Origin of the sequence: Modicisalibacter muralis, assembly GCF_900102945.1 — a bacterium.
Taxonomy (GTDB): Bacteria; Pseudomonadota; Gammaproteobacteria; order Pseudomonadales; family Halomonadaceae; genus Modicisalibacter; species Modicisalibacter muralis.
In genome coordinates this window covers 1-48608 of sequence record NZ_FNGI01000016.1, presented here as the reverse complement: position 1 = coordinate 48608, position 48608 = coordinate 1, and the positions used below count along the sequence as shown (strand labels likewise).

The following is a 48608-nucleotide window of genomic DNA, read 5'->3' as shown; positions in this document are numbered from 1 at the left end:
GCTCGATGTGCGCATCGACCCGGCCCTGCCGGAGCGTCAACCGCTGCCGCGCGCCGACCTGCGCCAGCGGCATATCGCGCTGGGCCCGGTGGCGGTGTTCGGCGCCAGCAACTTCCCGCTGGCGTTTTCCGTCGCCGGCGGCGACACCGCCTCGGCGCTGGCCGCCGGCTGCCCGGTGATCGTCAAGGCGCACCCGGCGCATCCTGGCACCTCGGAACTGGTGGGTCGGGCGATCCAGAGCGCCGTGGCGGCCTGCCACCTGCCCGAGGGCGTGTTCTCGCTGCTGTTCGGTTCAGGCAATGCGCTGGGCGGGGCGCTGGTCGCCGATCCGCGTATCAAGGCGGTGGGCTTTACCGGCTCGCGCAGTGGCGGGCTGGCCCTGCTGAAGATCGCCCAGCAGCGCCGTGAGCCGATCCCGGTGTATGCCGAGATGAGCAGCATCAACCCGGTGTTCGCACTGCCGCAGGCGCTCAGGGCGCGGGGCGAAGCCATGGCCCAGGCGTTCGTCGCCTCGCTCAACCTGGGCGCCGGGCAGTTCTGCACCAACCCCGGCCTGGTAATCGCCGAGCAGGGCCCGGCGCTCGACGCCTTCGTGCAGGCCGCCGGCGAGGCCCTCAAGGCCAGCGCGGCACAGACCATGCTCACCCCGGGCATCCACGACGCCTATGAGCAGGGCGTGGCACGGCTCGCCGGCAACAGTCAGGTGCGCGACGTGGCGCGTGGCCAGGTCGGCGAAACCGTCCACCCGTGCCAGGCCGGGCTGTTCGTCACCGCGGCCAGCGATTTCCTCGAAGACCCAGCGCTGCAGGAAGAAGTCTTCGGCGCCACCTCGCTGGTGATCGAATGCCGGAATGCCGAGGAAATGAAGCAGGTCGCCGAACGCCTCGAAGGCCAGCTCACCGCCACCCTGCAGATGGACGGCGCCGATACCGAGGCCGCGCGGACTCTGCTGCCGACGCTCGAGCGCAAGGCCGGACGAATTCTGGTCAATGGCTGGCCCACCGGGGTCGAGGTGTGTCATGCCATGGTGCATGGCGGGCCCTACCCGGCGACCTCGGACAGCCGCACCACCTCGGTAGGCAGCGCGGCGATCCAGCGCTTTTTGCGCCCGGTGTGCTATCAGGACCTGCCGGCAGGACTGTTGCCCGAGGCGCTGCGTGAAAATAATCCGCTGGGCCTGACGCGGCTGGTGGATGGCAAGCGCGAGGCGTAACGGCTTTCGACGTTATAGAAGGAATGAAGGGCGGCTCATTGGGGCCGCCCTTTTTTGCAGCTATACATTCAGCGATCCGTTTGCGTGTGCTGCGCTTCATCGATGCTCGGATCGAGCACGGCGCGCGGGTCCGGCGCGCCCGCTTTGGCCTTGCGCCGCTGACGGTAGAGATCCAACCCGCCACTGCCCAATAGCGCCGCGAGAATCACGCCGCCACCCACGAAAGCCAGCGGCGGCGGAATCTCGCCGACCCACCACCATACCAGCAAGGTGCCGACCAGCGTTTCGAGCAGCATCACCAGGCTGACTTCGGCACCGGGCAAATAGCGCGGTCCGGTCTGAATCAACAGGTAAGCGCCGGGTAGAAAGACCAACGCCAGCAGCATCAAGCGCCCGAGTTCGCTCCATGGCGGCAATGTCGCGCCGCCCATCAGCACGGCGGGCACCAGCATCACCAGGCAGCCCAGCGGCAGGATCACCGTGGTATCCACGCCGCGTCGACCTGTGCCGCGCTGGGCGCTCGCCACGCTGGTGTTGACGGCAATGGCCGCCGGAACGGCCAGCGCCACGATCAATCCCAGCGGGCTTCCTTCGCCCATCTCGCCGGCGGCCATCAAACTCGCCCCAACCACGCAGATCACGATGACTACCCAGGTCTGGCGGCGCAGCCGCTGGCCATAGATCAGCATGCCAATCAATCCAGCGACTAGGGGCGCCAGGTTCTGGATCACCAGCACATTGCCGGCGGCGGTCAGGCGGGTCGCGGCGACGAAGCCCCAGGCGCTGCTGGCGAAGGCCAGTGGGCACCACCAGGCGGCTGGGCCGCAGGCGCGTATCGCTTCCGGCAGCGCGCGCCCGTAGCGCAGCCAGGCCACCAGCGACAGCACCAAACCCAGCAATAAAGCGCGCCAGAACATGAAGGTGGCCACATCCACCTGGGTATCCTTGACGAACAGCGCATCCGGCGACAGCAACAGTACCCCGACGCCGGTGATCAGATAGCCGCGCAACCGCCACGACAACGACTGCCACATAAATCCTCTCTTGAAAAAGAAGCCTTTCGATTCAGTATCGGGGGGCCCATAAACGGCACAGGCCGGGGAACGTCCCCGGCCTGTGTGGTCACGACATAGGCATCGGCGGCGCGAAGTGCGCCGCCCTGCCGTGTTACCTATTTACGCCCGTGAGCGACGACGAATCGGTGCGTCGGCATCAACGCGGCGACGCGGCGCACGCTCGGGGGCACCGCTGTCCTCGGCGATCTCCAGCGGGCGGCCGGCGACGCGGGCACGCGCCATCTTGGCCAGGATGCTGGTCGGCAGGCTGCTCGGCAATTCGACCACCGAGAAGGCGTTGCGAATGTCGATACGGCCGATACGCGCACCTTCGATGCCGCCTTCGTTGGCCAGCGCGCCAACCAGTTGGCCTGGCTTGACGCCATCCTTGTGGCCGACCGAGACGCGATAGCGCGTCATACCCTCGGAGGGGCCGCTATCACGACGGCGCGGCGGCTTGCCGTCACGCGGCGAGCTAGCGCGCTCGTTGCTGCGCGCGCCCGGCTTGGGCAGGCGACCGATCGGTGCTTCATCGGCACGCGCCATGGCGGCGAAGGCACAGGCCAGTTCGAGCGGGTCCTGGCCTTCGGCGATCAGCCGTTCGACCAGTGCCCGCTGCTCTTCGGCACCGGCGGTCAGCGCGCCGACGACACGCTTGCTGAATACTTCGTCGCGATGGGCGCGAATCGTCGCTTCGTCGGGCAGTTCGGTCTCGGTCATGGTCTGACCGGTAGCCTGCTCCAGCCAGCGCACCTTGCGGGTCTCGCGGAAGCCGGCGAAGGTGATTGCCACGCCCGAGCGACCGGCACGTCCGGTACGGCCGATACGGTGGGTGTAGGATTCGCTGTCCTGCGGCAGATCGTAATTGAAGACATGCGTGATACGCGGCACGTCTAGGCCACGAGCGGCCACGTCGGTAGCGATCAGGATATCGACCTTGCCACGCTTCAAGCGCGCCACGGTACGCTCGCGCAGGCTCTGGTCCAGATCGCCGGACAGCGCAGCGGCATTCACGCCACGCGCGGTAAGCTGCTCGACCAGGGTGGTACAGGCGGCACGCGTACGCACGAAGACGATCGCCGCATCTACCCCCTCGACCTCGAGAATCCGCGAGAGCGCTTCCAGCTTGGCGCCACCGTCGACACGTACCAGGCGCTGCTCGATGCTGGCGGCGGTGTCGGCCTTGGATTCGATGGCTACCTTGACCGGGTCGACCAGGTAGCGATTGACGATGCGCTCGATCTCGGCCGGCAGGGTGGCGGAGAAGAACACCCGCTGGGCGTCCTTGGGCGTATCGGCGACCACGCGCTTGACGTCGTCGATGAAGCCCATGCGCAGCATCTCGTCGGCTTCGTCGAGCACCAATGAAGAGAGGCCGTCGAGCTTGAGGCTGCCACGGTCGAGGTGATCGATCACGCGGCCGGGGGTGCCGACGATGACCTGGGCGCCACGCCGCAGGGCGCCGAGTTGCTCACGGTATTCCTGGCCACCGCACAGGCTGGCCACTTCCAGCCCCTTGAGGTTCTGGCCGTATTTGGTGAACGACACGGCCACCTGCTGGGCCAGTTCACGTGTCGGCGCCAGCACCAACACCTGGGGCTCGCGACGGGTCAGTTCGAGTTTCGACAGGATCGGCAGCGCGAAGGCCGCGGTCTTGCCGGTGCCGGTCTGGGCCTGACCCAGCATGTCACGGCCTTCCAGCAACGCGGGAATGGTTTGCGCCTGAATCGGTGAAGGAGTCTCATAGCCCAGGGTTTCGAGGGCGGAAAGCACGGCAGGCAACAATGCCAGGTCGCCGAAGCTCGGCGAGGCAACAGAAGTCGAGGTCATGTCACACCTTGAGTAGCCGGCAGTTGCCGGCGGGAAAATGTCGTGGTGCCTTGCCACTTCTCGTTGCAGTCGAGCGTTCGCTTTGATCGCTTTTAAACATCGGCAACGCGACATGGCACCGGTCGCACCTGGCATCCTGTTCGTTTGATAGCCGTTCACCGCAAAATGCAGTAACGGACGAACAAGTGTGGCGACCTTATACGCCGGGCCACTTGGGCAACTATGGCGTTCCATCTATGCACCGGGCGCTCGTATCAGCCACTCGTCAGTGAGTTCGGCTGCGCCTTGCGAGAGAAACGTCCCCATGCCGTCAGGCAGTATTGCGGGGCGAATCAACAGGATGGTGGGGTCTACACATGCGAGGAGGTGGCATACTACCATCGTCGTGGGTATTTGCCCACTTTTTATCCTATCGATCCGCCCTTGTTAGCGAGTGGCACTATCGATGAGCGCACCAGGAGTTGAAATGCCCACGCTTTGGGTCGATGCCGATGCTTGTCCGCGCGCCGCGCGGGATATTCTGATTCGCGCCGCCGAGCGCACCGAGACGCCGACCTGGATGGTCGCCAACCACGCCCTGCCTCTGCCACCGTCGCGCTGGGTGAAGGCGCTGTCGGTGGCCAGCGGCTTCGATGCCGCCGACAACGAGATCGTCGCGCGCATCGACAAGGGCGATCTATTGATCACCGCCGACCTGCCGCTGGCCATGGAAGCCCTGGACAAGGGCGCCGAGGTGATGACCAATCGCGGCGAGGCGCTGACCCGGGACAACATTCGTGCGCGGGTACAGATGAGGGACTTCATGGAAACGCTGCGCGCCAGCGGCGAGCATACCGGCGGGCCCAAGGGCTACGGCGATGTCGAGCGCCGCGAGTTCGCCAATGCGCTGGATCGTTGGTTGGCGAAGCAGAGGTAAGCAGGAAGAGGAAGGCAGAATAGGTGTGTTTCTTTCTTCCTCCAGGCGCGAAGCGCCGATCTTCCCTCTTCGAGCGGCGTAGCCGCGTCTTCAAGCTCACAGTTTTAGGCCTTCTCGCGAATCCCCTGCCCCGGCAACCGTTCGCGGTCGTGCGGGCGGCCGAGATCGAGGATCGGCCCCTGGGGCACGATACGCGTCGGGTTGATGGTGTCGTGGCTGTAATAGTAGTGGCGCTGGATATGCTCGAAATCCACCGTTTCCTTGATGCCCGGCCACTGGTACAGCTCGCGCAGGTAATTCGACAGGTTCGGGTAATCCTCGATGCGCCGCAGGTTGCACTTGAAATGGCCCTGATAGACGACATCGAAGCGTACCAGCGTGGTGAATAGCCGGATATCCGCCTCGGTCAGCCACTCGCCGGCAAGATAGCGCTGCTCGCCGAGGCGTGCCTCCATGCGGTCGAGCGCTTCGAACAAGGCGATGACGTGCTTGTCGTAGACCGCCTGCTCGGTGGCGAAGCCGGCCTTGTAGACACCGTTGTTGATGTGATCGTAGACATCGGCGTTGACCGCATCGATGGTCTCGCGCAACGCCTCGGGATAGAAATCCAGCCGGTTGCCGGTGAGTTCATCGAAGGCTCCGTTGAACATACGCACCAACTCGGCGGATTCGTTGTTGATAAGACGCTTGGCCAGCTTGTCCCACAGCGCCGGCACCGTGACCCGCCCGGTGTAATGGGGATCGGTCAGGGTATAGAGTTGGTGGTGGAAATCGACGCCGTTGAGTGGATCGCCGCTCGAGCCCTCGGCGACGTTATACGTCCAGCCCTTGTCGAGCATCAGCGGACTGACGTGCGACACGCCGATCAGGCGCTCCAGCCCCTTGAGCTTGCGCATGATCAAGGTGCGATGCGCCCACGGGCAGGCCAGCGACACATACAGGTGATAGCGATCCGCCTCGGCCGGCGCGCCGGGCTGATCTTCCGGGCCCGGGCCGCCATCCGCCGTTACCCACTTGTGCAGCTTGGACGACTCGCGAACGAACTCGCCGCCGTGCTTCTTGGTGTCGTACCACTGATCGTGCCACTGGCCGTCAATCAACAAACCCATGATCGTCTCCGGTCGTCTACTGGTTGAAGTCTGCCTCCAGCGTAAACCGAATCCATCGATGCTTCCGCGCAAGTTTTGCGTCTTTTCATTCGATTACATCGAATGAAGGACACAGCGTCGCCACCGCCTCGGTCAGCGCTTGGGCCATCGCCCGGGTCGCCGGGCCGGCACGATCCTGATCGCTGAAGATCATCTGTATCGGCACCTGGCGAATACCCCCGGCGTTCAGCGGCAACGGCTCTAGGCGGCCACTTTCGAGCGCGTCCACGATCCATGTCTCGGGAAACCAGGCGAAACCCAATCCGCGTTCGAGCATGTCTAGCGACGTCGCCAGATGACTCAGGGTCCAGCGCTGCTCGGCCTTGAGCCAGCCGGCATCCATCGACTGGCGCAGCGCCGAGTCGCGCACCACCAGTTGGCGATGCTGTTCCAGATCGCGCAGATCGAGCGTGCGACCCAGCCGATGCAGTGGGTGCTCGGGATGCGCCACGGCAATGAAACGCAAGGTGGTAAGCGGTTCGCCGAGAAAACCCTGTGCTGCGAGGCCCGAAATCACCAGGTCGGCGCGGCCATCGTAGAGCATTTCGACACCGCCATTGAGTATCGTCTCGTGGAGCTGCACGCGGACATGTGGGTATTCGCCGGAGAACCTTTCCAGCGCCCTGGCCAGCGCATCGGCCGGGAAGACCTGATCCACCGCGAGCACCACTTCAGTCTCCAGTCCCTCCGCCAGACTTCCCGCCACTTCCTCCAGCGCCGCGGCGTTCTCGATCAGTTGGCGCGCCCGACGCAAGAGCATGTCGCCAGACTCGGTCAGCCGCACCTGGCGCCCCACCGGTTCGAGCAATTGCACGCCGAGCTGGGTCTCCAGCTTGTGTACCGCATGGTTAAGCGTGGAAGGGCTCTTGTGGATGGCCTCGGCCGCGCGGGCGAAACCGCCGTGATCGACGACGGCAGCCAGCATCTGCCATTGCGCCAGGGTGACACGAGACATTTCGTTTTCCTCGAATGAATACCGCAAAAATATGCGCTTAACATTCGAAAGCTTAGCATCAAGAATTGAGCTAGAGACAATTCAATGCGAGGAGGCTTCCATGTCCGCACGTACCGTCGAACGCATCGTTCGCAGCCACCCCAGCCAGGATGGCGATGGCGTCAAGATTTCGCGCATCCACGACTTCGGCGGAGGGCTCGACCCCTTCCTGATGCTCGATGAGTTGGGCTCGGATAGCCCCGACGATTATATCGGTGGCTTTCCGCCACATCCGCATCGTGGCATCCAGACGCTGACTTACGTCATCCACGGCGGCCTGTCCCATGAAGACCAATTGGGACACTCCAGCACCATCGGCGTGGGCGATGCGCAGTGGATGCATACCGGCCACGGCATCATCCACTCCGAGATGCCGTTGACCGATAGCCAAGGACTGCATGCGTTTCAGTTATGGCTCAACCTGCCTGCTCGCGACAAACTCAGCCCGGCAACCTATCGCGACGTTCGCGCCGCCGACATGCCGCGTATCGAGGTTCCCGGGGCCGAACTGATTGCCCTGGGTGGCGAATGGCATGGTCATGATAAAGAGAGCGGCGAGCAGCGTATCAGCGGTCCGCTCGATGCTCTCGCTGGCCGGGGCGCCGTGGCCCATGTGCGACTCGCCGCCGGTGGCTCGCTGATATTGGAGCAAACTGCACCCACATTACTGGTATACGTCTTCGAGGGTGAGTTGATAGTGGGCAATGACGCGATCGCCCGTGGGCAACTGGCACGCTTGAATAAAGGAAGGCATGTGCAACTGGCCAGCACGCCCGGCGCCCAAGCACTGGTATTGGCGGGACACCCGCATGGCGAGCCTATCGCTCACTATGGGCCTTTCGTGATGAATACGCGCGAGGAACTCGACCAGGCGTTACATGATTATCGCGAGGGAACGCTGACCAATTAATTGGTTCGGCTGTCCGTTTGATTTCTGAAATTGTTAAGCCATTAACGGTAGGCACCGAAGCCTTGGTGCCTATCGATTTTTAGTAACAATTTGTTAACAGTCGGATTATTTCATGTAGCCGTTAGCTTTAGGTTTAAATCCTGTATCCATATACAGGCTAGGAATGTCAAATGTCATAGGTTAAGGTTCGCTTGCCTTTTTCTATTCACTTGACATTTATACAGGCCGCTATAATGCGAATTCTCCATTCGCTGCCCCGCACGCACAAGTTGCTGCTGTTACCCGTTGCCACAATGGTCACCGTGCTGGGCACGCACAAGATTTTAGCTGCTTTCGACGCTAACGACGAAAGCCAAAAGAAGCAAGTACTGGTTAGTTTACCGATTAAAGACGTTGCGTCTCAGGGTGATATTCTCAATCACGAAGCGCAAGCCACCTCCGTAGCCTCGCTTGCCAACGATAACACGGTCGGCGACCGTGAGTTGGTTGCTCTCGATGCAACGCGCCAGGCGGTACCGTTATCCAGCCTGATTGCACAAGAAGTCGTCGATATCAGTTTTATCGAATCGGCCAACGCCGCCCAGCCCGGAACTTCCGGCCAAACGATTCCATTTGCGCCAGCGAAAGAGCCTGGCGCCACCCTGCCCGCCGATGCGCAGCGCCTCGATAATCAAGCACTACATCTGGCCATGCAATTGGGTAGCGGCGAGGAAGCGGGTGGCACTTCTTATAACGATTTTTCCATTGATCCGTTGATTCTCAATGAGGACGGCATCGACCTGGAAAACGAACTCGTCGCCAAGGAAGTCTACGTTCCCGAGTGGGAAACCTATACCGTACAAGCTGGCGATACTTTCGCCATAATGGCCGAACGCTCCCTGGGGCTGGGCTACAGCAAGGTCATAAAGCTACTGGAAAGCCTGCCCGACAAATCGGTATTGACACAGTGGCAGGTGGGCGACAGCTTCGATTTCAAGCGCGATAAATCCGGCGACCTGCTGGCCCTGCGGGTGATGAAAGATGCGCGTAGCGGCTATCTCATCGAGCATGATCTGGAGAGCGAAACCTTTGATGTCGCCAAGATCGAGAAATCGGGCGAAGCCACTCAACGCCTTTTCGCCGGCAACGTAAATGGCAGCTTCGCGCAATCGGCTGTGGCCACCGGCCTGTCCTATGCCGAAGTGGCCAACCTTTCGAATCTACTGTCGAAGAAACTCGACTTTCGCCGCGACACCCGCCGTGGCGATCGCTTTCAGGTGCTGGTCGAGTCCGACATGATCGAAGGCAAGGCGATGGATTCACAGATTCTCGCGGCCCACTACGAGGGCCAGAAAATGGATCTGACCGTCGTGCGCAACCCCGCCGACGACCGTTTCTATACACCCGATGGGCATAGCCTGGACCCGGCTTTCGACCGTTATCCCTTCAACGGCGATTACCGTATCAGTTCGCCATTCAACCTGCGTCGTCACCATCCGATCACCGGGCGTATCAGCCCGCATCGCGGTACCGATTTCGCCACCATGGTCGGCACCCCGGTGCTCTCGCCCGCCGACGGTCGAGTCATTAAATCGACCCACTTGTCACTGGCCGGCAATTTCATCGTCATTCGCCATGACAATGGCTACAAGACTCGCTACATGCACCTCTCGGAACGTCTGGTATCCGAAGGCGATCGCGTCAGCATGGGCGAAAAGATCGCGCTAACAGGCAATACCGGACGTAGCACCGGCCCCCATTTGCATTACGAAGTCATCGTCAACAACAACCATGTCGACCCGATGCGCGTCAAGTTGCCGGAAGGCCAGAGCCTCTCCGGCGATGCCCTCGCCGCCTTCAAACAGGAATCCGAGCAACTGCTGGCCAAGCTCGAGCATGATACCAATGGCACCGTTGTCGCTAGCACGAACCTGATCGAACGCCCCGACGATGGCTAGTTAATAAGCGTAATTCGACCTGACAAAACACCTCGCTTCTTGCGGGGTGTTTTGTTTGTGCGCTACGTATGTCGGCACCTTGCACTGCGGCCTTGCGCCGAGCACAAAGACGTGCCCGGCGTAGTTAACGCTTAGGAGCCGATTTTCTCGACTCCGCTCGGCTCACTCACCGACTTCGTCTGCAGCTGGCTGGCAAGGTAATAGATCACCGCCCCCAGTGCCGAGCCGGTAAACCATCCATAGTCGTAAAACCAGGTCCAGGTCCCGTTGACTAGCGAAAACACAGTCAGCCCCACCGGGATGAGAAGAGCGACGAAACCGGCGGGATTGTACGCCGGGTAGACCCCGTCATCGCGATATAGGCTGGACACATCGAGCCATTGGCGCTTCACCAGGAAGTAGTCCACCGCCATGATGCCAGCGATCGGCCCCAATAGGCTGGAATAGCCCAGCAACCAATTGGAGTACAGGCTTTCCAGCGTCACGTCGGAGACGATCAGTCCGGCCTTCTGCAGCAGGTCGTAACCCATCAGCAGGACCCCAACCAGGCCGGTGATCAGCACCCCGCGGGTCTGGTTGATCAACTTCGGCGCCAGATTCTGGAAATCGTTGGTCGGCGAGACGATGTTCGCCGCGGTGTTGGTCGAGAGCGTCGCCACGATGATCAGCACCATGGCAAGACCCACCCATACCGGGCTGTCGATGTGGCCGATCAGGCTGACCGGGTCGGAGACCGTCTCGCCGACCAGCGACGACGACGCGGCGGTCATCACCACGCCCAGCGCGGCGAAGAAGAACATGGTCAACGGCAGGCCAATCACCTGACCGACGATCTGGTCCTTCTGACTCTTGGCGAAACGACTGAAGTCGGGAATGTTCAGCGACAGCGTGGCCCAGAAGCCGACCATCGCGGTCAGCCCGGCGAAGAAGTAGCCGGTCACCGAGGCTCCCTCGGGCCGCGACGGCGGCTGACTCATCAGCTCGCTCACCGAGACCAGTGGCATCGCCCACACCATCAGGCCCACCCCCACCGCCAGCAGCAGTGGCGCGGCCAGCGTCTCGAGCCACTTGATCGACTCGGCGCCGCGGATCACCACGTAGAGGTTCAACGCACCGAACAGGAAGAAGCCGATCACCTCGCCGACGCCACCCAGCGACTTCCAGGCCGGGAAGATCGCCGACAGCAGCAGATGAATCGCCAAGCCGCCGAACATCGTCTGCACTCCGAACCAGCCACAGCCCACCAAGGCGCGCACCAGACAGGGCACGTTGGAGCCACGAATGCCGAACGAGGAGCGCAGCACCACGGGAAAGGGAATGCCGAACTTGGTGCCGGGGAAGGCATTCAGGGTCAGGGGAACCAGGACCACGATATTGGCGAGCAGGATGGTGAGCAACGCCTCGCCCACCGATAGTCCGAAGTAGGAAGTGAGAATACCGCCTAGCGTATAGGTGGGTACGCAGATTGCCATACCGACCCACAAGGCCGCGACATTCCAGCGCGACCAGGTGCGCTGCTCGAGTCGCGTGGGGGCGATATCTTCGTTGAAGCGAGAACTGTTGCGTACGTCGTGGCCGACGTCCAGTTCAACGAGTTCGTCGCGCCGTCGCGCGTGCGATGTTTCTACCGTCATTGTTGTTGTCTCCTCGTGAAACCACCAGACAGCCCCTCCGGTGACGGGGCTCAGGCACGGCAAACGCAAGAAACGTACCTGCCTGGCGGGCCATGCCAGTTTGTTGTTGTCTCATTGGGTCGCCCCATCCGGGCCGACTCCCTTAAGGCGCTGATTTTAAACTTCATGGAAAAACTGACCTTGTTGTCAGTTTTTCCATTAGCATCCACCGATCGTAACCAAGGCGGACAACTGCATGCTAGCCAAGGCACCCTGACACTCTAGTCAATTTCCACAAGGGTGCAAAACACCTTGCCTTTCCGCCATTAAGCCTCTCCACACCAAAAATAAGTGTTTGTTTTAAAACAATTAAAAGGAATGATTTCGAAAACCCAAGAAAGCGCGCACGACACGTCGAAATAGTGAAAACCCGTCTTTCATCATATCAATCAAAGACTTGAGACGAGTTAAAAAATCTCTTGCAACACATCGCAAACAGCGTCTAGCTTTCTCTTATCCTGACTCTACTGACAGGTTTCAATAATCGTCTTTACCGTCCCCTGACGGCAAGACCAACAACAAGTCACATCAGAAGACGAGGAAGCATTATGGAAAAGGTGAAGATCGGCTTGATTCAGATGGGTCTGAAGACAGGCACCGACCTCGAACCGGCCGCCATTCGCGATGCCATGAACGAGGCTCACCTGCCCTACATCGAACAGGCCGCGGAAGCCGGAGTCCAGGTGCTGTGTTTCCAGGAGGTATTCAACCAGCCGTATTTCTGCCCCAGCCAGGACAAGAAGTGGTATGCCGCCGCCGAGCGCGTCCCCGACGGGCCCACCTGCCAGATGATGCAGGCGCTGGCGGCCAAGCATCGTATGGTCATCATCGTGCCGATCTACGAGGAGACCGTTACTGGCGTCTACTACAACACCGCCGCGGTATTCGATGCCGACGGCAGCTATCTCGGCAAGTATCACAAGACACACATCCCCCAGGTCGCCGGCTTCTGGGAGAAGTATTTCTTCAAGCCCGGCAAGTCGGACTGGCCGGTGTTCGATACCGCCTACGGCAAGATCGGCGTGTACATCTGCTACGACCGCCACTTCCCCGAGGGCTGGCGCGCCCTGGCACTGAATGGCGCCGAGATCATCTTCAACCCCTCGGCCACCGTGGCCGGGCTCTCCCAGTACCTGTGGGAACTCGAGCAGCCCGCCTCGGCGGCCGCCAATGGCTGTTTCGTCGCCGCCATCAATCGCGTCGGCAGCGAGGCGCCGTGGAATATCGGCGAGTTCTACGGCAGCACCTACATCGCCAATCCGCGCGGCGAGATCGTCGCCCAGGCCAGCGACAAGGAGGACGAGCTGCTGGTTCACGAGGTCGACCTGGCCATGGTCCGCGAGATTCGCAATAACTGGCAGTTCTTCCGCGACCGCCGGCCCGAGACCTATACGCGCCTGACCGACGGCGAATGAGCGGCCTGCCTGAAAGTGTCTGCGCTCGCCGACTTTCAGATCAGACCACCACGGCAACGCTTTTCCCGTACACGACAACAACGACAAGAGGTTCGAAACCATGACGATTCTCATCCGTGGCGGCACCGTCGTCACCCATGACGAGACCTATCGCGCCGACGTGCTGTGCATCGATGGCAAGATCCAGGCGATCGGCACCGACCTCGACGCCCCCGCCGGGGCCGAGGTGATCGATGCTGGCGGCCAGTACGTGATGCCCGGCGGTATCGATCCGCACACCCACATGCAGCTGCCGTTCATGGGTACGGTGGCCAGCGAGGATTTCTACACCGGCACCGCCGCCGGGCTGGCCGGAGGCACGACGTCGATCATCGACTTCGTGATTCCCAGCCCCGGCCAGTCGTTGATGGAGGCCTTCAAGACCTGGCGAGGCTGGGCCGAGAAGGCCGCTAGCGACTACGCCTTCCATGTCGCCATCACCTGGTGGGACAACAGCGTGCGCGAGGACATGGGCACGCTGGTGCGCGAGCACGGCGTCAACAGCTTCAAGCACTTCATGGCCTACAAGAACGCCATCATGGCCACCGACGACATCCTGGTCGCCAGCTTCTCGCGTTGCCTGGAACTCGGCGCCGTGCCCACCGTGCACGCCGAGAACGGCGAACTGGTCTATCACCTGCAACAGCAGATTCTCGCCAAGGGCATCACCGGCCCCGAGGGGCATCCGCTATCGCGGCCACCGCAGGTCGAAGGCGAAGCAGCCGGACGTGCGATTCGTATGGCCGGCACGCTGGGCACGCCGATCTACGTAGTGCATGTGTCGTGCAAGGACGCCCTAGACGAGATCACCTACGCACGCCAGCAAGGCCAGGCCGTCTATGGCGAGTGCCTGGCCGGCCACCTCGTGATCGACGACAGCGTCTACCGTAACAAGGACTGGGACCAGGCCGCAGGCTACGTAATGAGCCCGCCTTTCCGCAGCCAGGAGCATCAAGTCGCACTATGGAAGGGACTGCAATCCGGCAACCTGCAAACCACCGCCACCGACCATTGCTGCTTCTGCGCCGAGCAGAAGGCGCTGGGCAAGGAGGATTTCACCAAGATCCCTAACGGCACCGCCGGCATCGAGGACCGCATGGCCGTGATCTGGGACGAAGGCATCAACAGTGGCCGCTTGTCGATGCAGGAGTTCGTCGCCCTGACCTCCACCAACACCGCCAAGATCTTCAACATGTACCCGCGCAAGGGCGCGATCAAGGAAGGTGCCGATGCCGACCTGGTGGTCTGGGACCCCAATGGCACGCGCACCATTTCCGCCGAGACCCATCACCAGAATATCGACTTCAACATCTTCGAGGGCAAGACGGTACGCGGTATCCCGCGCCACACCGTGAGCCAGGGTAAGTGGGTCTGGCGCGACGGCGACCTGCGCGCCGAACAGGGCGCCGGCCGTTACCTCGAACGCCCGGCCTACCCCGGCGTCTACGACGTGCTCAAGCGTCGTGCCGAGCATAACGCGCCGACCGCCGTCGAGCGCTGAGTCACCGCCTGACCGACCGATCAACAACAATAGCCGGCCCGCCTGACGTGGTTGATGGCAATCAGCCACCCGGGCAGGGCCAAAGGAGTTGACTGTGACCGATGCCCTTAGCCATCTTCCCCGTGCCGGCGACGGCGCGGCCCTGAAGGCCGGTTTCACCGACCTGCATCCACCGCTCACCCAGCGCCAGGCAATCATCGAGAGCCAGCGCTGCCTGTATTGCTACGATGCCCCGTGCATCGAGGCCTGCCCCTCGGATATCGACATTCCGCGCTTTATCCGCGAGATCAGCGAGGACAACATCAACGGCGCCGCCCAGACCATACTCGAGCAGAACATCCTCGGCGGCAGTTGCGCCCGCGTCTGCCCCACCGAGATCCTCTGCGAGCAGAGCTGCGTGCGCAATCACGATGCCGAATGCCAGCCGGTGCTGATCGGCCTGCTGCAGCGCCATGCCATCGATCACATGCACTTCGACGGGCACCCCTTCCACCGCGCCGCCGATACCGGCAAGCACATCGCCGTGGTCGGCGCCGGCCCGGCGGGACTGTCCTGTGGACACCGGCTGGCGATGCACGGCCATCGCGTGACGATACTCGAAGCCGAGGCCAAACCCGGCGGGCTCAACGAATACGGCATCGCCAAGTACAAGCTGGTCGACGACTACGCCCAGCGGGAGATCGCCTTCCTGCTCAAGATCGGCGGCATCGAGATCCGCCACGGCCAGCGCCTCGGCGACAACCTGACGCTCGACGCCCTGCAGCGTGACTACGACGCGGTATTTCTCGGCCTGGGCCTCGCGGCCAGCCGCCAATTGGGCCTGATCGGAGAAAATGCACCGGGACTGATGCCTGCCACCGAGTACATCAAGACGCTGCGCCAGGCCAGCGACCTCGGCAGCCTGCCACTGGCGCGGCGCTGTGTCGTCATCGGCGCCGGCAATACCGCCATCGACATGGCCATGCAGATGGTCCGCCTGGGGGCCGACGAGGTTACTTTGGTCTACCGCCGCGACGCCGAGGCGATGTCCGCCACCGGTCATGAACAGGCGATCGCCAAGGCCAACGGCGTACGCATCGTCACTTGGGCCCAGCCCAAGCAGGTCTTGATTGGTGACGATGGCCGAGTCAGCGGCATGCGCTTCGCGCGTACCGAGACGCGTGACGGCACCTTGGTCGCCACCGGCGAAACCCTGGACATCCCGGCCGATGCGGTGTTCAAGGCGATCGGGCAGGCCTTCGCCGATGACGGCCTGAGCGATGACCGCGCCTCGCGGATCGCCCGTGACGGCGGCAAGATCCACATTGACGACAGCTTCCGCACCAGTCTGGCCGGCGTCTACGCCGGGGGCGACTGCGTGGTGCCGGGCCAGGATCTTACCGTCCAGGCCGTGCAACACGGCAAACTGGCCGCCCAGGCCATTCATCAGGACATCATGGCCCAGCAGGAGGTGGCGTAATGACAGCCACAGCGAAACGACCCGACGTCGACCTGAGCATCGAATTCGCCGGCATCAAGGCACCCAATCCCTTCTGGCTGGCCTCAGCCCCGCCCACCGACAAGGCCTACAACGTCGAGCGCGCCTTCGAAGCCGGCTGGGGCGGCGTGGTATGGAAGACCCTCGGCGAGGACCCGGCGGCGGTCAATGTCTCGTCGCGCTACTCGGCGCACTTCGGCAAGAACCGCGAGGTACTCGGCTTCAACAATATCGAGCTGATCACCGACCGCAGCCTCGAGATCAACCTGCGCGAGATCACCGAGGTCAAGCAGCGCTGGCCAGATCGTGCGCTGATCGTGTCGTTGATGGTGCCCTGCGTCGAAGAGAGCTGGAAGGCGATCCTGCCCCTGGTCGAGGCCACCGGCGCGAACGGCATCGAGCTCAACCTCGGCTGCCCCCACGGCATGCCCGAACGCGGCATGGGAGCCGCGGTGGGTCAGAACCCCGACCTGATCGAACAGGTCACGCGTTGGTGCAAGACCTATTCGTCGTTGCCGGTGATCGTCAAGCTCACCCCCAACATCACCGACATTCGCGTCCCGGCTCGGGCCGCCCTGCGTGGCGGGGCCGACGCCGTGTCGCTGATCAATACCATCAACTCGATCACCTCGCTGGATCTCGACAACATGGTCGCCAAGCCCACCGTGGGCACGCAGAGCACCCACGGCGGCTATTGCGGTGCGGCGGTCAAGCCCATCGCCATGAACATGGTCGCCGAGATCGCTCGTGACCCGGAAACGGCCGAGCTGCCGATCTGCGGCATCGGCGGCATCTCCCACTGGCGCGATGCGGCGGAGTTCGTCGCACTGGGTGCCGGCGCGGTACAGGTCTGCACCGCCGCCATGCTGCACGGCTTTCGCATCGTCGACGAAATGCAGGACGGCCTGGCGCGTTGGATGGCGGAAAAAGGCTACCGCAGCCTGAGCGAGTTCTCGGGTAAGGCGGTGCGCAACACCACTGACTGGAAGTATCTGGACATGAACTTCCAGACCATCGCGCATATCGACCAGGACAAGTGCATCGAATGCGGGCGTTGCTACATCGCCTGCGAGGACACCTCGCACCAGTCGATCGCCAAACTGGTCGATGCCAGCGGCACCCGTCGCTACGAGGTGATCGAGGAAGAGTGCGTGGGCTGCAATCTGTGCCAAATCACCTGCCCGGTGCAGGACTGCATCACCATGGTGCCCCAGCCCAGCGACAAGCCCTACATGAGCTGGAACGAAGACCCGCGCAACCCCTTCCGTGAAACGGCCTAGACCGATTCGGCATCAAAAACCCGGAAGCGATTCCGGGTTTTTGATGCCATAAAGGCGAGGACATGGTCAGGGAGACAAACCGATCCCCCGCAGGATGATGCTGGTCACCGACTGCACGGCGCGTTCGAACTGCAGATCGTCGAGCGGCGCCTCATCGTTGAGCAGGCTGATCTGGTAATCGAAGTCGGCATAGTGCTGGGTCGAGGCCCAGATCATGTAGAGCAGGTAGGAGGGATCGACCGCCAGGATGCGTCCATCATCGATCCATTCCCGGATCTTGGCTTCCTTGAGCTTGGCCCATTCGTAGAGGTTATCGCGCAGACAATCGCCGAGTACCGGCGCTCCCTGCATCACCTCCGCTGCCCACACCTTGGACCCCGCGGCACGATCCCGCGAATGCGCCATTTTGGCGCGAATGTAGGTCGACAGCACGATGCGCGGGTCGTCATAGAGCTCAAAGCATAGAGCATCCTGTTTCCATACTTCGAGCAAACCGAGCAGCACCTCGCGGTACAGGTCTTCTTTGGTGGAGAAGTAATAATGCACGTTGGATTTGGGAATCTCTACCAACTGAGCAATCTCGCCCATGGAAGCCCCAGCATATCCTTTTTCGGCAAACACCCGTTCCGCTGCCAACCGAATGCTCTCGACATTGCGGCGACGAATTCCACCTTTTCGTTTGGCCATGGCGTCCTCTCGACCGAATTGCCCCCGCCCATCAGGGCCCACTTTATCATTAGTCTGCATAAAGACGCTGCCATGGTCGCAAGGCTCGGTAGCCATGCTCGCAGCAAGCTATAGTGCCAGCGTGAGCCAATACGCTCCTGTTTTTCCGCCATCCACCCGCTTGCTACAGTGGCTAGTGCCATAACCGTTCACAAGGAAGCCATGATGACTATCTCCGTAGGCGACAAGATTCCCGACGTCACCCTCAAGACCAACGGTGCCAATGGCCCCGAGAACATCTCCACCGGCGAGCTGTTCAGCGGCAAGCGTGTCGTGCTGTTCGCGGTGCCCGGCGCCTTTACGCCAGGTTGCTCCAACACGCACATGCCCGGCTTCGTGATCAAGGCCGACGATATCCTCGCCAAGGGCGTGGATACCATCGCTTGCATGGCGGTCAACGACGCCTTCGTGATGGGGGCCTGGCAGAAGGACCAGAACGCCCAGCAAATCACCATGCTCGCCGACGGCAACGCCGAGTTCGCCAAGGCGCTGGGATTGGAGCTTGATGCCAGCGGCGGCGGCATGGGCATTCGTTGCAAGCGCTTCGCGCTGATTGCCGACGACGGCGTCGTCGAGTATCTCGGCGTGGATACCAAGGGCGTTGATCAGAGCAGCGCCGAGACGGTGCTTGGCAAGCTCTGATCCCGATTTCGGTTCCATGTAGCGCATGGTGTCGGGTACACCGATGTCGTGCGCTGAACGGCCCACGTCGCGTACGGCCACGCCGTTGACCGAGCCTGGGCGGCAGCATGTTTCCGTATGCCCTACACTGCATTAGCGGAGCTTGATTCTGGGTCAAGGGGAGAACGCTACATGCGAGCCTACCTACAAAAACATACCAACCCACCCGTATTCATTATCTCAGCCGTCGTTATTCTGGCATTCGTCGCCTGGGGCGTCATGGCGCCAGCACAGCTCGGTTCGGTCGCGGGCGTGGCGAACACCTGGATTACGCGGTCATTCGGCTGGTGGTACATGCTGAGCGCGACCGCCTTTCTGGTTATCGTGGCGGCCATACTCTTCAGCCCCTGGGGCCGCATCCGGCTGGGTCCGGACGACAGCCGCCCGGAGTGGAGTACCTGGTCGTGGTTTTCCATGCTGTTCACGGCGGGCATGGGCATCGGGCTGGTCTTCTATGGCGTCGCCGAGCCCATCTTTCACTTCAACAGCCCGCCCACCGGCGAGGGTGGAACCGGCCAGGCAGCGCTCCGGGCCATGGGCATCACCTTGTTCCATTGGGGATTTCACCCCTGGGCGATCTATATCGTCGTGGGGCTCTCGCTGGGGTATTTCTGCTATCGCAAGGACCTGCCGATGCGTCCGGCCTCGGCGCTGTATCCGCTGATCGGCAAGGGCATTTATGGCCCGGTAGGCAACGCGATCGATATTCTGGCGGTGTTCGGCACGCTGTTCGGCCTGGCGACCTCGCTGGGGCTTGGCGCGACCCAGATCAACGCCGGTCTCAATGAGGTCTTCGGACTGAGTATCAGTGCCACCTCACAGGTCATCATCATCGGCCTGATCACCACAGTCGCCGTTGGCTCGGTCATGCTCGGTGTCGATGCCGGCATCCGCCGCTTGTCGGTGATCAACATGTACCTGGCAATCCTGCTCGCGGTATTCGTGTTCGTCGTCGGGCCGAGCGTGTTCATCCTCGAGTTCATGGTCAGCAGCACGGGCTACTATATCCAGCACCTGCCCGAAACCAGCTTCCAGATGTACTCGTTCTCCGAAGCGGGTTCCGAATGGCTCGCGAGTTGGACGCTGTTCTACTGGGGTTGGTGGATATCCTGGTCACCGTTCGTGGGCATGTTCATCGCGCGGGTCTCGCGCGGGCGCACCATCCGCCAGTTCATCGCCGGCACGCTGCTGGCACCCGTCGGAGCTTCGGTGGTCTGGTTCGCGATCTTCGGCGGCAGCGCCATGAAGTATCTGCTCGACGACCCTAGCAACCCGCTATCGAATGCCGGCACCACCGACGCCATGTTCATACTGATGGACCAGCTGCCCATCCTATCTAGCCTGGGTACGCTGGCGTCGCTGCTGGCGATCATCGTCGTGGCGCTGTTCTTCGCGACGTCGTCCGACTCCGGTTCGCTGGTCGTGGATATGCTCACCAATGGCGGAGATACCAATCCTATCTGGCAACAGCGCCTATTCTGGGCCGTGCTCGAAGGGGTCGTGGCGGCGGTACTGCTAGCCGCCGGGTGGGCCGCGACAGGCAATGCAACGTCCGCATTGACTCCGCTGCAGACGGCCGCGGTGGCGACCGGCCTGCCCTTCTCCATCGTCATGATATTCATGTGTTGGGGGCTGATGCGGGCTCTGTCCCAGGAGCGCGCACCCGGCGTGCCTGGACGCAAGGATCGATATCCCTACCCCTCCCAGCCACCGGCGCCGAAACGCGAGGACGCAACCTCGCGAACTTGACGCAAACCCGGCACGGCAGGTCGTCGCCTGCCGTGCCTCTACTCAGCCAGGTAACTCTTTCAACCGCTGCTCGAGAAACTGGCGTTCTTGCTGTTGATGCCGGGTAAGTTCCAGCGCTCGCCGATAAGCGATTCGCGCTTCGCCGTTTCTTCCTAGCCGGCGGTACAGATCGGCACGTGCGGCGTGCGCCAAATGGTAGTCGAGCAGATCGCCACGTTCGAGAATCGCGTCGATAATGGCCAGACCCACCGCAGGGCCATGGTGCATGGCCACGGCAACGGCACGGTTCAATTCGATAACCGGGGACGACTCCACGCGAGCCAATACGTCGTAGAGTCCGACGATCTGCTCCCAGTCGGTGTCATCGGCGCTGGGGGCTTCGGCATGCACCGCCGCGATGGCGGCCTGAAGCGTATAAGGGCCGAAACGTCGCGATAACAACGCCCGTTCTACCAAGGCGCCACCCTCGGCGATCCGCTCTATGTCCCACAGCGAACGGTCCTGGTCGCTGAGCAGAATCAACGCCCCCGCCGATGTGAAGCGCGCCGAGCGGCGCGATTCGTGCAACAGCATCAGCGCCAGCAGCCCCATCGCTTCAGGCTCGGGTAGCAACTCGACGAGCAACCTGCCCAAGCGGATCGCTTCTCTGGAAAGATCGTCACGCGTCAGCGACTCGCCGAAAGACGCCGAGTAGCCTTCGTTGAACACCAGATAGACCACACGCAGCACGCTATCCATGCGTTCCGGCAACGCGTCCCGCGAGGGTACCTGATAGGGAATCCGCGCATCGCGAATCTTCGCCTTGGCGCGCACAATGCGCTGGGCCACCGTGGTCGGCGTAGTCAGAAAGGCGCGGGCGATCTCCTCGGTGGTCAAGCCGCAGACTTCGCGCAGGGTCAGCGCCACCTGGGCATGGGGTGGCAATGCCGGGTGGCAGCACGTGAAGATCAGCCGCAGACGGTCGTCTTCGACATCTTCGTCCTCCCCTGGCGCGGCCTCCTCGTTATCGGCTTCTATCTGCCTGGCGAGCTCGGTCTGCGAGGCATCGAATCGCGCACGCCGGCGCAGGCTATCGATGGCCTTGAAACGCCCCGCCGAGACCAGCCAGGCGCGGGGATTGGCGGGCACGCCATCGCGTTGCCACTGCTGCATGGCGGCGGCAAAGGCATCGTGCAGCGCCTCCTCGGCGAGTTCGAAGTCGCCGAGCAGACGAATTAACGTGGCGAGAACGCGACGTGACTCGTTGCGGTAGACGCTGTCCACCACCTCGCGCATCTGTTGGGCCGATTGCTCGCTCATCGTTCGCGGGGTCGTTATTCCGCCTTCTCGCAATTGACCATCCACGGTATCCCGAACCGATCGACCAGCATCCCGAAGCGCACGGCCCAGAACGTCTCCTCTATCGGCATGCGTACCGTGCCGCCCTCGGCCAGGCCATGGAATACACGCTCCGCTTCTGTCGGGTCGTCGACATTTGCCGTCACCGCGAAGCCCTGCGGTTGCTCGAAGTGCTCGGCGGGACTGTCGGAGCCCATCAGCACCCAGCTACCGACGCTCAGGCGCGCATGCATGATCTTGCCAGGCATGTTACACGGCGAATCATCTGCCGCAGGTGCCTCGTCATAGCTATGCAGGGCATCGAGATTGCCACCCAGGCACTGAGCGTAGTGCTTGAACGCCTCTTCGCACTGGCCGTTGAAAAACAGGTAAGGGTTGAGCTGCATCGTCGTTTCTCCTTTTCGACTCAACGTGTTGCGTTCTGGGCCAGCGGTGCGTCCTCGGGTCGTTCCGACGTCACCAGTTCCCTGACCGGGCGCACCTCGACGCTGCCCACGCGGGCTGCGGGAATTTTCGCGGCGATCTGTATCGCCTCGTTCAGATCCCGCGCATCGACCAGATAGAACCCGGCCAGTTGCTCCTTGGTTTCGGCGAAGGGCCCATCGGTGATGGTCGATTTGCCATTGCGCACGCGCACGGTGGTGGCGGTCTGCACCGATTCCAGCGCCTCGGCGGCGATCATCCGCCCGCTCTCATGCACCGACTCGGCGTAGGCCAGGCACTCCTCGTCGCGCGGGCTATCGGGCAGGGCATGAAGAGCGGATTCTTCACTATAGACCAGACAGAGATATTTCATGATGGACTCCAGATCATTGAGTGGTACTGAATAGTCGCTCGGCGACACATGCAATCGACAATCGCCAGGAACGTTTTATCGACCCATGGATACCGCCTCGCTCATTGCTCATAACGATCGTGATGACGCACCCAATCCATGGTGCCGCGCTCGTTGCGCCCCTTCGGCGTCAGATCGAGATAGTTATGCGCCCCGAGCAGGATGTCGCCGCCCCGCGCATAGGAAGAATAGGTGTGAAAGACGTCGCCGGCAGCGTCCTTGTAGAACACGCTGATGCCGTGCATTTCCTCGCCGGGATTCTGGCTGCGTTCGAAGTTGTAATAGACCGTGCCCGCGGCGATATCCTCCGGGGTGGCTGAGGCGTGATAGTCGTAGTTGAAGTCGCTGCCATGGGATGACACCCAATTGAAGCGCCAACCCATGCGCTGCTTGAACGGCGCGAACTCGGCCAATGGCGCCCGCGATACCGCCAGCAGCGTCACATCGTGATGTGCCAGGTGCAGGTTGGCGCCGTCGATGTGGTCGGCCAGGAACGAGCAGCCACCGCAGCCCTCTTCCCAGCCGGGACCGAACATGAAGTGATAGACGATCAACTGACTGCGACCGTCGAACAGCTCGGCGAGCGTGCGTTTGCCTTCCGGGGTATCGAACTCGTACTGCTTCTCGACCTTGACCCACGGCAACGCGCGGCGCGCGGCACTCACCCGGTCGCCCAGGTGGGTCAGCTCCTTCTCCTTGGCCAGCAGGTCCTTGCGGGCTTGTAACCATTCCTCCCGCGACACCACCCGTGGTGAGTTGCTGTCGATGTTGTCCACGATCTCGCCTCCTCTCGCTTGCCAACGAAGATTGACGCTACGCATCGCAGCCTAGCGCCCAATACAACGTATAGTCGTTTGGCAAAGGGTGAGATCGACAGTTTGAAAAAACCAATTGGGAAGAATTAGCGAAGGTCGCGAAACGCCTCGGCGACATGCCCCGCCAGCACCTCGCCGGCCGAACTGGTGCCGGCCCCACGAATCAGCAGAATCTGGTACTCGCCAATCGATGGCAGTCCGGCATTCGCTTCCAGCTTGCGTAGCGGTGCGCGAATCAGGCTGAGCGATAACGGAGCCACCGCCAGATCGGCCAGCAGCGCCGCCTCCTGCCCGGCGCAGTTTTCGCTGGTGTAGGCGACTCGATAGTCCACGCCACTGCGATCCAGGGCCGATAGCGCCATCGCCCGCCAGGCACAGCCCTGATTGGCCAATGCCAGCGGCAACGGCGAGCGCTCGTGCGCGACGCCGCCGTCAAGACACGCCCAGGCCAGTGGCTCGGTGTGCACGATCTCGCCACGCGCCGAATCCAGGCCCTCGTTGCCGGCGGTTACCAGCGCCAGGTCGAGCTCCCCCCTATCCAACCGCTCGAGCATGTCGATACTGCGACCGACGACGACTTCGACCTGCACTGCCGGGTGCGAACGGGCGAATTGCGCAAGAACCCGAGGCAGGATACGCGATCCCACATCGTCGGGCGTGCCAAAGCGCACCGTGCCCTCCAGCGGCGGCGTGAGAAAATGCGTCACCGCCTCTTCGTTGAGCTTGAGCAGGCGACGCCCGTAACTCAGCAGCACCTCTCCCTCGGGGGTCAGCCTCACCTGGCGCGCCTCGCGCACGAAAAGGGACTGCCCCAGCGTTTCTTCCAGGCGCTTGATCTGCATGCTCAGGGCCGACGGCGTGCGAAAGACCTGCCTTGCGGCGCGGGTGAAGCTACCGCTTTCCGCGATGGCGACGAACGTGCGCAACACGTCCGAATCCAGAAGCGGCAAGGCAGTGTTGCTGACCGGGAAGGCAGGAAGCGTCATGACGATAACCTTTCAAATTTTCTTAATCTTGAATGTAGTTCTTTTCGTTTGATTGAACAAACTCGGCGAGCCATTCTGATTCCCGAGGTCGCGACCCTCATTCATTTACAACCCGCAAACCGGCTGCCTCGACCAATCGAGCGGCCATAAGGGAGGTGTCGTCATGTGTGACCTCAACCGGGCCTGTCGCCTACCACGCGACGCAAAACAACCGACCCAGCCGCCTATGCCGGATTTCTATATGCCGGCCATGCCACCATTGAAGCTGATCAATGCGCTGGAAAACTGGGTCCGCTCCTGGGTTCGCCGCCGGCAGTTTCGCCAACGCTTCCTGTACCTGCTCGATTACGACGACCATATTCTCGCGGACATGGGCCATTGCCGGGAGGAGATCGAGTGGGCGCTGCAGTTGCCGCTGCGTGAAGATGCCATCAAGGCGCTGAGTTGTCGCCGGGAGCGGCGTCGCCAAGCGTCCTCCATTGGCAATAGCGGGAACGGAGCCAATCGGGTCACGCTATCCGAGCATTCATGACTACACTGGGTTTCGTGCGGAAGCGGAATCGACCGTGTGGTTGGCCTACCTTCAACCGACAAGAGGAAAAGCATCGATGTCAGCAACCAATGAATGCCAAGGCGCTTGCCTGTGCGGTGCCGTCAGCCTGAGCGTCACGCTCAACAGTCATGATGTGAGTGCCTGCCACTGTCATATGTGCCAGAAATGGGGCGGAGGCCCCTTTCTGGCCATCGAGAGCGACCAACAGGTCAATATCAGCGGCGAGGAAAACGTCGGCGTTTACGGGTCTTCCGAGTGGGCCGAACGCGGCTTCTGCCGCCAATGCGGCACCCACCTGTTCTACCGCTTGAAGGAAGGTATCCAAGAAGGTGGCCACTATGCGATTCCCGCCGGATTGATCGATGGCGACAAGTCCTGGATCCTGGACCAACAGATCTTCATCGACGAGAAACCGGATTATTACGCCTTCGCCAACTCGACCAAAAGCATGACCGGCGCGGAAGTGTTCGAGGCGTTCACGGGTTCATCCGACCCCTAATAGTCCAGGCTTTGTCTTGAAAGTCGACGAGCGAAGCCCAGGCAAGGCAAAAATCGGCGAGAGGGCGGAGTTTACGCATTGTAAATGAGCACCTTGAGCCGATTTTTAACGCCGTATCGGCAAGCGCAGGCACTTTCCAGGCAAAGCCTAACTCAACAGCATCATGCCCTGCTCAATATCCGCGGCGATCGCCTGGCAAAACGCCTCGCGATCGCCGCGCGACAGTGCCTGAGTCACTTCACGGTGATGGTCGTCGGCAATACTCGATGCGCCCCAACGCGTGCAGATATAACGCATGCTCGGCCCATACTGTAACCATAATATCTCTACCAACGGCAGCAAGACGCGCGAGTAACTAAGCCGGTAGATATGAAAATGAAACTGATAATTGCCGCGCATATAGCGAAGGATATCGGCTTGGTCGATGGCGGTATCGATACGCTCATCGATACGCTTCAGCTCGTCGACATCCCTGTCGGTAATGTTGGCAAAGGCGCGGCGTGATATCTCGGTTTCCAGGTTCTTGCGCGCATACAACACCTCGTGAAAACGCTCGCGATTCAAGGCGGGAACGATGATCTTTCGGCTATCGGAGAATTCCAGCGCCCCTTCCGTCACCAACCAGCGCACGGCTTCCCTGGCTGGCATCGCGCTGGTGCCGTACTGCGCGGCGATGCGCCGAATCGAGATCACCTCGCCGGGAGTAAAGTCCCCTTCGCACATTCGCACGCGCAGCGCATGGTGCAACCGGGTGGAGGCGGTATCGGGCGAGAACGCATCTCGGTTGGCAGTCAATTCCGTGGTCATGCGGGCACCGTCATTTCGTCGTCCATCTAGAGGGTGTTTACAAAAGTAACGAGCGACGGCCAGGCAAGGCGGAATCAGCCGAAAAAGCGGAGTTTACAGACAGTAAATGAGTATTTTTATCGGACTCGCGCCCGAGGCTGATTTCAACACGGCATGGCCTAGCGCAGTAGTTTGTAAATATCCTCTTACCTTAACGCAGTTATAGCGCAGCGGCTTCCACGCGCTGCCTTGTGAGCCCGTCGAGCCTCTGCTAGTGTGATCACACATGTGTGATCACAGCATACCCCAAAAACAAACATCGTGAATCTCTCTATGCAACAGACACCTTGCGCCACGCAAACCGGATGTCTCCATGCGGAGGCATCATGACTCGAGAACGCTGCGCGTCGTATTACACGGCATCGATCGCTCAGGAATCCGCTTACCCGGAGCTGGAAGGCGAGCACCGCGTGGACGTGGCGATTGTCGGCGGCGGCTTCACCGGGGTGGCCAGCGCGGTCGAACTCGCCGAGCGCGGCTATCGCGTGGCCATCGTCGAAGCCAACAAGATTGGCTGGGGCGCCAGTGGGCGCAACGGCGGTCAGGTCACCGGCAGCCTCTCCGGCCAGGACGCCATGGCCAAGCAGATGCGCAAGACACTCGGTGACGAGGCCGCGAATTTCGTCTGGAACCTGCGCTGGCGCGGCCACCGGATCATCAAGGAGCGCGTCGCCAAGTATGGTATCGCCTGCGATCTCAAGCATGGCCATCTACAGGCGGCCTACAAGCCGAGCCATGTAAAGGCGCTCAGAAAGGACTTCGAGGAATCGCAGCAGCACGCCATCGGTGAACATGTGCAGTGGCTCGATGCCGAGGCCACGCGCCATGTCGTCGGCACCGAGCTCTATCATGGCGCCATTCGCAACGACTACAACATGCACCTGCACCCGCTCAACCTGTGCCTGGGCGAAGCCCGCGCGGCGGCGGGCTTGGGCACGCTGATCTTCGAGCACTCTCCGGTCATCGATATCGAGCATGGCGAGCAGCCCGTTGTCGTCGGCGAGCGGGGTCGCGTAAAGGCTGACAGCGTGATCCTCGCCGGCAACGCCTATCACCGGCTCGAGCGCAAGAAACTCAGTGGCAAGCTGTTTCCGGCGGCGCTGGGTATCGTCACCACTGCACCACTATCTTCCGAACTCGCCCAGGCGATCAACCCGGATGATCTGGCCGTTTACGATACACGTTTCGTACTCGATTATTACCGATTGACCGCCGACAAGCGCCTGCTGTTCGGTGGCGGCGCCAACTACTCGGGCAGGGACTCCGAAGATATTTCCGCTGAACTCCGCCCAAGACTCGAGCATACCTTTCCCCAGCTCAAGGGCGTCGCTATCGACTTCCAGTGGCAGGGCATGGCCGGCATCGTCATCAACCGCATCCCCCAGCTCGGCAAGCTTTCCGACAACGTCTATTACGCGCAAGGCTATTCGGGGCACGGCATCGCCACCTCGCACATCGTCGGCGAGATCATGGCCAATGCCGTCGGTGGCACGCTCGAGGAATTCGATACCTTCGCCAAGGTAAGGCATGTCCGCATACCACTCAACGACCGCCTCGGTAACGCCCTGCTCGCCGCTGGCATGTGGTACTACCAGTTGCTCGAAAAATTACGCTAGTCGAAAACTCAACCCACCAAGAAGAAGCACAACAACAAGCCCTCAAAGGTGAGAGACGATGGAATATAACGGCCCGCTCATCCTGCTCCCAACGGCGATCGTACTGATACTCGCCCTATGGTCGCGACGCGCTCTTGAACCACTGATCTTCGGCGCCGTCGTCGGCACCGTGATGATTGCCCCCGGCAACATCCTCGGTAGCCTGGCCGAGGATTCGCTCGCGGTGATGACCAACGGCACCGTAGCCTGGGTCATCCTGGTATGTGGCCTTATGGGTAGCGTCATCGCGCTGCTATTGCGTTCGGGCGCCTCGCAGGCCTTCGCCACCAGCCTCACGCGCTTCGCCACCGGCCGGCGATCCTCCCTGCTAGCTTCGTGGGTGATGGGCATCATCCTGTTCGTCGACGACTACCTGAACTCGCTGGCCATCGGCACCTCGATGCGCAAGCTCACCGACCGCTACAAGGTATCGCGCGAGATGCTCGCTTATGTGGTCGACTCCACGGCGGCGCCGGTCAGCGTGATCATCCCGATTTCCACCTGGGCGGTATTCTTCGGCGCACTGCTCGAGGAAAATGGCGTGGCCGATGCCGGCCAGGGCGTGTGGACTTATGTCCAGTCGGTCCCGTACATGTTCTATCCATGGATCGCGGTGGCCATGGTGCCGATCGTCATCAGCGGTAAGATTCCGCTGATGGGCGCCATGAAGAAGGCCGAGCGGCGCGCCAGGGAGGAGGACAAGAGCGTGCCGCCAGGCGCCGAGCATATTGATGAGGAAATCGCCCACCTAGAGCCTCGGACCGGTGTCAGGGGCAATCTCTGGATGTTCATCCTGCCCATGGCATCGCTGGCCTTCTTCACCTGGTACTTCGACCTCGACTTCCTCAAGGGCCTCTACATCACCCTAGCCTGGATGGTCGTCGCCCTGATCGCTCTGCGCATCCTCAAGCCAGGCGAAACCTTCGACAATGCCCTCGAAGGCTTCAAGAGCATGATCGACCCACTGGCGATCCTGGTGGCGGCCTTCCTGCTCAACGAAGTCAACACCACGCTCGGCCTCACCGAGTACGTGATCACCACCGCCGAACCGCTGATCAGCGCCGAACTGCTGCCCGTCATCATCTTCACCGTGATGGCCTCGGTGTCGTTCGCCACCGGCTCCAACTGGGGCGTGTTCGTGATCATCCTGCCCATCGTCACCTCGCTGGCCAATGCCGTGGGCGCGGACATGACGCTGGTGATCGGCGCCACCCTCTCGGCCAGCACCTTCGGCAGCCACGCCTGTTTCTACTCGGACGCCACGGTATTGACTGCCCAGGCCACCGGTTGTACGCCGTTCCAGCACGCCTGGACCCAGTTGCCCTACGCCCTGCTGGCGGCGGCGCTCGCCGCCACCGCCTATATCGTGCTGGGCTATACGATTTGATGGGAAAGCGATGAACTCCGACACCCAAGCCAACTTCTGGACCTCGACCATCGTTGAGCGCACCACGCCGCGCCCACGGCTGGAGGCGCGAATCCAGGCCGACGTGGCCATTGTCGGCGCCGGCTTCACCGGGCTGTGGAGCGCCTACTACCTGAAGACACTCGCGCCCGCGCTCGATATCGTCGTGATCGAGGCCGAGCACGTCGGCCACGGCGCCTCCGGGCGCAACGGCGGCTGGGTGGTGGGCAACCTCGCCGGGCTGGAGCGCCATATCGGCGACCTGCCCGCGGCGCAGCGGCGTGACTGCTGTCGCGTCGTCGCCGACAACGTCGACGAGATCGGCAAGGTGCTGGAGCGCGAAAACATCCAGGCGGATTTCAACAAGGGCGGCGCGCTCTACGCCGCGGCGCGCTACCCGGATCAGATCTCCATCCAGAAGAATTACCTGGCGCATCTGCACGAACTCGGCCACAGCGAGACGGACTGTTACTGGCTCGATGCCGAACAACTGGCGCAGAAAGCGCGCTTTCGCAATGGCTACGGCGGCATCCACCATCGCCAGGTCGCCACCATCAATCCGGCCAAGCTGGTCACCGGCCTGGCCGAGGCCGTCGAACGCCTGGGCGTGACGATCTACGAGCACAGCCGCGTTACCACGCTGGGCCGACGGAAAGTAAGCACTCACGAGGGCGCCGTCGAGGCGACGACCATCGTCTGCGCCATGGAGGGCTACGCCGAGCGTCTGCATGATTTCAAGCGCCACGTCATCCCGGTGCAGAGCCTGGTGATCGCCACCGAGCCGCTGTCGGATGAGCTCTGGCAAGAGATCGGCATGGCCGAGCGCCCAGCCTTCGCCGATGCCAGCCGCCTGATCAACTACGGCCATCGCAGCGCCGACGGGCGCATCGTCTTCGGCGCTCGCGGCAGCTATCGTTTTGGCGCCAAGCCCAAGCACGACATGGCCATCACGCAAGACGACATCCGCATGCGCCGCGACCTGCTGGTGGATTTATTCCCCGTACTGAAGGGAGTGAAGATTGACTACGGCTGGGGCGGCTCGCTGGGGCTATCACGCAACTTTCGGCCGCATGCGATTCTCGATCGAGAAAAGGGCATCGCCACCGCCGGCGGCTATGCTGGTGAAGGCGTCGCCGCCTCGCACCTGTTCGGCCGCACCCTGGCCGATCTGATTCTCGAACGCGACTGCGAACTGGCGCGCATGCCCTGGGCCTTCGTGGGCGCCGGCCACCGCCAGTTGATCAAGCGCTGGGAGCCCGAGCCGCTGCGCTGGCTTGCCGCCCAAACGATCACCTACAGCTACGCTGGTGAAGAGGCACTGATGCAACGCGCCAGGCCGGCGCCCTTGATCAAACCCGCGCTCACCAGGGCGAACGATTATTTCGCCTCGATCATCGAATAAACGTTTTCCGCTCGCGGAGGAGGTCGTCAATGAACATCGAGCTGGCGCAGGTTCCCGGTATCGAAGGTGACCTCGACGCAAATCTCGGCTTGGCGCTGGCGTACATCGAACGGGCTCGGGAAGACACCGATCTCATCATCTTTCCCGAGACACACCTGACCGGCTTCGCCGAACAGGGCGCCGCCGCCAGCCGCGCGATTTCACCCAACGATCCCGTCTTCCATACCTTACATCAGGCGGCGGAGCGGCAGAATCTCGCCATCGCCCTCGGCTTTCTCGAGCGGGACGACGCCGATGGCTGTTTCAATGCCAGCGTGCTGATCACCCCCGAAGACGGCATTCTCCTGCATTATCGCAAGACCCATCTGTGGACCGACGAGCGCGCCCTGGTCACACCCGGCGATCGTCTCGTTTGCGTCGAGTGGCGCGGCCGGCGCATCGGCCTGATGATCTGCTACGACCTGGAGTTCCCCGAGACGGCGCGCGCCCTCGCCACGCTGGGCGCCGAGCTGATCGTCATCACCAATGGCAACATGGATCCTTACGAGCCCGTGCATCATCATCTGGCCCGGGCCCGCGCCATCGAGAACCAGTGTTTCGTCGCCATGGCCAATCGGTGCGGCACAGGCGCGGGTTACACCTTCGCCGGTGGCAGTGCCGTGTTCGCGCCCAACGGCGAGTGCCTTGCTCAGCTTCAGCGCGAAGAAGGCTCGACTCACGCCGCAATCGATTTCTCGCTCAATCGCACCGCCCGAGGCACCTACGATTATCTTGCGGATCGACGCATCCCACTCGTCGACCAGAACGATGCGAAGGATCAGCGCATTCGCCATTTCCAATTACCCGACACCGACGCCAGCCCACAATAAGGAAGCATCATGCTGACCTTTCACTCGGAAGACACCAAGAAGCGCCAAGCCAAGACCGAACTGCACGCCGGCGAGTTGGTTGCGCCATTCGAATGCCCCGAGCGGGTCGATATCGTCATCGATCGCGTGCGCAAGGTTGGCCTCGGCGAGATTCGCAGCCCCGATGCCTACGGCCTCGATCCGGTACTCGCCGTTCACGATCGACGTTACATTGAATTCCTCGAGAACGCTTGCGACGACTGGGCGGCGGCCGGCTTCAAGGGCGAACCGATCCCGTCGATCTGGCCGACCCGACGCCTGCGCGATGACGTGATCCCGGCCAACATCGACGGCAGGATCGGCTACTACGCCCTGGCGGCGGAAACCTCGCTATGCCTCGGTACCTTCGCGGCCGCGCAAGCTAGCAAGGACATCGCCCTCTCGGCGCTGGATCACGTCATGCGCACCGGCGAACCCGCCTTCGGCCTATGCCGCCCGCCCGGCCATCATGCCGCCGTCGATCAGTTCGGCGGCTACTGTTTCTTCAACAACGCCGCGATTGCCGCGCAGCATGCGCTGAATAACGGCATGAAGAAGGTCGCGATCCTGGATATCGATTTCCATCACGGCAACGGCACTCAGGACATCTTCTATGAGCGTGACGACGTGCTGTTCCTCTCGCTGCACGGCGATCCGCGCGACGAATTCCCCTACTTCCTCGGCTTCGCCGACGAGACCGGGCGCGGCAAGGGCGAAGGCTTCAACGTCAACTATCCGCTACCCAGCGGTACCGACTACGCCACCTGGGCAAGCACGCTCGACGATGCCATCCAGCGCATCGCCGCCTACCAAGCGGAAATACTGATCGTCTCGCTCGGCGTCGATACCTTCGAGAACGATCCGATCAGCTCCTTCAAGCTGAAGAGCGAGGATTACATCGACTGCGGGCGCCGGCTGAAAGCCTTGGGCATTCCCACCACCTTCCTGCTCGAGGGCGGCTACGCCGTGGAAGAAATCGGCATCAATACCGTCAATGTGCTGACGGGGTTCGAAGGCACCTGATCGCGCCCGACATCGATAGCACGCCCGTCAGGCTTCGCACCAAAAGCAACTACAACAGGTACTGGCAACGATGACGACGAACACGGCAACCCACCACGGCGGCGACAAGTCGCTCAAGCGCATCCTCGGCCTGCCCTCGCTGGTATTCTTCGGCCTCGCCTACATGGTGCCGTTGACCGTGTTCACCACCTACGGCGTGGTCACCCAGGAGACCGCCGGGCACCTGCCCACCGCCTATATCGTCACCCTGGCGGCGATGTTCTTCACCGCCTACAGCTACGGGCGCATGGTCGAGGCTTTTCCGGCAGCCGGCTCAGCCTACACCTACACGCGCCGCGCCTTCGGCGGCCCTGCCGGTTTCATGGTCGGCTGGACGCTACTGCTGGATTACATCTTCCTGCCGATGATCAACTACCTGGTGATCGGCATCTACATGAAGGAATACTTCCCCACCGTGCCGGAGGCCGTGTGGATCGTCGGCGCCATCGCGCTGGTCACGACGCTGAACATCCTCGGCATTCGGCTGGTGGCGAAGATGAACTTCCTGATCATCGCCTTCCAGATCGTCTTTCTCGGCGTGTTCATCGCCATCTCGTTGAGTGCACTGGGCAGCGCCGACGCGCCTTCCCTGCTCTCGCCCTTCTACAGCGAGGACATGGCGCTTCCGGCGATTCTGGCTGGCGCCGCCATCCTGTGCCTATCGTTTCTCGGCTTCGACGCCGTTTCGACACTCTCCGAGGAGACCCGCGAGCCGACCCGAGACATTCCCCGCGCCATCATGCTCTGCACGCTGATCGGCGGCGCAATCTACATCGTCACCTCCTGGGCCGGGCACATCATCTTTCCCGACTGGCAGAACTTCGGCAGCGCCGACTCTGCCGCCGTAGACGTCATGCAGCGTGCCGGCGGCATCTTCATGGTCACCTTCTTTACCGCCGCCTACGTCGCCGGCTGCGTTGCCTCGGCCATGGCATCGCAAGCCAGCGTCTCGCGCATCCTGTTCGCCATGGGCCGCGACAATGTGCTGCCCAGAAGCGTCTTCGGCAAGATCAGCCGGCGCTACGCCACACCCATCGGCGCCACCCTGGTCGTCGGCGGCATCTCGCTGCTCGCGCTGGTCATCAGCCTCTCGCTCGCCGCCACCATGATCAGCTTCGGCGCGCTGGTCGCCTTCTCCTTCGTCAACCTCTCGGTGATCAAGCACTTCCTCATCGATGAGCACCAGCGCGGCGGCAGCGACATGATCCGCTACGGCCTGCTGCCCGGCATCGGCTTTCTGCTCACCGTGTGGCTATGGACCAGCCTCTCGACCACCACCTTCGAGGTTGGCCTGACCTGGGTCGCGGTGGGATTTGCTTATCTTCTTTATCTGACGAGGCTGTTCAGGAAGGCCGTGCCGGATTTTGATTTGCAGGAGGCGTGAGAGATTAAGCGGGTGTGAAGACTTACTGACTTGGTTGATGAGCCCTGGCTATTGCCGGGACTCATCATTATAGGTTCGTTGCTATGGCGCACCTGTAGGCCGGATACCCAAAAGGCCTTCGTAACGATCTGCGAACTTTGGCCAGGCTTCAGGGTTGACGAGGCGCGACGGGACGTGGCCGTCTAGGGTATGAATGATCTGCTCAGCCGCCCAGGAGGCGACATTGCGGCGCGCTTCGTGCGTTACCCCAGCGGTATGGTAGGTGGCTACCACGTTATGCATGGCAAGCAGCGGATGATCGAGCGACGGAGGTTCGACATCCCACACGTCGACACCCGCCCCACCCAAATGCCCGCATTGCAGCGCGTCGATCAAGGCGCGTTCCGAATGGATACCGCCCCGAGCAGTGGTGATGAATACCGCGCCGGGTTTCATGGCCTGGAATGCCTCGGCATCCATTAACTCTAGCGTCTCGGCATTACGCGGACAGTGCAGCGAGACATAATCGGCCTCGTCCAGGAGTGTCGCCATCGTGACCTTCTGTGCGCCACGTTCGGCCACCGTTGCCTCATCCAGTGCCGGGTCGCATGCGATGACGCGCATGTCGAACGCCCGAGCCAGAGCGGCAACTCGCCGTCCGATGTGACCGATGCCCACCACCCCCAAGGTCCTCCCCGATATCTCATGCCCCATCACGTCTTCCCGGCTGAAGCCACGCTCGCACCGTAGACGGCGATCGGTTTCGGTGAGGCGTTTAGAAACGCCGATCATCAGCCCGAGGGTGTGCTCCGCCACCGACTGGGCGTTGGCACCTGACTGAGACACCACCAACACGCCGGCCCGTGTACACGCTTCGACATCCACCGTGTCGTAGCCGGAACCGGACGCCGATACGCAAAGTAAATAGGGGGCACGCGCGAGCAGGTCTGCGTTGGCCAGCCAGCGCGCAGGGGTTTCATCCTTGGCGGAAGAAATCTGGTACGCATGGGCCTGTTCCAACGCGTCGGCGATGGTGCACTCATCCGCGCCGCGATCGATCGTGGTCAGAACGTAGTCGGGATGGGCATCGAACACGGCTTGCATCGCCGGGTGATACCACACGTTCAGTCGGATCACGGATTTGGGAAGAGCCGATAAAGCCCCTCGTGCCGTCGATTCTGGTTGGAAAGCCAAAGCTTGCTCCTTGTGTCGGGAAATTATCGTTGTATCTATGCGACGCCACGCCAGCATCAGCCCGAGAGCCGTCGAAGGTGGCCGGTATGCAGTTGAGAGAGATCGGTAATCCCCAGCAGGGCCATATCCCGCGCTATCTCGGCGGCCAAGAGCTCCGTGCCGTGAGTGACGCCAGCTTCACCAGCACACGCTGCCGCATAGCCGAATGGACGTCCGACGAAGACGAATCGCGCGCCCAGCGCCAGTGCCTTCAGCACATCGGTGCCGCGGCGGAAGCCACTATCGATCATCACCGGCATGTCGCCCACCGCCTCTACGATCTCCGGCAATACGCTCAGAGGCGCGACGGCGCCATCCAGCTGGCGCCCGCCGTGATTGGAGACGATGAGACCATCGACGCCAAGTCGAGACGCCCTGAGCGCATCGTCGGGATGCAACACACCTTTGAGGATCAGCTTGCCCGGCCAACGTTCTCGGATGAACGCCATGTCGTCCCAATCGAGATGCCCCCGGTCGGAGATGTCGCGATTGACATGGGGCGAGAAGATTGGCGCGCCACGCGTGGCATAGTTGTTCTCGAAATAGGGCATCCCATGATGGACGAGCGTCTTGAAGAAGGTATTGACGAGCCAACGAGGGTGGCTGAGCCCATCCCAGGCCAGCTTTAGGCTGGGTCGCAGCGGGGAGGAAAACCCAGCACGGCGGTTATTCTCCGGGTTGGTCGCCACGGGAGTGTCCAGGGTAATGACCAGGTGCTGGAACCCTGCCGCCCCGACTCGCTCCACGAGGGCTCGGATTCCCTCTCTGCCAGTGGGGAGATAGGCCTGAAACCAGACAGAGTCGCCAAAGCCTGTGACCTCCTCCAAAGGAATCAGCGAAGAGCCGCTCATGATCATGGGGATTCCCGCCCGATGCGCGGCCTTGGCCAGCACCAGATCCCCGCGATAGGCTGAGAGCGCGCTAAGTCCCATCGGCGCGATACCGAAGGGGGCACGGAACGTGATACCGAGCACCGTGGTGGTCTGACACGTTCGGGAAATATCGACGAGTATTCGTGGCACGAAGCCGTAGGCATCGAAAGCGTTGGCGTTTGCCCGCTGGGACTTGCCATCTTCCGCCGCATTGGCGATATAGGAAAAGATCGCATGCGGCAAGTGCCGACGTGCGGCACGTTCGAAATCGTGCAAATTGAGTATCGTCGCGAGACGCCGATCCTGCCGGGCCACGGCCGGAGCCTGCCACGAGACGGCGTCTCTGAGCCTCGCTAGTGTCCGCATGAAACCATCCTGTTGCCATCGAAGAAGAATCACGATGTCGTTGCAGGCCGAGCGTCGCCCGGCCCTTGGCGTCGGACGGTTCAGCGCACGCCGATGCGCTCGAGCACCGGGTCGAGATTGAGCAGCTCCAACGTGGTCTTGCCCTGCTCCAACTGCTGACGCATGCGGTCTTCCTTGTCTTCGCGGGCCTGCGAGGCCTCGATCACCTCGGCGACTCGACCAGGGCTCACCACCACGATGCCATCCCGGTCGCCGACGATGATGTCGCCCGGGTTGACCGTCACACCGCCACAAATGACCGGCACATTGACGCGTCCCGGCTGCGCCTTGTTGGTCGCCTTGATGGAGAGGCCTTTTGAAAAGACCGGGAACCCGAACTCGATGATGGTTTCAGCGTCACGCACCATGCCATCGATCACTAGCCCTTTGATACCCGCTTTATGGGCCGCCAGGGTGAGAATGTCCCCCCATGGACCGCCCTCGGTGAACCCCTTGGCGTCTATGATCAGTACATCGCCCGGTTGAGCCTGAGTGATGGCGTAGTGAATCATGAGGTTATCGCACGGGTAGCAATCCACGGTCAGCGCACGGCCCACCAAACGCCGTGAGGGGTCCAGTGGTTTTATATGGGAAGCCATGGCCCCCATTTGCCCCTGGGCTTCATGAATCGTCGCTGTACCGAACGCTTGCAGTGTCGCCAGTTGTTCTTGAGTTGGCATCGTTGACTGTCTCCTATTGAGGGAGGGAGAGTGAGAGAGTGAAAGCCATCAAGCAGGATGGTGCTGGCCGTCACGCTGGGTAATCGCCTTGAGCGCCACCAGGGCATCCTCAACGCTCACGCTCAAGGCATCGTCGTTGTGTTTTTTCCATTCAGCCTGCGCCGTGCGCTCGAAGACCTCGCGCACACCAAGCATCACCCGGGGAGGCAGCTCGGCAGCTTCGAGCTGGGCGATCGCATTGTCGACCTCATGCCAGCGGCGTTCGGCATGCAATAGATGCGTTGTCACCAGCATGTTGAGGAAATCCTTAAGCGGGGCACGGTCGATATCGCCGAGGATGTCATAGAGCCGATCGCGTACGCCGAAATGCTCCGCGCAGACCAGGCACTCCACCGCCAAGGCCTCCATGCCCTTGGTAAACACGCTGCGCAGTAGCTTTAGCGTGGCCGCATCACCGGCCCTGCCGTCTTCCAAGACGTGCACCGGCGCACCGACATACTCCAGGAGCCGCAGCGTCTCGCAGACTGTCGGCATTGACGTGTCGCCGACAATCAATAGCGGCGTGGCGATGCCATTCGAGGCGATCGCTCCCATGATCGCGGCATCCACGAAGCCGATGCCTTTCTCGGCAAATGACCTCGACGCGTTTTGCATGGCCCGTGGTGGCGCTGTCGTAATGTCCAGATACGCCGCGCCGGAGCGCATCCTGCCTGCGGCCTCTTCCGCAACCTCCTGTGCACATGTCCCCACCACACAGCTGAAAACCGCGTCGCATTCCATCAGCCAATCACCCAGCGAGACACGGCTCGTAGCATGCTGGGACTGGATAAATGCTTTCGTGGCGGGTGTTTCGTTCTTCTCGCAAATAGTGAGTTCGACCTTATCAACGGAACCAAGGGCAGCGGCCAGACAACGCCCCACTTCCCCACAACCTATCAGCGCGATATGCATGATCAGGACTCCTTTCTTAGAAAACAATAAAAGTACAATTTATAGAGCCTGTCTACACGAACAAAAAGAAATGCCATTTAGACAAAAGTTTAATAAAAAAAATTAATCATATAAAATAATAAGTTATTAATGCAAAAAGGGCTCGATAGGAAAAGATACAAAGTGTCGCTTGTCGGGTCGAAAGTCCTGTGCTTGGATGAATTGTGTGTAGACAAGAACAATCATCGATAATCGAAGGAGAGCAAGGTGAAAAACAGCCTCAGCAAAATACTGCTCGTTTTCGGCACAACCACACTGATCGCAAGCCCTGCCCTGGCGGATTATCCCGAGCGTCCAGTGGAAATGATCGTGGCCTACTCAGCCGGAGGCGGTACAGATATCGCGGCGCGAACTCTTGTGTCTTACCTAGAGGAGCACCTCGGAGCGGACATTACCGTGGTTAACCGCCCTGGTGCCGGCGGAGAGGTCGGCTTTACGGAGTTAGCCAGCGCCAAGCCCGATGGCTACACCATTGGCTTCATCAACACGCCCAACGTGATCACGATCCCCATCCAGCGGGATACCCGCTACGAGATGGAGGATTTCACGCCTGTAGCAAGCGTCATCGACGATCCCGCCGGGTTTAATGTGCACCCTGACAGCCAGTTCAAGACGCTGGAGGATCTGATCGAATACGCCAAGGCGCACCCTGGGGATATTTCCTATGGCACCACGGGCGTCGGCTCGGACGACCATCTCGCCGCCTTGGCCCTTGAACGTCAGGCCGGCGTACAAATGACCCACGTGCCCTTCCCAGGCTCATCAGACGTCCGCAAGGCACTGATGGGCCAGCATATCGATTTGGGTATCTTCAACATGGGCGAAGCCTCTAGAGATGCTGCGGCCGGTCGCATTCGCACGCTGGCACAGGGAGCAGAAGAGCGCTGGGAGAAAGCGCCTGATGTGCCAACCCTCAAGGAGCAAGGCTACGACTTGGTCATCGGCTCCAATCGCGGGATTGCCGTTCCTGCCGGTGTACCGGACGAGATCATAAACGAACTGTCGCAGGCTATCGCTGAAGCCATGCAAGAAGAGGAGTTCCAAGCTGCGGCGGACAAACAGTCCTTACCACTGTATTACCAGAACCCGCAGGACTACCAAAAAACGCTGAATACCACGCAAGAGCGCTTCCAGGCGCTTTGGGATGAGTCGCCTTGGGCGGAGCAATAAGGCGCACTCCAAACTCGACGGTACCGCGACGACGCCCTCGCGGCGGTGCCGTTCCCTCCATCTCTAGAGAGAGAGATCATGCGTCAAGCCAGCATAGAACTCGGGGTAGCCTCGTTGGGAGCCGGACTGAGCCTGATAGGTGTCGTGTATGCCATGGAATTTCCCCGGGACTCCGCCTATCTACCCACCGCCGTACTGAGTCTGCTAACACTCCTGCTCGTGATGTGGGCTACCAAGGCATTCGTGCTCGTCCGCCAGCAACGCACCGAGCCGCTCCAGTTTCAAAAGGGCGAGGTCCGACGCTTCGTGGTACTGGTCATCGCTTCGATCGCTCTCATTGCGATTTCCCCCTGGCTCGGGTTCACCACGTCGTTTCTGATTTTCGTCCCGCTGACGGGGTTCTTACTGGGCTACCGCAAATGGAAGTGGCTCGTACTGACGGGCGTCGTGTTCACTGCGCTCATCTACCTGGTGTTCATAGTTCTGCTCAGCCGCCCACTTCCCGCTGAGCTCCTCATGCGTCTCTTATAAGGTGTTCGTTATGTGGGAAAACATCCTTTCAGCGTTACCACTCCTGTTCTCACCACCAGTGTTGCTGTCCATGGCCGTTGGCACGACGCTCGGCGTTTTCATCGGCGCCCTGCCCGGCTTGTCTGCGACCATGGGGATCGCCGTTCTCATTCCATTAACCTTCACCATGGATCCCCTCGTAGCCCTGGGCATGATGGCAGGGATCTACAATGGCGCCATGTATGGTGGGGCGATTCCCGCCATCCTACTGCGCATTCCCGGCACACCCGCCGGCATAGCCACGGTCTTCGACGGGCATCCCATGGCTAAGAAAGGCCAAGGCCTGGAGGCTATGAAGATCGCCCTCACCTCCTCGGCGATCGGCGGCTCCGTCAGCGCCCTGGCGTTGTTACTGCTGAGCCCGCCGCTGGCTGCGATGGCCTTGAAGTTCGGCCCGGTAGAGGTCTTCTGGCTGGCGGTATTCGGCCTGGCCGCCATCGCGGTGCTGCTCAGCGACGTACCCGTCAAGGGCTTGGTCAGCGCCTGCCTGGGCCTGCTGATCGGCATGGTCGGCATCGACTCCATGACCGGCAATGAGCGCTTCACCTTCAATGTCATGGAGCTGACCGGCGGTATCAACATCTTGGTCCTACTGACCGGCCTGTACGCGATTCCGCCCGCGCTAACGCTGGCTCAGGAAGCCTCGCTGATCAAGAAAGGCAGCGGCAAGGATAAACTCGGCTCGAACAGGAAGACCGTCGCCTGGACCCGGCTGGTACCGACCTGGTGTCGCGCCTCGGTGATCGGCGTTATCGTCGGCATTATTCCTGGCACGGGGGGCAATATCGCCGCCATGCTGTCCTGGAATGAAACGCGCCGTGCCGCCAAGGATAAGTCACGGTTCGGCAAGGGCGCCCCGGAGGGCGTGGCTGCCGCCGAATGCGCCAACAACGCCGACAATGCCGCCTCATTGATTCCCGCCTTAACGCTAGGCATCCCCGGCAGCACCGTCTCCGCCGTGATCCTGGGCGGACTGTTAGTTCATGGCATGCTCCCCGGACCAGAGCTGTTCACCCGCTCGGCGCCGGTCACCTACGGCTTCATTCTGGCTATGCTGGTGACCTCCATTATGCTGTTCATCATCGGCCGCCTGGGCGCTCGACTGTTCATCAATGTGATGTATATGCCGCCGCTGATGCTGGCACCTATCATTATCGCATTGACCACTGTTGGTGTTTTCGCGATCAACAACAGCATCTTCGATGTCTGGCTCATGTTGCTCTTGGGGCTGGTCGGCTGGGGAATGGAGCGCTTGCAAATCCCGCTTGCACCCGCCGTTCTGGCAGTCATTCTCGGTCCCATCGCCGAATCCAATCTGCGCCGCGCCATGCTCATTGGCGGTCACGACACCGGCATTCTCTTTTCCAGCACGATCGCGATGGTCATGGTGGGCGCCATCGTCCTGACGATCCTCAGCCCGCTCATTCGCAAGGTCATAGCCACGCTCACACGTCAGCAGAAAAGACAATCAACCGACACGACGCCTCGCATGGCCGATGGCCATAACGAAACCTAAATATAACCAACCAAGGAAATCACCAATGTCACTCGACTACCGTCCCCTTTGCCCCGCCCTCGGCGCCGAAGTGCGCGGCTTGGATCTCGCCGCTGGAGTGAGCGACGCTCTGTTCAACGAAATTCGCGAGCTCTGGAATCGCTCAAACGGCGTGCTGGTCATTCGCGATCAGCAGATCAGCGAGGAACAGCAGATCGCCTTCAGCCGCAAGTTTGGTGAATTGCATACGCTGCAGGGCCACACGGTCACGAAATACCTGCACCCGGAGCATCCGGAAATATATCGCGTCTCGAACAAGGTGATGAACGGTAAACCTCAAGGCCGCAAAGGCGCGGGCACCTATTGGCACTCCGACCAGTCTTACGAGAAAACGCCGGCAATGGCTTCCGTGCTGTACGCGCTGGAGATTCCACCCTACGGCGGCGACACCATCTACACCAGCATGTACAAAGCCTACGACGCTCTGACCGATACCATGAAGGCATTCCTGGAAGGGCTCGAGGCGGAGCATGACTTCGCCGTCGCCCAATCGGGCGGTTTCCGCAATGAGAGTGTCACCACGGAGCAACTTCAGAAAGCGCCGCCGATGACGCATCCCGTGGTGCGTACCCATTCCGAAACCGGACGCAAGTGTCTATTCGTCAATCCCGGCTTCACCTCGCATATCGTCGGTGTGAGCAAGGATGAAAGCGCGGCGATACTCAACTTCTTGTTCCAGCACTGTACCAAGCCCGAGTTTCACTACCGGCACGTATGGCAGCCTAATGACCTGGTGATCTGGGACAACCGCTGCACCATGCACTATGCGGTGATGGATTACGATGGGCTCGGTGACCGCCTGATGCACCGCTGTACGGCAATCGGCGAAGTTCCGCTCAAGCCGCACGCCGCTCAGGCCGCCTAAGTCACGAGATGCAGTGCGCCCCAGGCCTCTCGTCATCTCGCCGGGCCATTCCCGTTTTGGTCTTGGCCCTATGGTGCCTCGGTGCACTCTCCATTCTGTTCGACAGCGCGATGGCACAGCATCTGGCTGGCGCCATCGCGCTGTTAATCGCGACGCTTTCGTGCCTCACCAAACCCGGACTCAATCGCTGGATCTTCATGGTGCTGTTCACGGCCACGCTCGGGCTCATACACCACTCAAAGCAATGGGGCGCCATTCCCGAAGGGCTGGAACGTGCAGCCATGATCTCCGCATTTCTGGCAAGTCTTTACGTACTACGTGCGATAATTCAAACCGCACCCCAGCTTAGTGAAGTCAATGCATCGTTCACTGCACTGGAACCTTTGCCGCGCCGAGGTATGGTGCAGTTGTTGGGAGTGTTCTTCGGAGTCCCTCTGGCCGTCGGCGCAGTGAGTGTCATCGCACCGCTCGCAACCTATCAGGACCATGACATGAGCGCTCAGGAGGATATCGCGGGGTGGTCGATCCGCGGCATTGGGTTGTCGGTGCTCTTCTCACCGTTCACGGTTGCCATGGGCATTGTGACCACCTCCTTGGGCGACCGACTTCACTTGGGATCGTTGCTGCTCATCGGCGTAACCCTCGCTACCCTCCTATTGGCTTTCAGTTTCCTCAGCAGGCGTTGCCGACTACCCCGTGAATTACCCCGGAGCTTCTGGAAGGCCTTACTGTGGGTGCTGGCCCCCGTCCTGGTGCTCGTCTTCCTCAACTTGGCGCTCTACCTGAGTGTCGGCCTCAATCCGCTCAAAGCGGCCACGTTGCTCATCATTCCACTGGCCCTGTTGATCGCAATAAAGCGCGATGGCTCGGCCCAACGCACCATGCTAAACCTGACCAGTACGTATTGGCGTGACTTCGATGGCGAAATTACGATCTTTTCCGGCGCGCTGATCTTCGCTGTCGCCGTGACCTCGATGCCGGAGGTTCAGCAGACGGTCTCCCTGCTTGCGCATAGCATAGGCGCCAATGCATTGATCTCATTGACTGTGCTGGCAATCGTCATCCCCGCGTCGCTGGGCCTGCACATGGTAGTTCCGGCAACGATTACACTGACACTATTCGGGCCTGTCATGCCCAGTGACTTGCACGTAGCTTTTCTCGGCTTGGCGGCGCTCGTCGGTTGGGCCTACGGCGCTATGGCAGCGCTGGGATCACTGGCATTTCTCACGGCCTGCAAGGCTTTTTCCGTATCACCGACCGCGCTAGCCAAAGGAGAAAACATGCGCTTCATGGCAGGTTTCATTTTTATTGCCTGTACATTAGTTCTCTTCCTTTAACTCCTCGGGCTTCGTTTTTACTGTTGAGTTCTTCCGATTGACCATAAAGGCATGATAGGCCGCCCGCAAATGGACGCTCATCACATCTTTCGCGTACTCTTCGGAGCCAATCTCAATAGCATGAATCAACTCGCGATGGTGGCGAGCCGACCGATACATGTCTTTTTCAGAGTAAAGATAGAACGATCCAATAGTAATTGGAATATCGACTAGCGTCTCGGCAAGGCGCGTCAAACGAGGGGATCCGGCAGCATCCAACAGAACATTATGAAAGCTATTATTCTCATTCTGGATGCTGAGCAAATATTCTTCCGGCTTTTCCTTTATTAACCGTTCCATATTTTTAGAATGGGCTTTTAGACGCTTTTTCTGATCCGATGTCGATCTTAGCGCTGCCAGGCCGGCGGCCCGGGACTCCAGAAGTATACGAAGCTCGAATATCTCCTTTATATCATCCATATTCCACGATGACACAAAAGATCCCCGCCCCCTGTCTCTGAATAGAAGGCCATCATCGATCAGCCTTTCGATGGCTGCTCTCACAGGGGTCCGGCTCACCGAGAGAAGCTTGGCAATATATTCTTCCTTGACCTGCTCCTCTGGGGCAAACTCCCCAGACATGATTTTTCGCCGCAATGCTGTATAAACTTGGTCCGTAAGTCTCGTCATATTTATAAAATATTTACTTTACAAGCTAGCCTTCATCATAGTCTAGCATGAAAAACTTCACGCCGGGTCCATCTAAACATACAACGTAACCAAGTACTCGGCACTTAGGGCAATAGGCATCACGACCAACGCAAGGAGGCAGACCATGGCACCCAATACCCACCCGGAGGATATTCTCATCACCATGTCGGCCATGCTGCTGATCGGGCATGGCGGAATCGACAAGCTGATTTACCATCGGAACGTTCCGACGTCCTCACTCGCAGCGAAGTGCTGTTACAAGTCATGTTGCCGACTACCCTGGCCCAGGATTGGCACCAATAAAGCCGCTTCGCGGCGCATTCGTGCCGATATCGCGCTGGCACTAGCGCCTTCCACAAGCGCTGCTAAAGTGTCAGTGGCAATATCAGCATAGCGTTATATCCCGCCAACCCATGCCAGCAACCTCCGGATAGTATAGGAAACACCGTGAACGGCCCTAGCCCCACCAACCCGCACCCCATGGAAGGATTTCCGCAAGTCTGCTTCATCAAGAACACGGTGAAGAACCCGAATATCATCATCGGGGACTACACCTATTACGATGACCCGGACGATTCGGAAAACTTCGAGCACAACGTCCTTTACCATTTCCCCTTTATCGGCGACCGGCTGATCATCGGCAAGTTCTGCGCCATAGCCCGCGGCGTGAAGTTCATCATGAACGGGGCCAACCACAAGCTATCGGGCATCTCGACCTACCCATTCCAGATCTTCGGCAATGGCTGGGAGAAGGTCATGCCGGAAATGAGCGAGTTGCCCTACAAGGGCGACACCGTGATTGGCAACGACGTGTGGATCGGCTTCGAGGCGTTGATCATGCCCGGCATCACGATTGGCAATGGTGCCATCGTATCGGCGCAGTCGGTGGTCACCCGCGATGTACCGGCGTATACGGTGGTGGGCGGCAATCCCGCCAAGCCCATCAAGCAGCGCTTTCCCTCGGAGACGATCGCGACGCTGGAATCGATTGCCTGGTGGGATTGGCCGATCGAGAAGATCACGCGGCACTTGGTGGTGACCGTTTCCGGCGATGTCGCTACGCTGCAGGCAATCGGCGAGAGTGATAGCGACTAGCGGTTTCGCGTGGTGTCGATTTCGATACTTCCCAGGCGACTAGTTGGTGAGACGCGCCAATGGCTTGGCGCAGCCCGGATAAACCAGCCCACACCAGCACGTCAAGGAGTCAACGATGGCCATGCAACTCTACGCCCACCCCTTTTCTTCCTACTGCCAGAAGGCGCTTATCGCGTTTTATGAGAACGACATCCCGTTCGAGTTGCGCCTGCTCGAGCACGATAACGAACAGGTCATGGCCGAGTTCGCTGCGCTGTGGCCGCTCAAGCGCTTCCCCGTGCTGGTGGATAGCGACCGTACGGTAGTGGAGTCGAGCATCATCATCGAGCATTTGGGGCTCCATCACCCCGGGCCAGTACGGCTGATCCCCGACGACCCACGCGCCGCGCTCGATGTACGGGCCATGGATCGCTTTTTCGACAATTACATCTCGACGCCGCAGCAGAAGTTCGTCTTCGACAGCCTCCGGGACGCGGAAAATCGCGACCCTCAAGGCGTCGCCGAAGCCCGATCGATGCTGGATACCGCCTACCGCTGGCTCGATGTCGCCATGGCGGGCCGTGAATGGGCGGCGAGCGACACCTTCAGCCTCGCCGACTGCGCCGCCGCGCCCGCGCTGTTCTATGCTGACTGGACTCATCCCATCGACGAGACGTTCGAGAACGTCCATGCGTATCGGCAACGGCTGCTGGCGCGGCCCTCCTTCACTCGGGCGGTGGATGAGGCACGCCCTTACCGTTCGCTGTTCCCGCTCGGCGCGCCTGACCGCGATTGATGATTCATCCGAGCACTGACGGGCACCACACATTTAAAAGCCAGGAAGACAGAAAACATGCTCAAGAGAATCTGGCATGGATGGACGACACACGAGAATGCCGACCACTACGAGAACCTTCTGAAAACGGAAATATTTCCTGGCATTGCCGCCAAGCGCATTACCGGCTATCAGAATATTCAGTTACTGCGCCGGAAGCACGATGATGAAGTGGAATTCATCACGGTCATGACATTCGATTCGTGGGAGGCGATAAAGCAGTTCGTCGGAGATGACCCGTCGGTGTCTTACGTTCCTGCGAAGGCCAGGGAGGTGCTTTCTCGATGGGACGATCATTCACAGCATTATGAGGTGCGGGAGTCGCTGTCGTATTGAGCCACTTGGCTCGATGTACATGAAAGGATACGCTGCAGGACGACCGACCTGCCCCAGCTTTAGCGTCAAGAGAGGCCATACATGCTCGAAGTCCAAACAATCAGCGTATCGGTCGATCGCCCTTGGCAGCCACTTTACGAGATGTGGTGGCGCCCCGAGGCGTTTGTGCAATGGGCCTCCGGCCTCAGCCAGCCGAATCTCCAGAAAAGCGGCGAGTGCTGGAAAGCCGAGGGACCAGAGGGGCCGATCGAGATCCGATTCACGGCGCACAACACTCTCGGCGTCATGGATCACTGGGTCGACCTGGGCGGCGGGCAAGAAGTCTATATCCCCTTGCGCATCATCGCCAACGGCGACGGCGCCGAGGTACAACTCACCTTGTTCCGTCAGCCCGGCATGTCCGATGAGAAGTTCGCTGAAGACCAGGCATGGGTAAGGCGCGACTTGCTGACCCTAAAAAACTTGAGCGAGCGCTAATACTTGTTGGCTGGAAAAGCGGCTTCGCAAAACTCGCTTGGGTAACATTCGATTTGTCTCGCCAACATCATTCGGACCGTTTTCTCGAATTAAGTCGGCGTTGCCTGCTTGGTGAGGCGATATTCGTGGTTACCTATTCCCTTTCCCATTTAATTTGAAACTCGATCTCCTCTTCATCATCGGACCGTTCGTGTTCTACGGTGAACTTGGCCCGAACAGGAACATAAATTCTTTCACCGGCAATCTTTATCTCGAAGCGCTCCTCGTTTTCGATAGCGTCCGCCAGACGCCGCAACTTGGCTACAAAGTCTGCCTTCGGATATTCTTTTTCTATGTCTCGTTCTTGTTTAGCGGCCATGAATCTTTCTCCTTGATCACCAATATCAAAAAGCGCCACTCACCTACTTCGTTTTAGGCTTTGTCTGAAAAGTAGGTTCTGCTAATTTTTGCTATGTGACATCGGCATAGGTGCAATATGGCAGGACGCTACGAAATTACCGACTATGGTTGGTCCCTGATCGAAGACATTGTCTCGCCACCCCAGGTGATGGGCCGGCCCCGCCGGGATGACCGCCAAATGCTCAACGGGATCTTCTGGATCCTGTGCTCCGGCGCGAAATGGCGAGACCTCCCCGAACGGTATGGCCCCTGGAAGACCGTCTATCAGCGCTTTCGCCAGTGGCGAGACGACGGCACCTTCGACGCCTTGCTGTCACGCTTGCATCTTGAGCTGCGTGAAGATGGTCTGATGAATTTGGATACCTGGATGATCGATTCTACCGCTATCCGGGCAACCCGCGCCGCCTCGGGAGGTGGCAAAAAGGGGGATCAGGCGAACCCGTAGACCATGCGCTGGGCCGCAGCCGTGGCGGCCTGACCACCAAGCTCCATATGGTCTGCGATCGGAATGGCTATCCTCTGTCCTTCGTGTTGTCGCCCGGCCATCATGCTGATTCGAGCTATTTCATTCCCACGATGGAGACCATTCGATTGCCGAGCCCTCAGGGGCGGCCAAGGAAGCGTTGCCAACATATCGTGGCCGATAAGGGGTACGACAGTGATGCGCTGCGGCGCTACTGTGATCGGTATCGCATGCGTCCCACGATTGCTTATCGTCGGATGCATCGTAAGCCCCGACCAGGACTGCCGAGGATATTCGACAAGGTCAAATACCGGCAGCGCAACGTGATCGAGCGCTGCTTTGGCTGGCTGAAGGAGATCCGGCGGCTGTGCACGCGATACGACAAGTTGGCGAGCAGCTTCAGGGCAATGGTATGCCTGGCGTGCATAGTTCGTTGCTTGCGCGCTGACTTTTCAGACAAAGCCTAG

The 48608-nt window shown here is 60.7% G+C and carries 47 protein-coding genes; 29 read left to right on the top strand and 18 right to left on the bottom strand.

The features are described 5' to 3' along the window. The coding region (locus BLR92_RS18960; RefSeq protein ID WP_089730854.1) for an aldehyde dehydrogenase (NADP(+)) at positions 1-1213 on the top strand (1213 nt) is incomplete at its 5' end. Positions 1214-1281: 68 nt separating this feature from the next. Here the strand turns inward: BLR92_RS18960 and BLR92_RS18955 are convergent. Both BLR92_RS18955 and BLR92_RS18950 read right to left on the bottom strand, forming a co-directional pair. Continuing rightward, positions 1282-2247 carry a DMT family transporter gene (locus BLR92_RS18955; protein WP_089730853.1) on the bottom strand — a complete coding sequence of 322 codons (966 nt, stop codon included), beginning with the start codon at positions 2245-2247 and terminating at the stop codon, positions 1282-1284. Positions 2248-2388: 141 nt separating this feature from the next. Then, positions 2389-4098, bottom strand: a complete 1710-nt coding sequence (locus tag BLR92_RS18950; RefSeq protein WP_089730852.1) for a DEAD/DEAH box helicase — start codon at positions 4096-4098, stop codon at positions 2389-2391. A 466-nt stretch (positions 4099-4564) separates the two neighbouring features. On the opposite strand from BLR92_RS18950, the gene BLR92_RS18945 reads away from it, so the two are divergent. After that, entirely contained in the window at positions 4565-5014 is a 450-nt protein-coding gene (locus BLR92_RS18945; protein WP_089730851.1) for a YaiI/YqxD family protein, read from the top strand. A gap of 104 nt (positions 5015-5118) precedes the next feature. On the opposite strand, the gene BLR92_RS18940 is transcribed toward BLR92_RS18945, so the two are convergent. Then, positions 5119-6123, bottom strand: coding sequence for a glutathione S-transferase family protein (locus tag BLR92_RS18940; protein ID WP_089730850.1), 1005 nt, complete (start codon positions 6121-6123; stop codon positions 5119-5121). Positions 6124-6208: 85 nt separating this feature from the next. Continuing rightward, positions 6209-7117 carry a LysR family transcriptional regulator gene (locus tag BLR92_RS18935; RefSeq protein WP_089730849.1) on the bottom strand — a complete coding sequence of 303 codons (909 nt, stop codon included), beginning with the start codon at positions 7115-7117 and terminating at the stop codon, positions 6209-6211. A gap of 100 nt (positions 7118-7217) precedes the next feature. Here BLR92_RS18935 and BLR92_RS18930 point away from each other — a divergent pair, with 100 nt between their 5' ends. Both BLR92_RS18930 and BLR92_RS18925 read left to right on the top strand, forming a co-directional pair. Then, positions 7218-8066, top strand: coding sequence for a pirin family protein (locus BLR92_RS18930; protein ID WP_089730848.1), 849 nt, complete (start codon positions 7218-7220; stop codon positions 8064-8066). Between the two features lie 233 nt (positions 8067-8299). Beyond that, the gene (locus BLR92_RS18925; protein WP_245704274.1) at positions 8300-10003 is read left to right on the top strand and encodes a peptidoglycan DD-metalloendopeptidase family protein; all 1704 of its coding nucleotides are present in this window, start codon (positions 8300-8302) and stop codon (positions 10001-10003) included. 131 nt (positions 10004-10134) lie between these two features. On the opposite strand, the gene BLR92_RS18920 is transcribed toward BLR92_RS18925, so the two are convergent. Next, on the bottom strand, positions 10135-11637 hold the full coding sequence (locus tag BLR92_RS18920; protein ID WP_089730847.1) for an NCS1 family nucleobase:cation symporter-1: 1503 nt from the start codon (positions 11635-11637) through the stop codon (positions 10135-10137). Positions 11638-12224: 587 nt separating this feature from the next. Here BLR92_RS18920 and BLR92_RS18915 point away from each other — a divergent pair. The 4 genes from BLR92_RS18915 to preA all read left to right on the top strand — a co-directional run bounded on the left by BLR92_RS18915 (position 12225) and on the right by preA (position 17388). Further along, positions 12225-13091, top strand: coding sequence for a nitrilase-related carbon-nitrogen hydrolase (locus tag BLR92_RS18915; protein WP_089730846.1), 867 nt, complete (start codon positions 12225-12227; stop codon positions 13089-13091). A 100-nt stretch (positions 13092-13191) separates the two neighbouring features. Further along, positions 13192-14631 carry a dihydropyrimidinase gene (gene hydA / locus BLR92_RS18910; RefSeq protein ID WP_089730845.1) on the top strand — a complete coding sequence of 480 codons (1440 nt, stop codon included), beginning with the start codon at positions 13192-13194 and terminating at the stop codon, positions 14629-14631. A 94-nt stretch (positions 14632-14725) separates the two neighbouring features. After that, the gene (locus BLR92_RS18905) at positions 14726-16090 is read left to right on the top strand and encodes an NAD(P)-dependent oxidoreductase (protein WP_089730844.1); all 1365 of its coding nucleotides are present in this window, start codon (positions 14726-14728) and stop codon (positions 16088-16090) included. Further along, positions 16090-17388, top strand: coding sequence for an NAD-dependent dihydropyrimidine dehydrogenase subunit PreA (preA, locus tag BLR92_RS18900; protein ID WP_089730843.1), 1299 nt, complete (start codon positions 16090-16092; stop codon positions 17386-17388). Before BLR92_RS18905 ends, preA begins: the two co-directional genes overlap by 1 nt. Positions 17389-17454: 66 nt before the next feature. Here preA and BLR92_RS18895 read toward each other — a convergent pair whose 3' ends face one another. Then, complete coding sequence (locus tag BLR92_RS18895; protein ID WP_089730842.1) at positions 17455-18075, bottom strand: TetR/AcrR family transcriptional regulator; 621 nt, start codon at positions 18073-18075, stop codon at positions 17455-17457. 204 nt (positions 18076-18279) lie between these two features. Here BLR92_RS18895 and BLR92_RS18890 point away from each other — a divergent pair, with 204 nt between their 5' ends. Further along, the gene (locus tag BLR92_RS18890; RefSeq protein ID WP_089730841.1) at positions 18280-18756 is read left to right on the top strand and encodes a peroxiredoxin; all 477 of its coding nucleotides are present in this window, start codon (positions 18280-18282) and stop codon (positions 18754-18756) included. 171 nt (positions 18757-18927) lie between these two features. Continuing rightward, complete coding sequence (locus BLR92_RS18885) at positions 18928-20544, top strand: BCCT family transporter (protein WP_089730840.1); 1617 nt, start codon at positions 18928-18930, stop codon at positions 20542-20544. A gap of 42 nt (positions 20545-20586) precedes the next feature. Here BLR92_RS18885 and BLR92_RS18880 read toward each other — a convergent pair whose 3' ends face one another. From BLR92_RS18880 to BLR92_RS18860, 5 genes are all read right to left on the bottom strand, one after another. Further along, positions 20587-21843, bottom strand: a complete 1257-nt coding sequence (locus BLR92_RS18880; RefSeq protein ID WP_089730839.1) for an RNA polymerase sigma factor — start codon at positions 21841-21843, stop codon at positions 20587-20589. A 14-nt stretch (positions 21844-21857) separates the two neighbouring features. Continuing rightward, positions 21858-22268: a VOC family protein gene (locus BLR92_RS18875; protein WP_089730838.1), complete on the bottom strand. Its 411-nt coding sequence runs from the start codon at positions 22266-22268 to the stop codon at positions 21858-21860. Positions 22269-22288: 20 nt separating this feature from the next. Further along, on the bottom strand, positions 22289-22678 hold the full coding sequence (locus tag BLR92_RS18870; protein ID WP_089730837.1) for a YciI family protein: 390 nt from the start codon (positions 22676-22678) through the stop codon (positions 22289-22291). A gap of 101 nt (positions 22679-22779) precedes the next feature. After that, entirely contained in the window at positions 22780-23493 is a 714-nt protein-coding gene (locus BLR92_RS18865; RefSeq protein ID WP_245704273.1) for a DUF899 domain-containing protein, read from the bottom strand. Between the two features lie 125 nt (positions 23494-23618). After that, complete coding sequence (locus BLR92_RS18860) at positions 23619-24518, bottom strand: LysR family transcriptional regulator (protein WP_089730835.1); 900 nt, start codon at positions 24516-24518, stop codon at positions 23619-23621. Between the two features lie 163 nt (positions 24519-24681). Between BLR92_RS18860 and BLR92_RS18855 the strand changes: the two genes are divergently transcribed. Together BLR92_RS18855 and BLR92_RS18850 are read left to right on the top strand one after the other, a co-directional pair. After that, entirely contained in the window at positions 24682-25050 is a 369-nt protein-coding gene (locus tag BLR92_RS18855) for a hypothetical protein (protein ID WP_089730834.1), read from the top strand. A 76-nt stretch (positions 25051-25126) separates the two neighbouring features. Further along, a complete protein-coding gene (locus BLR92_RS18850; RefSeq protein ID WP_089730833.1) occupies positions 25127-25570 on the top strand; it encodes a GFA family protein in 444 nt (147 codons plus the stop codon). Between the two features lie 147 nt (positions 25571-25717). On the opposite strand, the gene BLR92_RS18845 is transcribed toward BLR92_RS18850, so the two are convergent. Beyond that, positions 25718-26377: a GntR family transcriptional regulator gene (locus BLR92_RS18845; protein WP_089730832.1), complete on the bottom strand. Its 660-nt coding sequence runs from the start codon at positions 26375-26377 to the stop codon at positions 25718-25720. A gap of 365 nt (positions 26378-26742) precedes the next feature. On the opposite strand from BLR92_RS18845, the gene BLR92_RS18840 reads away from it, so the two are divergent. The 6 genes from BLR92_RS18840 to BLR92_RS18815 all read left to right on the top strand — a co-directional run bounded on the left by BLR92_RS18840 (position 26743) and on the right by BLR92_RS18815 (position 34211). Continuing rightward, on the top strand, positions 26743-28032 hold the full coding sequence (locus BLR92_RS18840) for an NAD(P)/FAD-dependent oxidoreductase (RefSeq protein ID WP_089730831.1): 1290 nt from the start codon (positions 26743-26745) through the stop codon (positions 28030-28032). Positions 28033-28090: 58 nt separating this feature from the next. Continuing rightward, entirely contained in the window at positions 28091-29458 is a 1368-nt protein-coding gene (locus tag BLR92_RS18835; RefSeq protein ID WP_089730830.1) for a Na+/H+ antiporter NhaC family protein, read from the top strand. A 10-nt stretch (positions 29459-29468) separates the two neighbouring features. Then, positions 29469-30878 carry an NAD(P)/FAD-dependent oxidoreductase gene (locus BLR92_RS18830; RefSeq protein ID WP_089730829.1) on the top strand — a complete coding sequence of 470 codons (1410 nt, stop codon included), beginning with the start codon at positions 29469-29471 and terminating at the stop codon, positions 30876-30878. A 29-nt stretch (positions 30879-30907) separates the two neighbouring features. After that, positions 30908-31747 carry a carbon-nitrogen hydrolase family protein gene (locus BLR92_RS18825; protein ID WP_089730828.1) on the top strand — a complete coding sequence of 280 codons (840 nt, stop codon included), beginning with the start codon at positions 30908-30910 and terminating at the stop codon, positions 31745-31747. A gap of 9 nt (positions 31748-31756) precedes the next feature. After that, positions 31757-32788: a histone deacetylase family protein gene (locus BLR92_RS18820; RefSeq protein ID WP_089730827.1), complete on the top strand. Its 1032-nt coding sequence runs from the start codon at positions 31757-31759 to the stop codon at positions 32786-32788. A 70-nt stretch (positions 32789-32858) separates the two neighbouring features. Next, the gene (locus BLR92_RS18815) at positions 32859-34211 is read left to right on the top strand and encodes an APC family permease (protein WP_089730826.1); all 1353 of its coding nucleotides are present in this window, start codon (positions 32859-32861) and stop codon (positions 34209-34211) included. A gap of 81 nt (positions 34212-34292) precedes the next feature. Here BLR92_RS18815 and BLR92_RS18810 read toward each other — a convergent pair whose 3' ends face one another. The 4 genes from BLR92_RS18810 to BLR92_RS18795 form a co-directional block, all read right to left on the bottom strand. Then, a complete protein-coding gene (locus BLR92_RS18810; protein WP_245704272.1) occupies positions 34293-35384 on the bottom strand; it encodes a hydroxyacid dehydrogenase in 1092 nt (363 codons plus the stop codon). Positions 35385-35440: 56 nt separating this feature from the next. Beyond that, on the bottom strand, positions 35441-36661 hold the full coding sequence (locus tag BLR92_RS18805; RefSeq protein WP_089730824.1) for an alpha-hydroxy acid oxidase: 1221 nt from the start codon (positions 36659-36661) through the stop codon (positions 35441-35443). A gap of 80 nt (positions 36662-36741) precedes the next feature. Beyond that, positions 36742-37380 (bottom strand): 4-carboxy-4-hydroxy-2-oxoadipate aldolase/oxaloacetate decarboxylase, encoded by a 639-nt coding sequence (locus BLR92_RS18800; RefSeq protein WP_089730823.1) that lies wholly within the window; start codon positions 37378-37380, stop codon positions 36742-36744. A 48-nt stretch (positions 37381-37428) separates the two neighbouring features. Then, entirely contained in the window at positions 37429-38331 is a 903-nt protein-coding gene (locus tag BLR92_RS18795; protein ID WP_089730822.1) for an NAD(P)-dependent oxidoreductase, read from the bottom strand. Between the two features lie 246 nt (positions 38332-38577). Here BLR92_RS18795 and BLR92_RS18790 point away from each other — a divergent pair, with 246 nt between their 5' ends. The 5 genes from BLR92_RS18790 (at position 38578) to BLR92_RS18770 (ending at position 43867) form a co-directional block, all read left to right on the top strand. Next, entirely contained in the window at positions 38578-39540 is a 963-nt protein-coding gene (locus BLR92_RS18790; RefSeq protein WP_089730821.1) for a tripartite tricarboxylate transporter substrate binding protein, read from the top strand. 78 nt (positions 39541-39618) lie between these two features. After that, the gene (locus BLR92_RS18785; RefSeq protein ID WP_089730820.1) at positions 39619-40071 is read left to right on the top strand and encodes a tripartite tricarboxylate transporter TctB family protein; all 453 of its coding nucleotides are present in this window, start codon (positions 39619-39621) and stop codon (positions 40069-40071) included. A 10-nt stretch (positions 40072-40081) separates the two neighbouring features. Then, positions 40082-41626, top strand: a complete 1545-nt coding sequence (locus BLR92_RS18780) for a tripartite tricarboxylate transporter permease (RefSeq protein ID WP_089730819.1) — start codon at positions 40082-40084, stop codon at positions 41624-41626. 25 nt (positions 41627-41651) lie between these two features. Beyond that, positions 41652-42530 (top strand): TauD/TfdA dioxygenase family protein, encoded by an 879-nt coding sequence (locus BLR92_RS18775; RefSeq protein ID WP_089730818.1) that lies wholly within the window; start codon positions 41652-41654, stop codon positions 42528-42530. Positions 42531-42640: 110 nt separating this feature from the next. After that, on the top strand, positions 42641-43867 hold the full coding sequence (locus tag BLR92_RS18770; protein ID WP_139171625.1) for a hypothetical protein: 1227 nt from the start codon (positions 42641-42643) through the stop codon (positions 43865-43867). On the opposite strand, the gene BLR92_RS18765 is transcribed toward BLR92_RS18770, so the two are convergent. Beyond that, positions 43850-44536: an FCD domain-containing protein gene (locus BLR92_RS18765; RefSeq protein ID WP_089730816.1), complete on the bottom strand. Its 687-nt coding sequence runs from the start codon at positions 44534-44536 to the stop codon at positions 43850-43852. The genes BLR92_RS18770 and BLR92_RS18765 overlap by 18 nt on opposite strands. 145 nt (positions 44537-44681) lie before the next feature. Between BLR92_RS18765 and BLR92_RS19615 the strand changes: the two genes are divergently transcribed. The 5 genes from BLR92_RS19615 to BLR92_RS18745 all read left to right on the top strand — a co-directional run bounded on the left by BLR92_RS19615 (position 44682) and on the right by BLR92_RS18745 (position 47279). Further along, a complete protein-coding gene (locus BLR92_RS19615) occupies positions 44682-44951 on the top strand; it encodes a hypothetical protein (protein WP_139171624.1) in 270 nt (89 codons plus the stop codon). 53 nt (positions 44952-45004) lie between these two features. After that, complete coding sequence (locus BLR92_RS18760; protein WP_089730815.1) at positions 45005-45652, top strand: Vat family streptogramin A O-acetyltransferase; 648 nt, start codon at positions 45005-45007, stop codon at positions 45650-45652. Between the two features lie 115 nt (positions 45653-45767). Further along, positions 45768-46427: a glutathione S-transferase family protein gene (locus tag BLR92_RS18755; RefSeq protein ID WP_089730814.1), complete on the top strand. Its 660-nt coding sequence runs from the start codon at positions 45768-45770 to the stop codon at positions 46425-46427. 57 nt (positions 46428-46484) lie between these two features. After that, positions 46485-46802, top strand: coding sequence for an antibiotic biosynthesis monooxygenase (locus tag BLR92_RS18750; protein ID WP_089730813.1), 318 nt, complete (start codon positions 46485-46487; stop codon positions 46800-46802). An 81-nt stretch (positions 46803-46883) separates the two neighbouring features. Next, positions 46884-47279, top strand: a complete 396-nt coding sequence (locus BLR92_RS18745; RefSeq protein WP_089730812.1) for a polyketide cyclase — start codon at positions 46884-46886, stop codon at positions 47277-47279. Positions 47280-47412: 133 nt separating this feature from the next. On the opposite strand, the gene BLR92_RS18740 is transcribed toward BLR92_RS18745, so the two are convergent. Beyond that, a complete protein-coding gene (locus BLR92_RS18740; protein ID WP_089730811.1) occupies positions 47413-47637 on the bottom strand; it encodes an amphi-Trp domain-containing protein in 225 nt (74 codons plus the stop codon). A 117-nt stretch (positions 47638-47754) separates the two neighbouring features. On the opposite strand from BLR92_RS18740, the gene BLR92_RS18735 reads away from it, so the two are divergent. Then, a protein-coding gene (locus tag BLR92_RS18735) for an IS5 family transposase (protein ID WP_175488723.1) occupies positions 47755-48608 on the top strand; the annotation gives its coding sequence in 2 pieces (ribosomal slippage) (positions 47755-48097 and positions 48097-48608; 855 coding nt in all).

Bases quoted from the DNA above. Each gene is read 5' to 3' on its own strand.
- BLR92_RS18955 (WP_089730853.1), bottom strand. From the start codon at position 2,247: ATGTGGCAGTCGTTGTCGTGGCGGTTGCGCGGCTATCTGATCACCGGC.
- BLR92_RS18950 (WP_089730852.1), bottom strand. From the start codon at position 4,098: ATGACCTCGACTTCTGTTGCCTCGCCGAGCTTCGGCGACCTGGCATTG.
- BLR92_RS18945 (WP_089730851.1), top strand. From the start codon at position 4,565: ATGCCCACGCTTTGGGTCGATGCCGATGCTTGTCCGCGCGCCGCGCGG.
- BLR92_RS18940 (WP_089730850.1), bottom strand. From the start codon at position 6,123: ATGGGTTTGTTGATTGACGGCCAGTGGCACGATCAGTGGTACGACACC.
- BLR92_RS18935 (WP_089730849.1), bottom strand. From the start codon at position 7,117: ATGTCTCGTGTCACCCTGGCGCAATGGCAGATGCTGGCTGCCGTCGTC.
- BLR92_RS18930 (WP_089730848.1), top strand. From the start codon at position 7,218: ATGTCCGCACGTACCGTCGAACGCATCGTTCGCAGCCACCCCAGCCAG.
- BLR92_RS18925 (WP_245704274.1), top strand. From the start codon at position 8,300: ATGCGAATTCTCCATTCGCTGCCCCGCACGCACAAGTTGCTGCTGTTA.
- BLR92_RS18920 (WP_089730847.1), bottom strand. From the start codon at position 11,637: ATGACGGTAGAAACATCGCACGCGCGACGGCGCGACGAACTCGTTGAA.
- BLR92_RS18915 (WP_089730846.1), top strand. From the start codon at position 12,225: ATGGAAAAGGTGAAGATCGGCTTGATTCAGATGGGTCTGAAGACAGGC.
- hydA (WP_089730845.1), top strand. From the start codon at position 13,192: ATGACGATTCTCATCCGTGGCGGCACCGTCGTCACCCATGACGAGACC.
- preA (WP_089730843.1), top strand. From the start codon at position 16,090: ATGACAGCCACAGCGAAACGACCCGACGTCGACCTGAGCATCGAATTC.
- BLR92_RS18895 (WP_089730842.1), bottom strand. From the start codon at position 18,075: ATGGCCAAACGAAAAGGTGGAATTCGTCGCCGCAATGTCGAGAGCATT.
- BLR92_RS18890 (WP_089730841.1), top strand. From the start codon at position 18,280: ATGACTATCTCCGTAGGCGACAAGATTCCCGACGTCACCCTCAAGACC.
- BLR92_RS18885 (WP_089730840.1), top strand. From the start codon at position 18,928: ATGCGAGCCTACCTACAAAAACATACCAACCCACCCGTATTCATTATC.
- BLR92_RS18880 (WP_089730839.1), bottom strand. From the start codon at position 21,843: ATGAGCGAGCAATCGGCCCAACAGATGCGCGAGGTGGTGGACAGCGTC.
- BLR92_RS18875 (WP_089730838.1), bottom strand. From the start codon at position 22,268: ATGCAGCTCAACCCTTACCTGTTTTTCAACGGCCAGTGCGAAGAGGCG.
- BLR92_RS18870 (WP_089730837.1), bottom strand. From the start codon at position 22,678: ATGAAATATCTCTGTCTGGTCTATAGTGAAGAATCCGCTCTTCATGCC.
- BLR92_RS18860 (WP_089730835.1), bottom strand. From the start codon at position 24,518: ATGACGCTTCCTGCCTTCCCGGTCAGCAACACTGCCTTGCCGCTTCTG.
- BLR92_RS18855 (WP_089730834.1), top strand. From the start codon at position 24,682: ATGTGTGACCTCAACCGGGCCTGTCGCCTACCACGCGACGCAAAACAA.
- BLR92_RS18850 (WP_089730833.1), top strand. From the start codon at position 25,127: ATGTCAGCAACCAATGAATGCCAAGGCGCTTGCCTGTGCGGTGCCGTC.
- BLR92_RS18845 (WP_089730832.1), bottom strand. From the start codon at position 26,377: ATGACCACGGAATTGACTGCCAACCGAGATGCGTTCTCGCCCGATACC.
- BLR92_RS18840 (WP_089730831.1), top strand. From the start codon at position 26,743: ATGACTCGAGAACGCTGCGCGTCGTATTACACGGCATCGATCGCTCAG.
- BLR92_RS18835 (WP_089730830.1), top strand. From the start codon at position 28,091: ATGGAATATAACGGCCCGCTCATCCTGCTCCCAACGGCGATCGTACTG.
- BLR92_RS18830 (WP_089730829.1), top strand. From the start codon at position 29,469: ATGAACTCCGACACCCAAGCCAACTTCTGGACCTCGACCATCGTTGAG.
- BLR92_RS18825 (WP_089730828.1), top strand. From the start codon at position 30,908: ATGAACATCGAGCTGGCGCAGGTTCCCGGTATCGAAGGTGACCTCGAC.
- BLR92_RS18820 (WP_089730827.1), top strand. From the start codon at position 31,757: ATGCTGACCTTTCACTCGGAAGACACCAAGAAGCGCCAAGCCAAGACC.
- BLR92_RS18815 (WP_089730826.1), top strand. From the start codon at position 32,859: ATGACGACGAACACGGCAACCCACCACGGCGGCGACAAGTCGCTCAAG.
- BLR92_RS18805 (WP_089730824.1), bottom strand. From the start codon at position 36,661: ATGCGGACACTAGCGAGGCTCAGAGACGCCGTCTCGTGGCAGGCTCCG.
- BLR92_RS18800 (WP_089730823.1), bottom strand. From the start codon at position 37,380: ATGCCAACTCAAGAACAACTGGCGACACTGCAAGCGTTCGGTACAGCG.
- BLR92_RS18795 (WP_089730822.1), bottom strand. From the start codon at position 38,331: ATGCATATCGCGCTGATAGGTTGTGGGGAAGTGGGGCGTTGTCTGGCC.
- BLR92_RS18785 (WP_089730820.1), top strand. From the start codon at position 39,619: ATGCGTCAAGCCAGCATAGAACTCGGGGTAGCCTCGTTGGGAGCCGGA.
- BLR92_RS18780 (WP_089730819.1), top strand. From the start codon at position 40,082: ATGTGGGAAAACATCCTTTCAGCGTTACCACTCCTGTTCTCACCACCA.
- BLR92_RS18775 (WP_089730818.1), top strand. From the start codon at position 41,652: ATGTCACTCGACTACCGTCCCCTTTGCCCCGCCCTCGGCGCCGAAGTG.
- BLR92_RS18770 (WP_139171625.1), top strand. From the start codon at position 42,641: ATGGCACAGCATCTGGCTGGCGCCATCGCGCTGTTAATCGCGACGCTT.
- BLR92_RS18765 (WP_089730816.1), bottom strand. From the start codon at position 44,536: ATGACGAGACTTACGGACCAAGTTTATACAGCATTGCGGCGAAAAATC.
- BLR92_RS19615 (WP_139171624.1), top strand. From the start codon at position 44,682: ATGGCACCCAATACCCACCCGGAGGATATTCTCATCACCATGTCGGCC.
- BLR92_RS18755 (WP_089730814.1), top strand. From the start codon at position 45,768: ATGGCCATGCAACTCTACGCCCACCCCTTTTCTTCCTACTGCCAGAAG.
- BLR92_RS18750 (WP_089730813.1), top strand. From the start codon at position 46,485: ATGCTCAAGAGAATCTGGCATGGATGGACGACACACGAGAATGCCGAC.
- BLR92_RS18745 (WP_089730812.1), top strand. From the start codon at position 46,884: ATGCTCGAAGTCCAAACAATCAGCGTATCGGTCGATCGCCCTTGGCAG.
- BLR92_RS18740 (WP_089730811.1), bottom strand. From the start codon at position 47,637: ATGGCCGCTAAACAAGAACGAGACATAGAAAAAGAATATCCGAAGGCA.